Source organism: Enterococcus sp. 7F3_DIV0205 (assembly GCF_002141365.2).
Lineage (GTDB): Bacteria > Bacillota > Bacilli > Lactobacillales > Enterococcaceae > Enterococcus_L > Enterococcus_L palustris.
In genome coordinates this window covers 1,211,102-1,268,772 of sequence record NZ_CP147244.1, presented here as the reverse complement: position 1 = coordinate 1,268,772, position 57,671 = coordinate 1,211,102, and the positions used below count along the sequence as shown (strand labels likewise).

The 57,671-nt window shown below is 36.0% G+C and carries 55 protein-coding genes (2 of these 55 running past the window's edge); 41 read left to right on the top strand and 14 right to left on the bottom strand.

The features are described from left to right. On the top strand, positions 1–53 hold the end of the coding sequence (gene nhaC / locus A5821_RS05990) for a Na+/H+ antiporter NhaC (RefSeq protein WP_086313667.1). The gene continues 1,321 nt to the left of window position 1, outside the view; the window shows 53 of its 1,374 coding nt (coding positions 1,322–1,374); the start codon falls outside the window, past its left edge; the stop codon is at positions 51–53. 61 nt (positions 54–114) lie between these two features. Here nhaC and A5821_RS05985 read toward each other — a convergent pair whose 3' ends face one another. Further along, on the bottom strand, positions 115–543 hold the full coding sequence (locus A5821_RS05985; protein ID WP_086313666.1) for a helix-turn-helix domain-containing protein: 429 nt from the start codon (positions 541–543) through the stop codon (positions 115–117). 123 nt (positions 544–666) lie between these two features. Between A5821_RS05985 and A5821_RS05980 the strand changes: the two genes are divergently transcribed. Continuing rightward, a complete protein-coding gene (locus A5821_RS05980; protein WP_086313665.1) occupies positions 667–1,836 on the top strand; it encodes a serine/threonine-protein kinase in 1,170 nt (389 codons plus the stop codon). Positions 1,837–1,943: 107 nt separating this feature from the next. Then, positions 1,944–2,459, top strand: a complete 516-nt coding sequence (locus A5821_RS05975) for a DUF5067 domain-containing protein (protein ID WP_086313664.1) — start codon at positions 1,944–1,946, stop codon at positions 2,457–2,459. A 280-nt stretch (positions 2,460–2,739) separates the two neighbouring features. Here the strand turns inward: A5821_RS05975 and A5821_RS05970 are convergent, their stop codons facing one another. Next, positions 2,740–3,783, bottom strand: coding sequence for an AI-2E family transporter (locus A5821_RS05970; protein WP_086313663.1), 1,044 nt, complete (start codon positions 3,781–3,783; stop codon positions 2,740–2,742). 264 nt (positions 3,784–4,047) lie between these two features. On the opposite strand from A5821_RS05970, the gene A5821_RS05965 reads away from it, so the two are divergent. Continuing rightward, entirely contained in the window at positions 4,048–5,346 is a 1,299-nt protein-coding gene (locus tag A5821_RS05965; protein ID WP_086313662.1) for a Y-family DNA polymerase, read from the top strand. Next, entirely contained in the window at positions 5,343–5,684 is a 342-nt protein-coding gene (locus A5821_RS05960; protein ID WP_086313661.1) for a hypothetical protein, read from the top strand. The genes A5821_RS05965 and A5821_RS05960 overlap by 4 nt, the downstream gene beginning before the upstream one ends. A gap of 131 nt (positions 5,685–5,815) precedes the next feature. On the opposite strand, the gene A5821_RS05955 is transcribed toward A5821_RS05960, so the two are convergent. After that, positions 5,816–7,030: a YdcF family protein gene (locus tag A5821_RS05955; RefSeq protein ID WP_086313660.1), complete on the bottom strand. Its 1,215-nt coding sequence runs from the start codon at positions 7,028–7,030 to the stop codon at positions 5,816–5,818. A 275-nt stretch (positions 7,031–7,305) separates the two neighbouring features. Continuing rightward, complete coding sequence (locus A5821_RS05950; protein WP_086313659.1) at positions 7,306–9,156, bottom strand: sensor histidine kinase; 1,851 nt, start codon at positions 9,154–9,156, stop codon at positions 7,306–7,308. A gap of 111 nt (positions 9,157–9,267) precedes the next feature. Here A5821_RS05950 and A5821_RS05945 point away from each other — a divergent pair, with 111 nt between their 5' ends. Next, positions 9,268–9,996: a response regulator transcription factor gene (locus tag A5821_RS05945; protein ID WP_086314319.1), complete on the top strand. Its 729-nt coding sequence runs from the start codon at positions 9,268–9,270 to the stop codon at positions 9,994–9,996. 64 nt (positions 9,997–10,060) lie between these two features. On the opposite strand, the gene citG is transcribed toward A5821_RS05945, so the two are convergent. The 3 genes from citG to A5821_RS05930 form a co-directional block, all read right to left on the bottom strand. Beyond that, entirely contained in the window at positions 10,061–10,948 is an 888-nt protein-coding gene (gene citG, locus A5821_RS05940) for a triphosphoribosyl-dephospho-CoA synthase CitG (protein ID WP_086313658.1), read from the bottom strand. Next, on the bottom strand, positions 10,932–11,636 hold the full coding sequence (locus A5821_RS05935) for a GntR family transcriptional regulator (protein ID WP_086313657.1): 705 nt from the start codon (positions 11,634–11,636) through the stop codon (positions 10,932–10,934). Before A5821_RS05935 ends, citG begins: the two co-directional genes overlap by 17 nt. Positions 11,637–11,770: 134 nt before the next feature. After that, positions 11,771–13,114 (bottom strand): CitMHS family transporter, encoded by a 1,344-nt coding sequence (locus A5821_RS05930; protein WP_086313656.1) that lies wholly within the window; start codon positions 13,112–13,114, stop codon positions 11,771–11,773. 400 nt (positions 13,115–13,514) lie between these two features. Between A5821_RS05930 and A5821_RS05925 the strand changes: the two genes are divergently transcribed. The 13 genes from A5821_RS05925 to icd all read left to right on the top strand — a co-directional run bounded on the left by A5821_RS05925 (position 13,515) and on the right by icd (position 27,536). Next, complete coding sequence (locus A5821_RS05925) at positions 13,515–13,844, top strand: hypothetical protein (protein ID WP_086313655.1); 330 nt, start codon at positions 13,515–13,517, stop codon at positions 13,842–13,844. A gap of 222 nt (positions 13,845–14,066) precedes the next feature. Beyond that, entirely contained in the window at positions 14,067–14,462 is a 396-nt protein-coding gene (locus A5821_RS05920) for an acetyl-CoA carboxylase biotin carboxyl carrier protein subunit (RefSeq protein WP_086313654.1), read from the top strand. 43 nt (positions 14,463–14,505) lie between these two features. Then, positions 14,506–15,621, top strand: coding sequence for a sodium ion-translocating decarboxylase subunit beta (locus tag A5821_RS05915; RefSeq protein ID WP_086313653.1), 1,116 nt, complete (start codon positions 14,506–14,508; stop codon positions 15,619–15,621). 34 nt (positions 15,622–15,655) lie between these two features. After that, on the top strand, positions 15,656–15,781 hold the full coding sequence (locus A5821_RS05910) for an OadG-related small transporter subunit (protein ID WP_010760868.1): 126 nt from the start codon (positions 15,656–15,658) through the stop codon (positions 15,779–15,781). 13 nt (positions 15,782–15,794) lie between these two features. Then, positions 15,795–16,790 (top strand): [citrate (pro-3S)-lyase] ligase, encoded by a 996-nt coding sequence (gene citC, locus A5821_RS05905; protein WP_086313652.1) that lies wholly within the window; start codon positions 15,795–15,797, stop codon positions 16,788–16,790. A gap of 12 nt (positions 16,791–16,802) precedes the next feature. Beyond that, complete coding sequence (gene citD / locus A5821_RS05900) at positions 16,803–17,111, top strand: citrate lyase acyl carrier protein (protein WP_086313651.1); 309 nt, start codon at positions 16,803–16,805, stop codon at positions 17,109–17,111. Next, positions 17,099–17,986: a citrate (pro-3S)-lyase subunit beta gene (gene citE, locus A5821_RS05895; RefSeq protein ID WP_086313650.1), complete on the top strand. Its 888-nt coding sequence runs from the start codon at positions 17,099–17,101 to the stop codon at positions 17,984–17,986. The genes citD and citE overlap by 13 nt, the downstream gene beginning before the upstream one ends. A gap of 1 nt (position 17,987) precedes the next feature. After that, on the top strand, positions 17,988–19,517 hold the full coding sequence (gene citF / locus A5821_RS05890) for a citrate lyase subunit alpha (protein WP_086313649.1): 1,530 nt from the start codon (positions 17,988–17,990) through the stop codon (positions 19,515–19,517). Next, complete coding sequence (citX, locus tag A5821_RS05885) at positions 19,510–20,052, top strand: citrate lyase holo-[acyl-carrier protein] synthase (RefSeq protein WP_249921832.1); 543 nt, start codon at positions 19,510–19,512, stop codon at positions 20,050–20,052. Before citF ends, citX begins: the two co-directional genes overlap by 8 nt. Further along, positions 20,049–21,440 carry an oxaloacetate decarboxylase subunit alpha gene (locus A5821_RS05880; protein ID WP_086313647.1) on the top strand — a complete coding sequence of 464 codons (1,392 nt, stop codon included), beginning with the start codon at positions 20,049–20,051 and terminating at the stop codon, positions 21,438–21,440. The genes citX and A5821_RS05880 overlap by 4 nt, the downstream gene beginning before the upstream one ends. Positions 21,441–22,133: 693 nt before the next feature. Beyond that, positions 22,134–24,803, top strand: coding sequence for an aconitate hydratase AcnA (gene acnA / locus A5821_RS05875; protein WP_249921855.1), 2,670 nt, complete (start codon positions 22,134–22,136; stop codon positions 24,801–24,803). A gap of 313 nt (positions 24,804–25,116) precedes the next feature. Next, positions 25,117–26,262 (top strand): citrate synthase, encoded by a 1,146-nt coding sequence (locus A5821_RS05870; RefSeq protein WP_086313645.1) that lies wholly within the window; start codon positions 25,117–25,119, stop codon positions 26,260–26,262. After that, the gene (icd, locus tag A5821_RS05865; RefSeq protein ID WP_086313644.1) at positions 26,259–27,536 is read left to right on the top strand and encodes an NADP-dependent isocitrate dehydrogenase; all 1,278 of its coding nucleotides are present in this window, start codon (positions 26,259–26,261) and stop codon (positions 27,534–27,536) included. Before A5821_RS05870 ends, icd begins: the two co-directional genes overlap by 4 nt. A 194-nt stretch (positions 27,537–27,730) precedes the next feature. Here icd and A5821_RS05860 read toward each other — a convergent pair whose 3' ends face one another. Then, the gene (locus tag A5821_RS05860; RefSeq protein ID WP_010760878.1) at positions 27,731–27,931 is read right to left on the bottom strand and encodes a cold-shock protein; all 201 of its coding nucleotides are present in this window, start codon (positions 27,929–27,931) and stop codon (positions 27,731–27,733) included. Between the two features lie 468 nt (positions 27,932–28,399). Beyond that, positions 28,400–29,530, bottom strand: coding sequence for a hypothetical protein (locus tag A5821_RS05855; RefSeq protein ID WP_086313643.1), 1,131 nt, complete (start codon positions 29,528–29,530; stop codon positions 28,400–28,402). Between the two features lie 569 nt (positions 29,531–30,099). Here A5821_RS05855 and A5821_RS05850 point away from each other — a divergent pair. The 3 genes from A5821_RS05850 to A5821_RS05840 are packed head-to-tail and all read left to right on the top strand — an operon-like array spanning position 30,100 to position 31,509. Beyond that, complete coding sequence (locus A5821_RS05850) at positions 30,100–30,726, top strand: hypothetical protein (protein WP_086313642.1); 627 nt, start codon at positions 30,100–30,102, stop codon at positions 30,724–30,726. Between the two features lie 27 nt (positions 30,727–30,753). After that, the gene (locus A5821_RS05845) at positions 30,754–31,104 is read left to right on the top strand and encodes a hypothetical protein (protein ID WP_086313641.1); all 351 of its coding nucleotides are present in this window, start codon (positions 30,754–30,756) and stop codon (positions 31,102–31,104) included. Between the two features lie 9 nt (positions 31,105–31,113). After that, positions 31,114–31,509 carry a protein-export chaperone SecB gene (locus A5821_RS05840; RefSeq protein ID WP_249921831.1) on the top strand — a complete coding sequence of 132 codons (396 nt, stop codon included), beginning with the start codon at positions 31,114–31,116 and terminating at the stop codon, positions 31,507–31,509. A 108-nt stretch (positions 31,510–31,617) separates the two neighbouring features. On the opposite strand, the gene A5821_RS05835 is transcribed toward A5821_RS05840, so the two are convergent. Together A5821_RS05835 and A5821_RS05830 are read right to left on the bottom strand one after the other, a co-directional pair. Continuing rightward, positions 31,618–32,295, bottom strand: coding sequence for an ImmA/IrrE family metallo-endopeptidase (locus A5821_RS05835; RefSeq protein WP_086313640.1), 678 nt, complete (start codon positions 32,293–32,295; stop codon positions 31,618–31,620). A 4-nt stretch (positions 32,296–32,299) separates the two neighbouring features. Continuing rightward, entirely contained in the window at positions 32,300–32,677 is a 378-nt protein-coding gene (locus tag A5821_RS05830; protein WP_086313639.1) for a helix-turn-helix domain-containing protein, read from the bottom strand. Between the two features lie 359 nt (positions 32,678–33,036). Here A5821_RS05830 and A5821_RS05825 point away from each other — a divergent pair, with 359 nt between their 5' ends. Beyond that, positions 33,037–33,459, top strand: coding sequence for an ArpU family phage packaging/lysis transcriptional regulator (locus A5821_RS05825; protein ID WP_086313638.1), 423 nt, complete (start codon positions 33,037–33,039; stop codon positions 33,457–33,459). Positions 33,460–33,632: 173 nt separating this feature from the next. Next, positions 33,633–34,022 (top strand): phage holin family protein, encoded by a 390-nt coding sequence (locus A5821_RS05820; protein ID WP_170922960.1) that lies wholly within the window; start codon positions 33,633–33,635, stop codon positions 34,020–34,022. An 84-nt stretch (positions 34,023–34,106) separates the two neighbouring features. On the opposite strand, the gene A5821_RS05815 is transcribed toward A5821_RS05820, so the two are convergent. Further along, complete coding sequence (locus A5821_RS05815; protein WP_086313637.1) at positions 34,107–35,543, bottom strand: MFS transporter; 1,437 nt, start codon at positions 35,541–35,543, stop codon at positions 34,107–34,109. Between the two features lie 439 nt (positions 35,544–35,982). On the opposite strand from A5821_RS05815, the gene A5821_RS05810 reads away from it, so the two are divergent. The 8 genes from A5821_RS05810 to A5821_RS05775 all read left to right on the top strand — a co-directional run bounded on the left by A5821_RS05810 (position 35,983) and on the right by A5821_RS05775 (position 42,574). Beyond that, positions 35,983–37,305, top strand: coding sequence for a DRTGG domain-containing protein (locus A5821_RS05810; protein WP_086313636.1), 1,323 nt, complete (start codon positions 35,983–35,985; stop codon positions 37,303–37,305). Between the two features lie 13 nt (positions 37,306–37,318). Further along, on the top strand, positions 37,319–38,269 hold the full coding sequence (locus A5821_RS05805; RefSeq protein ID WP_086313635.1) for a DHH family phosphoesterase: 951 nt from the start codon (positions 37,319–37,321) through the stop codon (positions 38,267–38,269). Between the two features lie 203 nt (positions 38,270–38,472). Then, positions 38,473–39,315, top strand: a complete 843-nt coding sequence (locus A5821_RS05800; RefSeq protein WP_086313634.1) for a histidine phosphatase family protein — start codon at positions 38,473–38,475, stop codon at positions 39,313–39,315. 118 nt (positions 39,316–39,433) lie between these two features. Beyond that, positions 39,434–39,778 carry a zinc ribbon domain-containing protein YjdM gene (locus A5821_RS05795; RefSeq protein ID WP_086313633.1) on the top strand — a complete coding sequence of 115 codons (345 nt, stop codon included), beginning with the start codon at positions 39,434–39,436 and terminating at the stop codon, positions 39,776–39,778. 384 nt (positions 39,779–40,162) lie between these two features. Next, on the top strand, positions 40,163–40,462 hold the full coding sequence (locus A5821_RS05790) for a TIGR04197 family type VII secretion effector (protein WP_086313632.1): 300 nt from the start codon (positions 40,163–40,165) through the stop codon (positions 40,460–40,462). Further along, positions 40,459–40,830: a DUF3958 family protein gene (locus tag A5821_RS05785; protein ID WP_086313631.1), complete on the top strand. Its 372-nt coding sequence runs from the start codon at positions 40,459–40,461 to the stop codon at positions 40,828–40,830. The genes A5821_RS05790 and A5821_RS05785 overlap by 4 nt, the downstream gene beginning before the upstream one ends. Further along, positions 40,821–42,221 (top strand): T7SS effector LXG polymorphic toxin, encoded by a 1,401-nt coding sequence (locus A5821_RS05780; RefSeq protein ID WP_086313630.1) that lies wholly within the window; start codon positions 40,821–40,823, stop codon positions 42,219–42,221. Before A5821_RS05785 ends, A5821_RS05780 begins: the two co-directional genes overlap by 10 nt. A gap of 14 nt (positions 42,222–42,235) precedes the next feature. Next, positions 42,236–42,574, top strand: coding sequence for a hypothetical protein (locus tag A5821_RS05775; protein ID WP_086313629.1), 339 nt, complete (start codon positions 42,236–42,238; stop codon positions 42,572–42,574). 418 nt (positions 42,575–42,992) lie between these two features. Here A5821_RS05775 and A5821_RS05770 read toward each other — a convergent pair whose 3' ends face one another. Continuing rightward, complete coding sequence (locus A5821_RS05770; protein ID WP_086313628.1) at positions 42,993–43,316, bottom strand: hypothetical protein; 324 nt, start codon at positions 43,314–43,316, stop codon at positions 42,993–42,995. A gap of 186 nt (positions 43,317–43,502) precedes the next feature. Between A5821_RS05770 and A5821_RS05765 the strand changes: the two genes are divergently transcribed. The 3 genes from A5821_RS05765 (at position 43,503) to A5821_RS05755 (ending at position 47,703) form a co-directional block, all read left to right on the top strand. Next, the gene (locus A5821_RS05765; protein WP_086313627.1) at positions 43,503–44,678 is read left to right on the top strand and encodes a VanZ family protein; all 1,176 of its coding nucleotides are present in this window, start codon (positions 43,503–43,505) and stop codon (positions 44,676–44,678) included. 66 nt (positions 44,679–44,744) lie between these two features. Next, positions 44,745–46,097, top strand: coding sequence for a DEAD/DEAH box helicase (locus A5821_RS05760; protein WP_086313626.1), 1,353 nt, complete (start codon positions 44,745–44,747; stop codon positions 46,095–46,097). 292 nt (positions 46,098–46,389) lie between these two features. After that, complete coding sequence (locus A5821_RS05755) at positions 46,390–47,703, top strand: haloacid dehalogenase-like hydrolase (RefSeq protein ID WP_086313625.1); 1,314 nt, start codon at positions 46,390–46,392, stop codon at positions 47,701–47,703. A gap of 39 nt (positions 47,704–47,742) precedes the next feature. Here A5821_RS05755 and A5821_RS05750 read toward each other — a convergent pair whose 3' ends face one another. Beyond that, positions 47,743–48,186 carry a GNAT family N-acetyltransferase gene (locus A5821_RS05750; RefSeq protein ID WP_086313624.1) on the bottom strand — a complete coding sequence of 148 codons (444 nt, stop codon included), beginning with the start codon at positions 48,184–48,186 and terminating at the stop codon, positions 47,743–47,745. A gap of 93 nt (positions 48,187–48,279) precedes the next feature. Here A5821_RS05750 and A5821_RS05745 point away from each other — a divergent pair, with 93 nt between their 5' ends. The 6 genes from A5821_RS05745 to glgA form a co-directional block, all read left to right on the top strand. Continuing rightward, positions 48,280–49,386, top strand: a complete 1,107-nt coding sequence (locus A5821_RS05745) for a DUF7278 family profilin-like fold-containing protein (RefSeq protein WP_086313623.1) — start codon at positions 48,280–48,282, stop codon at positions 49,384–49,386. Positions 49,387–49,713: 327 nt separating this feature from the next. Beyond that, positions 49,714–52,353, top strand: coding sequence for an alanine--tRNA ligase (gene alaS / locus A5821_RS05740; RefSeq protein WP_086313622.1), 2,640 nt, complete (start codon positions 49,714–49,716; stop codon positions 52,351–52,353). Between the two features lie 395 nt (positions 52,354–52,748). Continuing rightward, a complete protein-coding gene (gene glgB / locus A5821_RS05735) occupies positions 52,749–54,665 on the top strand; it encodes a 1,4-alpha-glucan branching protein GlgB (RefSeq protein ID WP_086313621.1) in 1,917 nt (638 codons plus the stop codon). Positions 54,666–54,749: 84 nt separating this feature from the next. Next, positions 54,750–55,892, top strand: coding sequence for a glucose-1-phosphate adenylyltransferase (locus tag A5821_RS05730; RefSeq protein ID WP_086313620.1), 1,143 nt, complete (start codon positions 54,750–54,752; stop codon positions 55,890–55,892). After that, entirely contained in the window at positions 55,882–57,024 is a 1,143-nt protein-coding gene (gene glgD / locus A5821_RS05725; RefSeq protein WP_086313619.1) for a glucose-1-phosphate adenylyltransferase subunit GlgD, read from the top strand. The genes A5821_RS05730 and glgD overlap by 11 nt, the downstream gene beginning before the upstream one ends. A gap of 3 nt (positions 57,025–57,027) precedes the next feature. Further along, positions 57,028–57,671, top strand: the 5' portion of a protein-coding gene (gene glgA / locus A5821_RS05720) for a glycogen synthase GlgA (RefSeq protein ID WP_086314316.1). It continues 793 nt past the right edge of the window; the window shows 644 of its 1,437 coding nt (coding positions 1–644); it begins with the start codon at positions 57,028–57,030; the stop codon falls past the right edge of the window.

Sequence of the window (57,671 nt, the reverse complement as noted above, 5' to 3'; positions counted from 1 at the left end):
TCTTGTCATTTTTAGTTACGTTGAGTAGCAAAAAGAAATCAATAAAAGGCTAAATAAAAAATACAACATTATCCTTTTACGAGGATAGGTTGTATTTTTTTGTTTAATTGTTGGCTACTCACCAAAAGTTTTCAGTCCTTGATCATATAAGTAATCGTCGATCTCTGAAATCGTCAAGCCATGAGTGATACCATAAATCACTACAGCATCCCAAGGGTGTTTAGGGTAGAGTTGAGCATAGCTGGTTTTTTTCATCAAATCATTGGTTTCCTCTAAGTCCAAATTTAAGCCGATTGCTAAAGCAACCATTTTTTCTCTAGAAGGATTTCTTTTCCCGTCGAAATACTGATAGCCTGTCGCTTCAGTAATTCCAGCTTTTTTTAATACCGTACTTTTTGTCAACTGCTTATCGATCAGCCACCGATTTAAGTAATCTTTCAAGGTTTTGTCAATTGTATAATCCTGAGTTTCAGACAGAGCTGTTTGAAAATTTTCAGCTTTTTTTAATGAGTGAAGTAATGTATCTGTATCTTTTTCTTGCATGCCAAGATCTCCTATATTTAAAATATCCTATTGCTATTATACATGGTTTTTCATTAAGAGCGGACGTATTTTATTGATTTATTTGTTATAATTAAAAAAGTAAACAAAAATTGGAGTGTAAAAATGGGAAACATAAATAATTCAGGTCCATTTTCGTATAAAGAAATTGAACCGCTAACAGATAAAGCCAACGGACCGCTCCTTGTAAGGAAAAATGATACAAAGGAGTTTTTTGTAAAAAAATGCTATCCGCTTTATTTAGCGGATAACTTGACCACACTACAACAAATCAAGCAAACTAATTTACCTAAAGTTCAGGAAGTTCTGATTGAAGGGGATCAACTCTATCTATACGAAGAATTTATTCACGGTAAAACATTGACGGAAGTCATTAGCTCTTCAGAAGTGATAGAAACAGAAACAATTTTAAAGATGACACTTTCGTTATTAGATGCCTTAATAGCTCTTCATGATAAAGGATTAGTTCATCGTGATGTGAAACCTGGGAATATTATGTTGACCAATGACGGTATGCTAAAATTGATCGATTTTGATGCGGTGCGGGTATTTGATGGCGCGAAAGACACGGATACGATTCAGCTAGGAACAGTTGGATTTGCTTCACCTGAACAATTTGGTTTTGCTGAATCAGATGCAAGAAGTGATCTTTATTCGGTAGGGGTAGTAATCAATATTTGTTCGGTCAAAGAATATCCTAAAAATAAGCTAAGTTCGGATCCTTTTCTACGCGAAATTATTTTGAAGGCGACACGGTTTGATCCTAAAGATCGTTATCAGTCAGCAGTAGAAATGAAAACAGTGGTTAGAGAAAAATGGAAGCAATGGGTAAATGAAACGCATCATAATGAAGACAGGCTTGTTTTGGATAACCGAGAAAACAAGAATGAGAAGACTGATATGGACGAACCAAATAACGTCAAAACGCCTATTAGGTCATTCTTAAGAAAATATGTACCGGGATTTCGTACAGATCAGCCGTGGAAGATGACATTGGCGATTATTTATTATGTTCTTATGTTAATGGGACTACCAGGAATGGTCTATGAGGCAACTTCAATGACTGAAAAATTATTACGGACAATCGAAGGCTTTACTATATTTGTTTTGCCTGTGTTGTTACTTACTAACTTTATGAACTTTCATGAAAAAATACCTTTGCTTCATTCAAAAAAACTGATTTTGCGAGGACTTGGTTATGGTTTATTAGCTGTTGGCTGGCTGATTTTTTTTGTGTTATATCTTCTAGTGACAAATGGTGGAGCGAAAAGGTAGTTGACCGACTATCTACTTATCACTATGCAAAATGCATAAGATTCTTCTTTGATTATTCAGTAGTATAAATGTGTACTAACGGACTAAATAACAAAGGAGACAAAAAAATGAACGTGAAGAAAATTATTTTGATCGGTGTCGGTGTTTTAGTAGTAGGTGGTGTTCTAGCTAATATGGGTTCTGATTCTAAAGAAGACACAACGAAAAAAAAAGAGGCAACGACAAGTAAGGTTACTAAAAAACAAGAATCAGAAGTTCCTGCTGAAACAGATGCTGGTGATTTAGGTGATTATCACGTTGCTATCAAGGAACTATCGTTTGCAAAAGATTACAACGGAGAAGACGTAGGTGTGATCGATTATGAATTTACGAATAACAGCGATAAAAATGCAATGTTTTTAACGTCGATCACAACGAAGGCTTTTCAAAATGGTATTGCGTTGCAGTTAGCAATTATGTCAGAATCTGGGTATGTAGATTCAATGACTGAGATTCAACCAGGAGCAACACTGAATTTAAAAGTTCCTTATAAGTTAACGGACATGACAACACCAGTATCGGTTGAAGCAACGAAATTATTCAGTGATAAAGTGAAATTGACAAAAGAGTTTATCTTACAGTAATTTGAAATCTTCAAAAGGGTTGAACAAAGGTGGTTCAGCTAGCATTTTTTTCAGTAGAAAATGACTAGTTTTTAGCTTCAAAGGGAGCAAAGGAATTGGATAATATTCCTTATATATGGCCGTGTATTGGGTTTATTGGAACAGGTAGCTAGTTAAGATAGAGTTATTTGGTCCGAAATCAATTAGTCTTTGCTGCCTGACTGATTTTCCAAATACGAAAACAGCCAAAGCCACAAGAAAGTGAACGTCTGGATTATCTCCAGTCGTTCACTTTCTTTTTTTATTCATTTGACGAATTAGAGAGTTTATCGATGTCGGAATGGATTGGTTTAACTTTTAAGATATCTAAAAAGAAAGTAAAAATTGGAATACCGACAATCAATCCCCAAACACCGAATAGTCGCTCGCTGATCAATAAAATGACGAAGGTATAAAAAATCGGTAAATCCGTTTTACTGGACATAAATTTAGGATTCAATACATAAGACTCGAATAAATGGACAACAATAATGACGACTAAAATATAGATAACATCATTGATGCCGCCTTCAGAATAAGCAATAAAACTTAGTGGAATACAAGAAATGATCACACCTGCAACGGGAATCAAACTCAAAATAAAAATCATGATTGCTAAACTTGGTAATTGAGTAAAACCGATCAAAGCCAGACAAACCGTTGTAATACCAGTATTAACGACAGCAATAAAAAATTGAGCTTCCATCACGACGCCAAAGGTATTCACAAACTTATCTGCAAAAAAGTAAATATCTTGAAAGAACCAGTCAAAATCACTCTTTAAAAATAACTTAGAAAACTCTGCCATTTGTTTTTTCTCGATCATAAAAAAGAAACTTAAAATAAAAGAGAGGACAAAGGAAAGTCCAATAGAACCGATATCTTGAATATAACGTAAGAGCGTACTTGCACCATTTTGAATTTGGGTCATCAAGTTAGATTTTTCTATATATTCATTAATTATCATCAATAATTGATTGTGACTATCAGTTGGATTTTGATAAAAATGTACAACAGAATTATACATTTGGACTGTTTGATGAATCAGAACCGGCATATACTTTGTTATAGCCAGATAAACTAAAAAGACAATCAAAGAATAGGTTGCTAAAACAAGTATGAGCGACGGTATTTTTAAAAAACGCTGAACAAATTTTACGAAATGAAGTGCTAAAAACGTAAAAATAAAAGTTAATAAAATCATTGTGATCATGCTTCTAGCTAAAAATAAAATAAAGATAACAACAGCTAAAACGAAAAAACGTCTTAATCGTTCATTTTGAATAAACTTTTCATAAATCGACATGGCTTTCACTCCTTTTAATGAATGATTTGTACCCTTTACATATAAGGGAACAAATCAATAAGAGCAAAGACTCACCTTATACTCTTAATAATAGTACATATTAAGATAACTATAATGCTTTTTTGCATATTAAGATAGCAGTTTCCTTTATAATTCTAAAAAAATTATTTTTTATCAGTCAAAAATTTAAAAAGTTGTTCCCCTTTACAAAAGGAACGTATGTTCGTATAATTGGTTATGAAATAAACCAAGGAGAGGGTTACTATGTTTTTTGATTATGAAAAAGAACCTAGAAGAGTGATTTTTTGTATTGATGTAAAATCCTTCTATGCTTCAGTTGAGTGTGTCGCTAGAGAGTACGATCCGATGGAAAAAATGTTGGTCGTGATGAGTCATGCTGAAAATACTGGTGGTTTAGTTTTAGCTTCTTCTCCGAAAGCCAAAGAAGTCCTTGGCATCACGAATGTAACACGCAAATATGATGTACCAAATCACCCAGATCTAGTGATTGTCCCGCCACGAATGAATGAGTATATCAAGGAAAACATGAAAATCAATGCAATTTATAAGGAATATGTAGCAGAAGAAGACTTACATATTTATTCGATCGATGAATCGTTTTTAGATGTGACAGCTAGTTGGAGATTGTTTGGACAAACACCCATGGCACTAGCACAAATCATCCAGCAAAGAATCAAAAAAGAAACTGGCTTGTCGATTACGATCGGGATTGGTGATAATCCTTTGTTAGCCAAATTAGCTATGGATATTGAAGCTAAGCACAATGAGCAACGAGTAGCTGAATGGCATTATGAGAATGTTTCTGAAAAAGTTTGGACAATCGATCCCATGACTGAAATGTGGGGAATAGGTCAGCGACTGGCGAAACGCTTAAATAATCTGGGGATTCGTTCCATTTACGATTTGGCTCATGCTGATTTGAATAGTCTTAAAAGAAACCTAGGAATCATCGGAGAACAGTTGTATGCTCATGCGCACGGCATCGATCGAAGCCGCTTATCCGAAAAATATATCCCAGAAGAACGATCATACAATAATTCTCAGATTTTGATGCGAGATTACTTGAGACAAGATGAGATTGAAGTTGTGATCCGGGAAATGGCAGAGCAAGTGGCAGCTAGACTGAGGAAAGCGCATTGTCAGACTGAATGTGTTCATTTATCTATCGGATTTTCAAGAGCTAGTAAGGCAGGGGGCACAGGATTTTCAAGGCAAATGAAAGTCCCGCTGACGAATAGCAGTAAAGTATTGATTGAATACTGTCTAATGATATTTAGACAGCACTGGCACGGTGAGGAAGTACGACATATTGGGATTACTTATTCCAAACTGAATTATAATACTTATGTACAACTGGATTTATTTCATGAGCCGGATGAACAACTAAAAGAACTAAAGTTAGATCAGCTGATTGATGAGATTCGTCAACGTTTTGGCTATGTTTCGCTGGTTCATGCAAGTTCAGTTTCATCTGGTGGTACAGCAATTTCAAGAGCATCATTAGTTGGTGGACACGCTGGGGGAATGGAGGGCTTGCAATGAGCAAGGAACGGGATTACTATTTTGAACAGTACCAAGATCGAAAAATGAAGAAATGGGCAGGCTTTTATTTATCTGAACATACGGCAATCATTGAACAAGAGAAAAAAAGACAGCCAGCTGAAAAAAAGAGTCAAATGAGTTGGCTGGAGATTGATGAAGTATTAGCTCTAGCTTTTCAAAATCAAGTTGAAGTGAACATTCAAAAAGAAGAATTGGATAGCGAAGGGAATTACGGAGCGGATATTATTGGAAAGATTCAGGGACATGATGAATTAGGAATTTATGTAGATGGTCATAAGATTGGTTATGATGAGATTCGTCACGTACAGCTTCATTAAAGAAAAACGAGGTTGAGGCAAAAGCACCTAGCTCCCAGAAATAAGAAGGAATTCACGAAAATTATTCTTCAAATTTTGTGAATTTCGGCTTATTTCCGAAGGAGCTGCTTTTTTTCCACCGTTTTTTGATTTTAGGTAGTAGGAACTAGGAAAAACTCAGCTAATGCTAAGAGAATCATCATCAAAGCAATCAACCCACATATAATCATGTGACGTCGTTTGTGCATCATTACGATCGCGATAAACTCTCTTAAAAAAGCATTTGGCAAGAAATAAAGAGCAGTTTTGGCTCCAATACCATCTGCTTTCAGATTAGCCATTTTGGCAAAAAGACCCGCACGAAATAAGTGGAAATTATTAGTAGTAAAAATCGCATGAAAGTCTGTCCCGCCAAAAGTTGCTTCCATGATTTCTTTAGAGAATTTCATATTTTCTAAAGTATTTTTTGAATTTGTTTCAACTAAAATATCCTCTTCAGGAATACCTTTTTCAATGGCATAATGTTTCATGGCAAGACTTTCTGCAATATGTTCATCATCACCTTTTCCGCCGGACATAAGGATTTTAGGTGAATTCAAAGTAGCGCGGGTTTGGGCTTTATAAAATTGAACTGCCTTTTCGATCCGTTTTCCTAAAAGTGGGGGGACTGTTTTCCCATCAATTAAACCAGAGCCTAAAACAATAATAAAATCTTGCTCATATTTTGGCTGATTAAACTGATAAATCATCGAAATCGTTAAAAAATTGTAAAAAACAACGGAAAAATAGAACATAGATAAAGGTAAAATACCAAATAATAAAGATGCCCAAGATGGTAAAACTCGAGAGGAATAATAATTAACGATCAAAAAGACTGTCAAGCCAATCGCTAAAAGCAAAGTCAATAGGTTGGCTAAAGAATGACCTTCTTTACGCATCACAACGATAGCATTCCAATACAAGAAAACAACTAAGGCATAAAGTCCGATAAATAGAAGCAACAACAAGAAAATACCAGTGATCCCTGCTAAAATGAGCAATACTGGATCTGTTGTTCTAACCAGTAAAGAACCCAAATAGGTCATACCAATAACTAGAAATAAATTAAATACTAACCCATTTACCAGTCTGCGCTTTTCTTTAAAATAACAAAAAAGAAAAAGTAGTAAAAAAAATGACGGGATCAAAAAGTAGTACGTATGAAGTCGTACTTCTAAATGAATGACATAGACAATAAAACAAATTGAAAACCAAAGCAACTCATAAAATTTCCAATCTTGGTTTACCTTTTTTTGGCGCCATTTCGGGATCATGAATACGCCGATAAGATAAATAATACCAATAAAAATACTAAAATAATTCCCCATAATAGAACTCCTTCAATAAATGATTTCCATCTTAGTATAACGAAAAATGAGAGAAAAAAATACTATAAGGCCTAATTAGATATCTTGATTGTTGCCGTAAAAAATAGACGTGAGTGAGACAAAAACTAAAAATCGGTTTTGTTTCGGGCCTTAAATCCAAAGAAATGGCGAGAAAAAAGCAACTCCTTCGGCTTATTACTTGGAGTTGAACGCTTTTGTCTCGACCATGTGAAATTTGGATAAACACTTCTGTTTCAATCTTGTCCATTTTAATGTTATTTAGATGAATGGACCGGAAATGTTATTAAGAAGCTTGTGCCATGACCTTCTGTAGATTCTAGTGAAAGATGCCATTCATACTTTGCAACGATCGAGGTCACTGCGAATAAGCCCAGACCAGTCCCTTCATCGGCAGATTTCGTTGTAAAAAAAGGTTCAAATATTTTTTCTTTTAATGCAGGTGGAATTCCTGAACCATTATCAGAGATTTCCAATGTCACAAAACTGTCAATGTGACTCATTCGGTGACTGTCCGTTTTTAATAGATCTGTTAGTTCTTTTGTGGCAGGAGCAACAGTTACTTGAATCTTCTGAGGTTTATTTGTATTGTCTTTTGTTGCTTGATAAGCATTTGTAATCAAGTTATAGATTAAATTTTGTAAATCTGTTTCTTCTAATTTAGTTGTTCCTAGATTTTCTTGAATGGCTAGAGTAAGCTGCACTTTTTTAGGAATGATTTCTCCAATCAGGTGTGTGGCTACTCCGATAGCTGCAGAGATGTCCATCCATTCCTGAACGCTTTTTTGCGGCTTAGAAAAACGTAATACATTGGATGATAGTTGTTTTCCTTTTTGAGCAGAATGGAGAATTTCCTCTAAATCTGCTTTTAATACAGAATCATCCTGATGTTCTTCCAATAGCAATTGTGTATTGCCGATAATTGGTGTTAAAAAATTATTCATATCATGGACGATTGAGGTCGTTAATAGACCAACTGTTTCCATTTTATTTCGTTGATAAAGTTCTAGTTCAAGCTGATGTTGCATTTTTTGTCGTTTTTGTTTTTCGATCAACTGTCGATTTTCTGCTTCGATCGTTTCTTTTTTTCTAAAATTATGAATAAAGAGTGAGCAGATAATGATCAATAGCAATAATAAAACTAAAAGGAAAGATAAAACGATCACAAAATTAATGATATCATCGTTTCGTTCATTATAATCCGCATTAAGTGCAACGACCCAGTGAGCAAGACCTACATCGATCCATTCAAATGCACTTATTTTTAAGACTTCAGTCGGTGTATCTTCATCCCACCAGTAGGATTTATAAGTCAGCTTTCCAGAATCATGGTTTAGCTGATATTTTTCCAGTCTTTTTAAATCAGAATAGTCGAAGTCAGGATAAAGTTCTTCCCGCCCATTGATGATATCCAAACCCACTTGTTGTTTAACAGGGTGCATGACAACAGTCATCGAACGATCCTTGATCATTGGATAGCCTTTATAGTCTAATTCAAAATCCTGTAGAAAATTTTTATAAAAAGCTTCTAATTTTAATGGTAAAATCAAATAACCATCAAGCGTTCCAGAACTTGTTTTAATTTCTTGATAGAAATTAACATAGGCTTTTTTGTCGATAAAGTACGAATCACCGTTTTGAGCAGTTGGTTTATCTAGTAGCTGTTTAAGTGAGAGGTCATGACTGATAAAAGGACGAATCGTTTGGATATCGGCAATGGAGACCTGCTTTTTCTTAGCATCCCAATGAAAGGCATATAATGGTGTACCGTCAGGCTCTATATAAAAAAGTGCATCTGCTTCATTATTTAGAGAATCAAAAAATGTATTTAGAGAAGAAGCGCTGTTTTTTAAGTATGTTACTGGATCATCACTGTTTTTCAAATTACCATCAATCGCTAGATAATTAAGAGCTTGATGGCGGTTTTTCATAGAAAGTTGAATCACTTTGCCAACATATTCTGTTGACTGCAGCAAAAAATCTTGTCCGCTAGCAGTAGTTGTTTTGCGAATAACGGAGAACCCACGAATTGCAAAAAAAACAGATACAACAATAAAAGTAATCATTGCGGCAATCATGATGTTCACAATTCTATTTGTTCGTTTCATTGGTCTAGCTCCTTTTGAAAGTCTGTTGATATCATAACAAGTTCATGTTGAAATTTAAAGATAATTCCGCTATTGTATAGATAATGTAAAAAGAATAATGAGGTGTACATGTTGCGAAATGAAAAAATTTTAGTGGTAGATGACGATCCTGCAATTCGCCGATTGATTTGGAAGTCGCTTCAATCAACTGGGTTGTTGGTGTACCAAAGTGACACGATCGAAAAAACAGTAGATATCATGAATCGAGTCGAGTTTCAATTATTTCTTTTAGATGTAAGTTTAGAGCATGAAAATGATGGTTACCATTTGGCTCAATTGATTCGTGAACAGCAACCTTTGACGCCAATTATATTTGTCAGTGGGAAAAAAAGCGAGCAAGATATCGTCAGTGGTCTAGAATCAGGAGGCGATGTTTATCTTTCTAAACCCTTTGCGCCAAATGTTTTACGAGCACAAGTTCTCAGTACATTAAATCGAACTGAGCAATTACTAACACTAAATCAAAAACGTGAAGAAACTACACTAAAAGAGGGTATATTTTCGTTTGATAAAAATCAATATCAATTTAGTAAAAATGGCGAAATCGTAAATATGACATCTAAAGAAATCATGATGATTTTATTTTTTATGGAAAATCCGTATCAAGTATTTAGCAAAGAGCAGATCTATGCAAGTGTCTGGAGTGATGGAGATATGGACAAAAATCTGATCACAGTCTATATCAATTATTTAAGAAACAAAATCGAAGATGACCCCAAAAAGCCGAAATATTTACAAACAGTTTGGGGGATTGGCTATCTGTTTAATCCAGAAGGCAAAGAGGCAGGAGCTAGTGTTTAAATAAAAAACAGGTGGTGATCGATCATGGTCATCACCTGTTTTTATTCGATTGATTATGTAAAACTTAAAATAGACCTTCTAATCGACCAAAAAAGAAACTTAGGGCTAATAAATCAGCTGAACCGCCTGGACTAAGATTTTCTTGAATCAGTTGCTGATCAAAAAGAATCAACGCTTTTTCTAGTTCTGTTTCTGAAGAACTGAATGAAAAATAGTTTAAAAGGTCAGCCGATTGCTTTTGGACATTTTGCCAAGCCGAAATACCGCCGCGATTGATTAAATTAGAATCTTCGATCGTAGCCATTAACTGCAACAGCAATAGTAAAAATAGTGTTCGTTGCTCACTTGTCTGGTGTTGTCTTAAAAACGGCAACGCAATGTTGTGGAGTGCAGGATAACCTAATTCTGCTTCGCCTCGAATCCCAACGATACCATATCCTAAATAAAGTTTTTCTCCATGGCTCAATTGTTTCTTTTGAGCTAGACCAATAAAATCATTTTCAAGTAAGCCTTTTGTCATCTGCTTGACATAGTCAAAAACTGCAGATGTGTCTTGTTCAGAAAAGGGAATAGCAAGTTGTTGCTCACTTATTATTTTTCCTGTCGCACTTAAAAGTAATGCTAAAGAGAAATTTGCACCTTTATGAGTATTGATGCCATTTGTTTCACGTAACATTGCGTACTCTGCTTGGCGTCCGATTACCCGAACTTTTTTAAATAGATCAAACGGACTACCTTCATGAGAAAAACCTACATCAACGTATTTCGTAAGATATGGAGCAAGAGCTGCACTGCTATCAATAAAAGTAAAATAATTCATGTCTGAATGTGCGCCGTTGCTTTTCGGATCAACTAGACCGGGTTTAGGATAAAGACCTGCTTCGTATAGTAATGCTTCTAACGCAAATGCACTGATTTGTTTTTGGATCGCGTTGTTATTTATCTGTTTCATTTAAATGCTTTTCCATTTCTTTGAGAATAAAGGACTGAGAATAATCTAAATGTTCAGTAATCAACAATTCTAATTGCGTTTCTTCTTGATTAAGCATGCATTTATAAATCAACCAATGTTCATTCAACGCTTTGTCTCTTCGATCTTTAGAACGGATCGAAATGTCTCGAAAATAGACGAGGTACTCACGTAATTTCATGACAATCGATTTTAAGCGTAACATCTTACTTTTTTCATAAATCAGTTCATTAAAATCTGAAAAACGTTGTAAGACTTGATCGATTTCGTTCTCTTCATTTAACTGTTCAGTTTCTTCTAATAATGCTTTTAATTCATCAAAATCGTCAGAGGTCATTTCCTTCATTGCTGTGATCGTAGCTAAAACATCCAAAGATTTTCGAATCGCATAAATTTCATGCGCATCATTGAGTGAAATTCCTCGAACAATGATCCCAACTCCTTTAACGTGATCGACTAATCCTTCTTCAACTAATTTTTGTAAAGCATAGCGAATCGGTGTGCGGCTAATATTCATTACCTCAGAAAATTCTTTTTCATTGATCCGTTGTCCAGCAGGGATCTCACCAAGAATAATTGTTTTACGAAATGCTTTATAAACGAGTTCTTTCAATGGTTCATTAAGACTTAAATCTAAATTTTTTCCAACTGCTTCTGATATTTTACTCATCTGATTACTCCTCTTGTGATTAATTAATAGTAGGAAAAATAAATGAATATTTTAATTCTGTATTGCTAAGAAAAAGATAAGAAAATCACACAAATCTTTTTATGAATTGTGCGATTTTCAATGAACAAGACTAATTATTGTGGGATATAAAGCGGCATATGACCAGTCAAGATGATTGTTACAACAAAAATGATGAAGATGCCCAGTGCCCATTTAGCTGATTCTTTTTGCCATTGCCCCATATCTAAACCTGTTAATCGAAGTAATAGATAAATGAAGGCAACCAATGGACTTAACAAGTGGAATGCTTGTCCCATCAAGGAAGCTAAAGCCATTTGCATATCGGTAAAACCATAAGCGCGACCCGCTTCGGCTAAGACAGGTAAGACACCAAAGTAGAATCCATCATTTGAAATAAAGAAAGTACCAGGAGCTGAAATCAACGCAATGACTAAGCCCCAGAAACCAGCCAATTGATTTGGAATGATTTTTGTGAAACTTTGAGCTAATGCATCTGCCATACCAGTCCCTTGGAAAAGCCCCATGAAGACACCAGCAGCAAACACTAAGATAACAACTTGCACAGCATCGCCGCCATTTGCACCGATACGAGAAGATTGGTCTTTTAAGACAGGATAGTTGACCATCAAAGCAATCACTGTACCTGTTAAGAATAAGAACAACGGAGGTAATCCAAGACCTACAAATGAGTCTGTTACTAACAAGGCAATCAATGAAATCGTTAAGATCGCATTGAATAACCAAATTTTAGGTCGGCGGATCGCTAATGTTTCTTCATCTGTAACAGTTGTCATAGCATCGATTTCTTCGTCTGTCAGTTGTTTGATCCCAAGACGAGCACGCTCTTTTCTACCCATAGAAGGCGCTACGATGAAAATGACATAAAGCAAGGCAATGATCATTCCAGGGATCAAGTAAGCCAAAATTTCGGCCCCAACATTCAACACACTCATCGCGCGAGCTGTTGGTCCACCCCAAGGAAGTAAGTTCATGATCGTATTTTGCAAAATAACAATGACTGCTAAGTTCATTAATTTCATATCCAATTTTTTATAAATAGGAATAAAAGCAGAACAGCAAATCAAGGTTGTAGTCGTTCCATCTCCATTAAGAGAAACGGCTGCTGCAACAACAGCTGTAGCAATCAGTACTTTCATCGGATCGCCTTTAGCAATATGGATCATTTTTTTCGTGATTGGGTCAAATAACCCAGCATCCAACATGATTGAAAAATAAAGAATGGCAAACAATAACATGATACCAGTAGTGGATGTCGTTTTAATCCCTTCCATAACAAAGTCTCCAATAGAGCCTTTCTTAGAAACACCCGCAAACATTGCGATCAAAGCAAAAATAAGTGGAATCAAAACTAAAGCTGTAAACGGTGACATTTTCTTTTTCATGATGACAAACATAAAGACGATGATCATCACATAAGACAAAACAGTTAATAACATTTTTTTCTCTCCTTCAACACTAAATTCGTTTTCCGAAACAATCGGGCCTCTCTTTGTGGTGTTGGGTCTATAGAAAAATAACAGTCAGGTAAATTTAGAAAGCCCTTTCTTGTTTCGTTTAACAAGGCTAAGTTTAATCGAAGAAAGTTTAGATAAATAGACGAGAAGAGGAAAAAGAACACCAAAAAAACACAAATGGGAGCGGTTTCTTAAAGAGATGTTAATAAGATATTAATAAAACCTTAAATGCGTAGAAACGTTGATATATCAGCGTTTTTTTGTGTTTTAAAGGATTTTGCGTGAAGAGGAACAGCGAAAGAACAATTCAGGCTTGATGATTTCATTTTATTGTAATCGTTTTTACCTATAATGAATTCATAAACAGAAAGGATGTGAGTTCATGGGTCTATTTGAACGGCTGTTTAATAAAGAAAAAGTAGAAATGAAATCAGATAAACAACCACTTTCTCCTATAGTAAAAGAAGAAAATGAGTGGCAGGAAATTGCTGGATATATTCCAGTAGAGAATGAGGAATATCAATTTGTTTCATTGATTGCAACAGCAGTTGCGGCTGGCGATCGACCAGAAAGTGAGTTTACTATTAAACGCATTTCAAAAAGAAATCCAGAAGCACAACTGGTTTCTGCGATTGCTACCAGTATTGCATCGGCTGATGATACGCAGAGTCATTTTGTTATTCGATCAATCAAAGAAAAAAGAACGAATTAGTTTTTTGATTACTTGATGGTGTCGGTCAGATTTTCTGAGAAAAGACAAATTATGAAAGAGGCAAAAAGCGCCTCAGTCATGATTTCCTATTTTTCAGTCGAACCTGAACGAGCCCATTACACTTTGCTTTGAATCACAGTGAATGAAATGAACTGATGCTGAAAAGTACAATGTGAAGCGAAGTGGAACGTTGTTACAGATTAAATTTTAGGAGGAGAAAAAATGTTACGTAAGTTCAAAATCTCAATTGATGGAAAAGAGTATTTAGTAGAAATGGAAGAAATTGGTGGCGTGCCACAAGCACCAATCGCAGCACCAGTCGCACCAGTAGTTCCTGTGGCAGAAGCGGTACCAACGCCTACACAAGCGGATACAACAGCTCCTATAGCGAGCACGCCGGCTGGAAGTGATGCAATGCCATCACCTATGCCTGGAACAATCTTGAAGATTTTAGTAAATGTTGGAGACACGGTTCAGGAAAATCAACCATTAATGATTCTTGAAGCCATGAAAATGGAAAATGAAATTGTAGCTGGTAAAGCAGGTACGGTCACAGGGATTCATGTTCAACAAGGTGATATGGTCAATCCAGGAGAACCATTAGTTACAATCGGTTAAATAAGAAAAAAGTAGTTCAATTATAAAAGAGGAAGTGACGTTTGTGGAAACATTAATTGAAGGTGTAGTAGGAATGGGGCAGGAGCCGGGACGTATTGTAATGATGGTCATCGGAGGCATCCTGATGTACTTGGGAATCAAAAAAGAGTATGAACCTACCTTACTTGTACCAATGGGATTAGGGACGATTTTAGTCAATTTTCCTAATTCTGGTGTACTAAGTGCTGGCGGAGATGCTGGTCCGTTTCAAGTGTTGTTTGATATAGGAATTTCGACTGAGTTATTTCCGCTGTTACTATTTATCGGAATTGGCGCTATGATCGATTTTGGGCCATTATTACAAAATCCATTTTTATTGTTATTCGGTGCCGCTGCGCAATTTGGGATTTTCTTTACGATTATTGCGGCCGTTTTATTAGGTTTTGATTTAAATGATGCAGCTTCTATTGGCATTATCGGAGCAGCGGATGGTCCAACATCAATCTTTGTTGCCAACACGTTAAATTCGAAATATATGGGTGCGATTATGGTGGCAGCTTATTCTTATATGGCCTTGGTCCCGATTATTCAACCAGTGGCGATCAAAGCCGTTACAACGAAAAAAGAACGTAAAATCCGCATGACTTACCGTGCTGGTGAAGTATCACAAACAGCGAAAATTTTATTCCCAATCGTAATTACGGTTGTCGCAGGATTGGTAGCACCAGTTTCTCTTCCACTCGTTGGGTTTTTAATGTTTGGGAATTTACTGCGTGAGTGTGGTGTCTTAGATCGTTTATCTGTGACAGCGCAAAATGAGCTAGTAAACATCATCAGTATTGTACTAGGATTGGCAATTTCAGTAAAAATGCAATACGAAGAATTTCTACAAATTGATACGTTAATGGTTATTGGTTTGGGGTTAGTTGCCTTTGTAATGGATTCAGTTGGTGGTGTCTTGTTTGCCAAATTATTGAATCTATTTAGAAAAGAAAAAATCAATCCGATGATTGGTGCAGCAGGAATTTCAGCATTCCCAATGTCTAGTCGAGTGATTCAAAAAATGGCAACAGACGAAGATCCACAGAACTTTATTTTAATGCATGCAGCAGGTGCAAATGTATCTGGACAGATTGCTTCAGTTATTGCGGGCGGCTTATTATTAGCCTTGCTTGCGTAGCGTTTGACTAGAAGAAAAGGAAAGGAGCTTGTTTATGTCAGCTGATTTATTAAAATCATTAGAGCTATTGGTTTTTGGTTGGGGTGGCGTGTTTGTTGTCATTTTCGTGATTTACTTTGCGTCGTTTATGTTAAATAAATTATTCCCACCGAAAAGCTAGGAAGTGTTAAACAATGAACATCAGAAGAATTTGGCTTGATCGAGATTTGGCAGGAAAACAGCAGTGGTCAGATTTTTTGATTAACGCCGACCTTATACCAGATGACCAGTTAGACTATACGATTGGTATCTATGATCAGGAAAAACTGATTGGAACAGGATCGATTTTTAGGAACATTTTAAAATGTATTGCCATTGATTCTTCCTATCAAAATGAAAATCTGCTTTCTCAAATTGTTCAAGCTTTACGAGAAAGATTACAGGAAATAGGATATCAGCATTATTTCTTATATACAAAACCAAAAACTAGTAAGTTGTTTCGCTCTTTAGGTTTTACTGAAATTGCGGCAACAGCTGAACTGGTTTTTATGGAGCAGGGCTTTCCTGATTTTGAAGACTATTTAGCGGAACTTAAAAAGCATCAGCAAATGACAAAACAAAATGCAGCAATTGTAATGAATGCTAATCCATTTACAAATGGTCATTTATATTTAGTGACAGAAGCGGCAAAATGTGCGCAGACTGTTTATCTCTTTGTTTTGTCTGAGGAACGCTCCTTATTTGATGCAAAGACGCGTTTTAAACTGGTGAAAGAAGGCGTCAAGCACTTATCGAATGTTGTCGTTTTACCAACAAGAGAATATATGGTTTCAAGTGCAACATTTCCTTCCTATTTTCTAAAAAATCAAGCAAAGGAAAATATTGCGAAAGTCCAAGCAGAACTAGATGCAACTTTATTTAAAGAGAAAATTGCACCCGTTTTAAATATCACGAAAAGATTCGTCGGGGAAGAGCCGTTGTCACCTGTGACAAGCATCTATAATCAAGCAATGGAAAATGTGTTTTCTTCTGCATTGAACCTGATTATTTTACCTAGAAAAAAAGTGGATGATGAAGTAATTAGTGCTTCAAGAGTCCGAGCTTTAATGAAAGAACAAGCCTATGAAGAAATAAAATCGCTTGTTCCTAATAGTACATTCAAAGAAATCATGAACCAAAAAAAAGAATAAGAGGTGTCCATTTTGGAAATTAAGCAAAACGCATCCGCTGGTACAACGGAATCAAGCGATATTTTGATCACGCTCGCTCAAAATGACGCAAAGGGGATTCAAATCGATTTAGATAGTAGTGTTGAAAAACAATTTGGTCGTCAGATTCGAGCTAAAATACAAGAAACCTTAGAAAAGTTAGCGGTAACGAATGTGAAAGTCAGTGCAGTAGATAAAGGAGCATTAGATTGTACGATCGAAGCACGCACGATTGCAGCAGTTTATCGTGCGGCTGGTGAAGAAAACATTGATTGGCAGGTGATTCAGTCATGGAACGCTTAAGACGAACAATGATGTTTGTACCAGGAGCAAATGCTTCAATGCTAAGAGATGCAACCTTATACGGCGCTGACTCGCTGATGTTTGACTTAGAAGATGCTGTTTCTTTAAAAGAAAAAGATAGTGCTCGTTTACTCGTTTATCATGCCTTACGGACCTTTGATTACTCAATGGTTGAAACGGTGGTTCGGATCAATGGTTTGGATACAGTGGGACGTCAGGATGTTGAAGCGATGGTTTTAGCAGGTGTAGATGTGATTCGTCTACCGAAAACGGAAACAGCTCAAGATATTGTCGATGTAGCAGCCGTGATCACTGAAATGGAAACAAAATACGGCATCAGTGTTGGGACAACTAAAATGATGGCAGCAATCGAATCTGCCGAAGGTGTTTTGAATGCTCGAGAAATTGCTCAGGCAAGTGATCGGTTGATTGGAATCGCTCTTGGTGCAGAAGACTATGTAACAAATATGAAAACACATCGCTATCCAGATGGACAAGAATTGTTTTTTGCCCGCAGTTTTATCTTACATTCAGCTAGAGCGGCTGGAATTGCGGCCATTGATACGGTGTACTCAAATGTAGAGAATACAGAAGGTTTCTTAGCAGAAGTCGAGCTAATCAAACAACTAGGATTTGACGGTAAATCAGTGATCAATCCACGTCAAATTCCTTTAGTAAATAGTGTATATGAGCCGACTGAAAAAGAAATCCAAAATGCAAAAGAAGTGATCTGGGGTATTCGTGAAGCCGAAGCGAAAGGCTCAGGTGTGATTTCAGTCAATGGTAAAATGGTGGATAAACCGATCGTTGAACGAGCAGAACGAGTGATTGCTCTGGCGATTGCAGCAAAATTAATTTCTGAGGAGGAAGTCTAAAATGAAAAATAATGTAGGCAAAGAAATTCCAGATAATTATGCTGAACAATACGGTTTATTTAAAGGTGAGTTAGCGAATATTGATGAATATAAAGAAGCTAGCCGTACGATCAATCCTGTCAGACCAAGGGATACAAAATTATTAGGTAGTTTAAGAGAAGCTATCGAAAAAACAGGACTAAAAGACGGCATGACGATTTCTTTCCACCATCATTTTCGTGAAGGTGATTTTGTGATGAACATGGTGTTAGATGAGATTGCAGCATTAGGAATCAAAAATCTATCGATTGCCCCTAGCTCGATCGCAAATGTTCATGAACCGTTGATCGAACACATTAAAAATGGTGTGGTGACAAATATTACCTCTAGCGGATTACGTGATAAGGTCGGGGCAGCGATTTCTGAAGGAATCATGGAAAATCCAGTTGTGATCCGTTCTCATGGTGGACGTGCTAGAGCAATTGCTGCAGGAGATATCCATATTGATGTGGCTTTTCTTGGTGCGCCAAGTTCGGATGCTTATGGCAATGTGAACGGCACAAAAGGTAAAGCAACCTGCGGATCTTTAGGGTATGCGATGATCGATGCTAAGTATGCCGATCAAGTGGTGATCATTACAGACAGTTTGATGCCTTATCCAAACACCCCAATCAGTATTCCGCAAACAGATGTGGATTTTGTTGTAGAAGTTGATGCAATCGGTGACCCTAATGGCATTGCCAAGGGCGCAACCCGTTTTACTAAAAATCCGAAAGAACTATTGATTGCAGAATATGCAGCTAAGGTAATCACGCATTCGCCTTATTATAAAAATGGTTTTTCGTTCCAAACAGGAACTGGTGGTGCCGCTTTAGCCGTTTCAAGATTTTTAAAAGAAGCGATGGTCAAAGATGGTATTACAGCAAGTTTTGCCTTAGGTGGCATCACTAATGCCATGGTTGAACTATTAGAGGAAGGACTAGTTGAAAAAATTATTGATGTTCAAGATTTCGATCATCCATCCGCTGTTTCTTTAGGTAAACATGACAATCATTATGAAATCGATGCAAATATGTACGCATCTCCACTAAGCAAAGGTTCAGTGATCAATCAATTGGATACGGCGATTCTTTCTGCACTTGAAATTGATACGAATTTCAATGTGAATGTTATTACCGGTTCAGATGGCGTCATTCGTGGCGCATCCGGTGGACATTCTGATACCAGTGCGGCTTGTAAAATGAGCTTAGTGATTGCACCCTTGATCAGAGGGCGCATTCCGACAATTGTCGAAGAAGTTAATACAGTCGTAACACCTGGCAGCAGCATTGATGTCGTGGTGACAGAAGTTGGTATTGCAATCAATCCAGAACGTCAAGACTTAGTCGAACATTTTAAAGCACTGGATGTGCCGCAATTAACGATGAAAGAACTTCAAGAAAAAGCTTATAGTATCGTAGATAGACCAGATGCCATCGAATATGGCGATAAAATTGTTGCATTGATTGAATATCGCGATGGTTCAATTATCGATGTGGTCAGAAATGTCTAAGTTCCATTTAAAAGGAGAAACAATTACTTTAATAGAAATGCTGAATACCCGAGAAAAACGAGTAGAAATTCAGCAGGAACTTTTACAAAAACATCCGACATGTACCTTATTAAGCGCTACGATGAATATTCCAGGACCTGTAAAAACGAATGAGCAGCTACGAAATGCCTTTTTAACTGTCATTAAAAAGCTCAATACCCTATTTCCTCCTGAACAAATAGTTGCTCGTAAACACCGCGAGTTGAAAACAGGTTCTGAATATTATCTAGTCCTTGATGAAATACCAGAAGAACTAAAAAGAAAACTAATTGATGTTGAAGAAACCCATGATTATGGACGCTTAATGGACTTAGATGTGGTTTATTTAAAAGGACAGATATTGTATTCAGTCAGTCGCACTGAATTAAATCACCAGCCTAGACGTTGCTTTATTTGTGAAGAAGAAGCCAAAATCTGCGGCAGACAAAGACGCCATAGCGTAGCAGAAATGCAACAAACAATCAGTCAACTCATTGAGAAAGGAAAGATGAAATGACAAAGGAAATCCTTTTTACAGAAACGGTCTTACGAGACGGACAACAAAGCCAAATCGCTACACGAATGCCAACAAGTGATATGCTGCCAATCATTCAAACATTAGATGAAGCAGGCTATCACGCCTTAGAAATGTGGGGCGGAGCAACGTTTGATGCTTGTATTCGCTTCTTAAATGAAGACCCTTGGGAGCGTTTAAGAGCGATTCGAAAAGCAGTTAAACATACAAAATTGCAAATGCTTTTAAGAGGTCAAAATTTACTTGGTTATAAAAACTATGCCGATGATGTCGTAGAAGCTTTCGTGCAAAAATCAATTGAAAACGGAATCGATATTATCCGTGTTTTTGATGCGTTAAATGACACAAGAAATTTACAAACTTCAATTGAAGCAACAAAAAAATTTGGCGGACATTGTCAGCCGGCGATTTCTTACACGACTAGTGATTTCCATACGATTGATTACTTTGTCGGATTGACGGCAGAATTAGAAAAAATGGGTGCGGATTCTATCTGTATTAAAGATATGGCAGGAATTCTAACACCAGATGATGCGTACCGTTTAGTCACAGAAATCAAAAACAAAATTCAAGTACCGTTAGAAGTTCATACGCATGCCACAAGCGGTATTTCCGAGATGACTTATTTGAAAGCTATCGAAGCAGGCGCGGATATTATTGATACAGCGATTTCTTCATTTTCTGGTGGAACGAGTCAACCAGCCACAGAATCAATGGCGTTAGCATTAGAGAATTTAGGCTACAATACACATTTAGATATGAAGAAAGTAGCAGAAGCCGCCGACTATTTTAATCCGATCCGTGATAAATTTAGAGAAGAAGGCGTATTGAATCCTAAAGTAAAAGACACAGAACCGAAAACGTTGATTTATAAAGTTCCTGGCGGAATGTTGTCGAATTTGTTAAGCCAATTGACAGAGCAAGGTCTAGCAGATAAATACGAAGAAGTCCTAAGAGAAGTACCCAAAGTTCGTGCAGATCTAGGCTATCCGCCACTTGTAACACCACTATCTCAAATGGTAGGAACCCAAGCAGTAATGAATGTAATCAGCGGCGAACGCTATAAAATGATTCCAAAAGAAATCAAAGATTATGTTAAAGGACTGTACGGCAAACCACCCGTTGAAATTTCAAAAGAGATGACGAAATTGATCATCGGTGAAGAAGAAGTAATCACCGTTAGACCAGCGGATTTATTAAGTCCTGAACTTCAAGAATACAAAAAAGAAATTGAAGAATACGCAAAATCAACAGAAGATGTGTTGATGTATGCATTGTTCCCACAACAAGGAAAAGATTTTTTAGGAAGAAGAGAAGATCGGTTTTATGATGTTCCAGTCCAAGAAGTAAAGGTTATATTAGACATATAAAAGAAAGAGTTGCAAAGTCAGCAGATTTTGCAACTCTTTTACGTTGTTAAAAAAAAATTTTGTCTTACATGAAAGCGGTAAAAATCATGAGAAATAGGTGAAATATAGCTTAGCAAGTGTCAGTTGTTTTAAGGGGGATTTTAGTTTTTTTATTATGGAATTTAGATTAAAAAATAATGTGTAAAATATGTCAATTGGCTAATTTTAGCTAGGGGGAAGTTGTGTTTCATCTTATTATTTGTTTATATATAAAGGATTTAGAACCTGACATGAATGTTACGTTATGAAGTTACTTAATGTAACTTTTCTCATCGTTATAAAGGTTTACATTTATTTATAATGCCGTTATAATAGCTGAAATCAAGTCGTGTATAGAGAGGGCATATTTTGCACTATATAGAGATATGAATTGAATCATTTTTATACAAGCTAAATGATTAAAATGAATGAGGGAGAAAGAATTTAAGATATATTTTCCTATTTTTCATTCAAGCCGAGTGAACTCGCAACGCTTATATCTATCTAGCTTTGCGAGTTAGCTTCTTGGAAAAAAGAAAAAATATGATTGTGGTAAAAAGCACCACCCTCATATTTTCCTATTTTTCATTCGAAGCTGAATGAACTCGCAACGCTTTTAAATTAGGAGGGATGTTTTTGATTACCAACAAACAATCGTCAGAAACTTTTTTTGAAATGAAGAATCAGAAGTATCAGTACTATTCACTTGCTTCATTAGAGACTGAACAACATCAGTTTGTCTCAACATTGCCGTTTAGTATTCGAGTACTATTGGAATCTTTATTACGTCAGGAAAATGGTATTGGGATTACCCGAGAGCATATTGAAAATTTAGCTAATTGGTCATCGACACAGGCGAATAAAGGGGAAGTTCCTTTTAAACCAGCCCGAGTGATCTTACAAGATTTTACAGGTGTTCCAGCTGTGGTTGATCTAGCCTCTTTGCGAAAAACAATTGCTGATTTTGGTGGTGATCCGACTAAAATCAATCCAGAAGTTCCTGTTGATCTGGTGGTCGATCATTCTGTCCAAGTCGATGTTGCTGGAGTAAAACAAGCTCTTCAATTAAATATGAAAATGGAATTTCAACGAAATCAAGAGCGTTACCGTTTTTTAAGTTGGGCGCAAAAAGTCTTTGATAATTATCGTGTGGTTCCTCCTGCAACAGGAATCGTCCATCAAGTGAACATTGAATATTTAGCGACTGTCGTAACACAAAAACAACTAGAAGATGATACGATCCTTCTTTATCCAGATACCTTAGTTGGAACGGATTCACATACGACTATGGTCAATGCATTAGGCGTTTTAGGTTGGGGAGTTGGTGGAATCGAAGCAGAAGCAAGTATGCTTGGCGAGCCATCTTATTTTCCAATTCCAGAAGTCGTGGGTGTTCGTTTAGTCAATGAATTATCTCAAGGAGCCACAGCCACAGATTTAGCTTTAAAAGTTACGCAGGTATTGAGAGAACAAAAAGTTGTAGGAAAATTTGTTGAATTTTTTGGTTCTGGATTCATTAGTTTAAGTTTGGCTGATAGAGCAACGGTTGCCAATATGGCGCCTGAATATGGTGCTACATGCGGATTTTTCCCTGTCGATGATGAAACGATCCGTTACTTGAAATTAACAGGAAGAAAAGAGCAGACAGTAGCAGTTGCTGAGCGCTATTTAAAAGAAAACCAATTATTCTATGATCCAGTAAATGATCCAGAACCTCATTATACAAACGTGATCGAAATCGATTTAAGTAAAATCGAAGCGAACTTAGCAGGACCAAAACGACCACAAGATCTAGTTCCCTTATCAGAAATGAAAACAGTTTTTGAACAAGCGGTGAAAGCTCCAGCTGGTCTACAAGGTTTTGGACTTTCAGAGAAACAACAGACAGAAAGCGTTACATTAGATTTAGAAGGGGTGCAACATCAATTAAAACCAGGAGCAGTAGCCATTGCAGCAATCACTTCATGTACGAATACGTCGAATCCATTTGTGATGTTAAGTGCAGGATTGGTAGCTAAAAAAGCTGCACTACTTGGTTTAAATGTACCTAATTATGTAAAAACGTCGTTAGCGCCAGGGTCAAAAGTTGTTACAGCCTATTTAGAAAAAGCGGGGTTACTACCCTACTTAGAACAATTAGGCTTCCATCTTGTCGGTTATGGGTGTACAACGTGTATTGGTAATTCTGGAGCATTGAAACCAGAAGTAGAAGAAGTGATCAAAGAAAGTGATTTGCTAATGGCAGGTGTTCTTAGTGGAAATCGAAACTTTGAAGGGCGTATTCATCCTTTAGTCAAAGCGAATTATTTAGCTTCACCGCCATTAGTTGTTTTATATGCACTAGCTGGAACGGTCGATATTGATGTATTTAAAGAGCCGATTGGGATCGGAGAAAATGGTATTCCAATTTACTTTAATGATTTATGGCCTTCTAGAGATGAAATTCAAGCATTGATCGATGAATGTGTTACACCAGAACTTTACCAACAAGAATACGAGCGAGTATTTAGTGATAATGAAGAATGGAATCGCATTGAAACAAACGATGAAGCATTATACGGTTGGGAAGAAGAATCAACGTATATTGCTAATCCACCTTACTTTACAGGAATGAGCAAAGAAAGAACCGCAAGAAAACCATTAAGGCAATTAGCCGTATTGGCTAAATTCGGTGATTCAATTACAACGGATCATATTTCGCCAGCTGGAAGTATCCAAAAAAATAGTCCGGCAGGGCAGTATTTAGTTGATCGGGGAGTGCCAATTCGTGAATTCAACTCTTATGGGGCCAGACGTGGTCACCATGAAGTGATGATGAGAGGAACGTTGGCTAATATTCGGATTCGCAATCAACTTGTTCCAGACATTGAGGGTGGTTATACCATTTTTACACCAACACAAGAAAAAATGGCCATCTATGATGCTGCGATGAATTACCAGAAACAAGGAACGAAGCTAGTCATTTTAGCAGGGGATGATTATGGGATGGGTTCGTCAAGAGACTGGGCCGCTAAAGGAGTACAGTTACTTGGTGTAGAAGCCGTGATCGCCAAAAGTTATGAACGAATCCATCGCTCAAACTTAGTGATGATGGGTGTCTTACCTTTACAATTCAAACCAGGTGAAGATGCTGATAGCTTAGGTTTAACAGGAACTGAGTTATTGGATATTGATATCGATGAGACAAAAGGAATTTTAGATACTGTAACGGTCACTGCAAGTAAACCAAATGGAGAATCAATCAAATTCGACACGATTCTTCGTTTTGATTCAGCAGTTGATATCACCTATTACCAACATGGCGGGATTTTACCAATGGTGATTCGTAAAAAGCTTCAAAGTTAGTTTGAGATAAGTAAAAAACATGAGATAAAGTGACAGGAAGGTTGTTACTCTATGTTATCTAGCTGTATGGGCTAGCATCTTGAAAAAAGATAAAAATAAAGTGAGACAAAAAAACGTCTCAATCAATTTTTCCTATTTTTCATTCGATGCTTTACGAGCTCGTTCAGCTTTTAAATGGTCTAGCTTTACGAGCTAGCATCTCGGAAAAAAGATAAAAATGGAGTGAGACAAAAAATCGTCTCAATCAATTTTTCCTATTTTTCATTCGATGCTTTATGAGCTCGTTCAGCTTTTAAATTAAGGAGGGACTTGGATGGAGATTCATAAGGGCTTAGAGGGAGTCGTTGTTTCAGAAACAAAAATTAGTTCAATCGTAGAAAATCAGCTATTGTTTGCTGGATTTAATATAGATGATTTAGTCGCTGAAAATGTTCAATTTGAAGAAGTGATTTATCTACTTTGGTATTTAAAAATCCCGACAAATCAAGAATTGAAGCAATTTAAACAAGATCTATCTTTACAAATGCCAATATCTGATACGATTATTACGTGTTTAAAAATCCAAACGCGTCAGAACCTTCATCCAATGAGTGTTTTGCGTTCGGCGATTTCATTATTAGGCGTGTTTGATCCCAACGCAGAAGCAACAGATGATCAATCAGCTTATCAGCAAAGTATTGCTTTACAGGCAAAAATGCCAACAATCATTGCTGCTTATGCACGTCTAAGAAAAGGATTAGATCCAATACCTCCTAGAAGCGATTTATCATTTGCTGCTAATTTTCTTTATATGTTGACAGGTGTTGAAGCGACTCAAGTACAGGTCAATGCAATGAACCAAGCTTTGGTACTACATGCAGATCATGATTTAAATGCAAGTACATTTACAGCCAGAGTTTGTGCATCCACACTGTCAGATGTCTATTCTTGTATAACAGCTGCAATCGGTTCACTAAAAGGACCACTTCATGGTGGTGCGAATGAAAAAGTTTTTGATATGTTGAAAGAAATCGATTCAGATAATCTAAATGTAGAAGACTACTTAAATCAAAAACTGGATCGCAAAGAAAAAGTCATGGGCTTTGGTCATCGGGTATACAAAACCGAAGATCCAAGAAAAAAACATCTGAAAAAATTAGCAAAAGAGTTAACGACGATCACGCAGAAAGAGCAGTGGTATTTTTTATCTTGCCAAGTTGAGTATTATTTAAAAGAGACAAAGGGATTGATTCCAAATGTTGATTTCTATTCTGCTACAGTTTACCATTGTTTAGATATCGATAGTGATCTGTTTACCTTGATTTTTGCGATGAGCCGCGTTTCTGGTTGGTTAGGTCATATAGAGGAGCAGAAAAAAGAAGACTGTTTGATTCGACCGCGTTCTCATTATGTTGGTCCTAAGTTGTTAAAATATAGTGATGTGAGTACAACATTACACCCAGGAGGAATGGAAGCATGATAGATGGGAAGCCAGTTGTTTTTGAAGCGGGGAAACTAGTTGTCCCCGACGCTCCAATTATCCCTTTTATCGAAGGTGACGGAATTGGTCCAGAAATTTGGCAGGTAGCTAAGAAGGTGTTTGAGGCAGCTGTAGAGAAAGCCTATGCTGGTAAACGAAAAGTTGTTTGGCAAGAAGTTTTGGCTGGTGAAAAAGCCTTTAATAAAACAGGGAGTTGGCTGCCTGATGAAACATTAGAGATGATTAAAACTCATCTTGTAGCCATCAAAGGTCCGTTGACAACACCAATCGGTGGTGGTTTCCGATCATTAAATGTAGCCTTGAGGCAGGAACTAGATTTATACATTTGCTATCGACCAGTTCGTTATTTTGAAGGTGTGCCTTCACCACTAAAACATCCGGAAAAGACAGATATGATGATTTTTAGGGAGAATACAGAGGATATTTATGCAGGAATTGAATTTCCAGCTGAAAGTCCAGAAGCAGAAAAATTAATCATGTATTTAAAAACAGAATTTGGTGTTAATAAAATTCGTTTTCCAGAATCATCGGCAATCGGCATCAAACCAGTTTCTAAAGAAGGGACAGAACGATTGGTTCGGGGAGCCATTGAACATGCATTAAAAAATAATCGCAAATCAGTCACCTTAGTGCATAAAGGGAATATCATGAAATTTACAGAAGGCGGCTTTAAAAATTGGGGTTATGAATTAGCTACAAGAGAATTTGGAGATAAAGTTTTTACGTGGGAACAATACTTAGAAATAAAAAGTGATGCAGGAAAGACTGTAGCAGATCAACAGTTGGAAGAAGCAGAAAAAGCAGGAAAACTGATTGTAAAAGACCGGATTGCCGATATTTTCCTACAGGATATTTTACTGCACCCTGAAAATTTTGATGTGATTGCAACCTTAAATCTAAATGGGGATTACATTTCTGATGCCTTAGCAGCTCAAGTTGGCGGTATTGGAATTGCACCAGGAGCCAATTTAAACTTGGAAACAGGTCATGGTATTTTTGAAGCAACACATGGAACAGCACCGGAATTTGCTGGGTTAAATCAGTTGAATCCATCTTCTTTACTGCTATCAGGTGTATTGATGTTTGATTACTTAGGCTGGGATGAGGTAAGTTTCTTGATTACAAAAAGTATTGAAGAAGCTTTAGTGAATAAAACAGTAACAAAAGATTTTGCAGATCAGATGGAAGGTGCGACTTTAGTAAGTTGTTCTGATTTTGGAGAAGAGTTAGTCCGTCTGATTAAAGAGAATTAAAAATGGAGGGTGAGACAAAAGTCGCTTAGGTTCGAGCAATTGCTGAAGAACCTGACTTTTGGCCACCGTTTAGCAAGTTTTAAAGTGCGTAACAAAACTGAGTTTTAGTTTTGTTACGCACTTATTTTTTTATGGGGAACTAAAAAAACCTGACGACTAGTCGTCAGGTTTTGAATTTACTAATGTTAAGTTGATTATGCTTTGTTAACGTTAGTAGCTTGAGGACCACGTTGGCCTTCTTCAACGTCGAAAGTCACTGCTTGACCTTCTTCTAAAGTTTTGAATCCGTCGCCTTGGATAGCTGAGAAATGTACGAATACATCGTTACCGTTTTCTGCAGTGATAAATCCAAAACCTTTGTCTGAGTTAAACCATTTTACTGTACCTGTTTCCATAATAAAAATCCTCCTTGTGATAGACACATATTTTGCAATTACTTGAAAGGTGAAAATGTGGAAGATGTTTATTTGAAACAGCTACACATATATTACCGAACAAAAACTACACTCTTAATATAGCATATTTAGCACTCTTTGGCTAGTGATATCTCTTCTTAAAATAAAAATTTGTTAAGAAATAGAGATTAATTGTCAAAAAAAACTTATTTCTGTTATAGTATAGGAGTATTGAGCGTTAAATATGAAAGTAATGATAGATTTATGTCGTAGAAATCTATTCCGAAGGCGCAGCCTTGGAGCTGCATAGATTTGAAAGTAGGAAGGGTTCAGATTGTTTAGATGAGAATAAGGTTATCCTTACTAATAGATAGTTTTTACATGGTTTTATAGCTAACAAAATATTTAATCAACTTAATTAAAGAGCCACTCAACGTATCTGTTGAGTGGCTCTTGTCCATTAAATGATTAATAGCGCAAGATAGCAACTAGCGTCTTTTCATCTGGCGCAGCTTTTTGATCAAGGACAAAAACTTTTCCACCTGTTCTAAGAACATTATCTGTTACTTTATTCAAAACTTTTCGTCGATCGAATTCTTCCGTTGTCATCTCAGTTGTTTCATTGACAAAATTAGCAGTAGAGATGAAGAAATGTGACACTTTTCCTTCATCAGATGCAGGAACGATATCGACTAATTGATCGACAAATTTCTTGTCTAGCAACTGATTATACGAAGCTGTTTCGATAGACTCTAATTCTTGATTGATTTTATAGGCACCTTTTTCAATATCCTGAAAAGAAACTTGCGCAGGAGAAAGTGCGACAGAAGCATCTGTTACTAAATAAGGATTTTTCGCAATTTTTTTAAATAATGTTTGATTTTCTGGTAAAGCGTATAAACGAATGGGTAAGTTATCAGAGTTTACAAATGTATCCTTTAAGTAATTATCAATTGCTTGATAGTAATTAGTCCAATCGATTTTTACTTCTTCATCTTTGGTATTGACACCGTGATAAGCAACGCCTTCTTTAGAAGAGCCGTTATAGCCAGTGCCACCTTGAATGGAGTAGTTCATACTACCGCCAGTTAACTCATCACCTAAAGCGCCAACAAGATCAGTTGGTGCATCAGCAGGCAAATCAACGGTTTTAACTTGATTATTTTCAACTAAATAAAGCTGCATAGCATCTCGATTTAAAGCCATTAGATAATAACGATAGTTAAATTGATTATTTTTAATGATGCCTAGGAGATAAGGTCGGTCGTCAACGTAGTATTGATTGTCAACAGATACATTTAATCGGTGAATAAAAATGTCTTTCTCACTAATAATAATCGACACACTCTTAGTAGCATTACGCCAAAATGAAGCGTCAGCCAGCAAAGCGTCGATTTTGTCTTGGAATGGTAGCCAAGAAAGTTCAGTATATTTTTTCTCGAAGCGGACTTTTGCGGCTTTAGCGAAATTTTTAAGTGCTAACGAATCTTTTTCGACATCTTGATGAGCGACATGAGTATTTAGAATAAATGTTACAAAGGGACCTTGAACTTCGTCAGAGAATAGAACAGATAAATTGTCTTTTTCTTGATCTAACATAATACATTCCTCCTATAATGAAACATTTCATTGCTACTAATAAAAGTGTAGCACAGGCATAAAAATGTTGGAACTAATAAGGTTTGGAAAATACTATCTAAAGGGAAATGTAAAAAGTTGTTCTATGAGTAATTCCTCATGATTTTTTTATGGAATACAAAATAGCTGTTCATCTCTATTTTAAATAGAGATGCTAATATGTCTTCATGCCAATTATCCCGAATTGGTTTTTCATACTTACTCCTACCAAGAGTAAATAACAACCTTCATTTCCACCACAGACGACGGTCGTGGTGGTTTTTTGTTTTTACTCCAATATTAGTAAGGTAGTCTAATCATTTTTCTACTAATATTTAGAGAAGTTCCTGGGAGAATCTTGAGGGAAAATAGATAGTACAAAGGTTTAAACATAGTTAATAATAGAATAAATAGACTAGAGAATAAAAATGATGACATTGTGAGCATTATACTATATAATCATATTATAATAAGATTGAAATAAATGACAAAACGATTTGTTTGGGAATGTTTTTGAAATTTAGAATTGTTTACTTTGTGGGGAGTCTAAAATGAATTTTATTCATGCTACTAATGAATTTTGTTGTAATAGAATAGTAAAGTCTCAGTGTATCAATCCTAGTGAAACGGATATTTATTCTTTTTTAAATGTTTTTTTTGATAGGCTTCAAAATGTCATTTTAATGGACGCTTGGGATAGTTTTTTAGAGAAACAAGATTTTAATTTTTTTCCTGGATGTTCTTATAAGTATTTAGGCAGCGGAGTTTATTGCTTTGAAGAAATTGATAAATGCGTTGCAAAAAGGTATGATGAGGAAAAACCAGTACTTTTAAAAATAGAAGTGAAGAATACTATTTCGAAATTGGATTTGAATAAGACTGAAGAAATGGAAACACTCAAAAAAAAATTTGAAATCCATATGGTCAACTATATCTCTAATTTAGAAGAGGAAAGTGAGCAACTTATATATGGTTATTTTGCAGAAATAATATCATACAATATTACTAAATTGTTAAAAGGAGATAAAGATGGTGTTCCTTTTTCTTTAGGTTTATCATTAGATCTACTTAATTATGAGAAAATATATGATATTATTTTTTTTAAATTTCCTAAAAGAGAAGCTAATTATGTTACAATAAAAGAAATAAGTGTTATAACTAACCTAAGTAAGTGTTAATTGAGTTTTTTAAGGAGGCTATTATTCATGACTAAAGAAAATATGGCTCAAACTTTTTTTGAAAATAGAGTTAAAAAAAATAAGCTTTCGAATGATCAACTAAAGAAAGCAATCTCTTTGATGAAACAAAAACGTGAAATGCTAGAATTGTCTATTTATATTGAAGAATTTGAAAAAGAAATTCAACAACAAGGTGCTCGTGAAATCAATAATGACGAAATTTGCGCGTCTATTGATGGTAAACAGATATCCAATGGAAAGCTGAATAATTCAAAATTTAACAAAAAATATCTTATTGATTTTGAAGTGGATTTTTTAAGTGAAGAAATTTATATTGATTATGATTTTGAAAAGTTATTACAACCAAAAGCAGCATAGGAGAGAAAAATGAAACCAGTTATTACGTTGCAGGGGTATAAAATAATAAAACTATTAAGGGAACGAATCGAAAAAACGGACAAATTAGATAAAGAAGAGAAACCTTTTAATATGAAAGTAGCTTATAAATTAGTTGAGAATAATCAATTAGCATTTTTAAAGTTGGAGACTAAATTATATATAAACGAAGCGAAGTATGAAGTGATTTTAGAAGGTGCATTTAACGTTGAAGATAGTAGCTTAACAGAAGAACAAATTAAACAATTTGTGAAGGTTAATGGTACAGCAATTCTTTATCCTTATATCAGAAGTAATATATCAGTGATTTCTGCTTTAGATTCACAAGATTCTGTGCTAATGCCCACTCTTAATACCAATATTTTTAGAGAAAATGACACTATTTAAATAAATAGTGTCATTTTTTTATAATAATGTAACTAAAATAGAATTTCACGAAGAAAATCTCAGCTATAGGAAACTTAAACACTTATTCTCATACTATTTTTTTTGAGTTCACAACGCTTCAATAAACCGATTGGTTCGAAACAAACGCGTTTCCAAATTAGTCCCTAATTCAACCGCCGCATGTTGGCCTTTTCCACTAAATTTATACCGAATAGCATCCGCATTTGTTTTAGCAGCAATATAAGAAACACCAAAATTTGCCTGCATTGTATGAATCAATCGAACATAAAGAGCACTTTCTGATATGCCAAAATGATTCGATAGCTGAGACAAATTCCAGCCTTCTTTTAAAAAGCGGAAGAATACAACATCGGGCACTAGAATTGCAGAAGCACCAATGTTTGCTTGAAATTCATGAAGCACTTCGTTATAAGAATAGTGCAAACTCCGTTCTGTATCAGTAAAAATTGTATCGTTTTCAGTCATATGAAATAAATAATGCGTAATCTCATGACTGATTGTAAAATTCTTTCTTTTTTCACTCATGTTTTGATTATAGCCAATCGTTGTCTCTAAAGAGTCTTTAACGATCATACCCGAAATACGATCTCTTGCGACGCCGTCGAATGGAAAACTGCGCATTGAAACTCCCTTAGACTTTACGAAATCCCAAAGATAGGAACAATCGTAATTTTCATAACCGATATTATTTGCGACCATCAAAGCCGAGATATAATCGTTTATTTTATCCGAAAAACTAAGATATTCATCAATTTGCTCTGTCATCCAATCACGCCTTGTCGTCTTGTTTTAGTTCTCGTTCTCGCTCGATTTCTGATCGTCTAAATCGCAGAAACCGATTCACTTCATCCTTTAATTCATCTACTTCATTTTCAGATAAGCCTTCAGTATTCATCCGAAACATGATTTGAGAAGAAAGATGTTCTTCTTGATCTGCTGCTTTAATAGAAGGTATTTCTGATCTTCCTAATAGATAGTCTGTAGATACATCAAAATAATCCGCAACTTTTTGGATATTCTCTATCTTAGGCGAAGAGGTATCCCAGCGACGAATTTGTCCGTTAGAGATGCCTGTATTACGTTCAATTTCGGCAAAGGTAACTTTTTTCTTATCTGCGAGTTCTTTGATTCTGTAAGTTAAACTCATGTTTTTCAACCTTTCATAAGCTTAAATGAAAAAAATATTAGCTTTTAAGCTATTTTTAATTGACAATTAGCATTTAAGCTATTATAATGTTCTTATAAGCTAATTTATCAGTAAATAGTTAGGCAAGCCATTCTAAGAGTTGATTTCTAAAAAAGAAAGCGAAGAAATTAGAATAGAGCTTATTTAACTGTACTTATATAATAGCGCAAATGCTAATTTAAGTCAATTGTTTTATCCTATATTAGCTAATTAACTAAAATGAAAAGGGAGTTGAAATTAAAACCAGTTTAGAAAGAATAACAATGCGACATGAGGATAAAACGTATCAAACATAACTACTAAAGAAAAGGAGAGGATAAATGATGCTGCTATTTCCCGAAATCGATCGAAAAAAAACGAAGAAAAGGGTTCATGGTTTGTTAAATAAATATCGAACGTTAGTGCGAATCGCTGGAGAGAAACATTCGCCCAAAGTAACGACTACCTACACATTTGAAATGAGAAAAATGGATGGAGAATTCTCGCAAAAAAGTGAGCAGCCAGTCGATCGAAAATATTTAGCTGAAGTTGAACTAGTAAAAATCACAGAAGCGATGAATCAGTTAGACGAGTATGACAGACAGCTATTATATGATAAATATATGGATCGTAATTTTACTACAAATATCGCAATTTATATGAAGCACCACATGAGTGAAAGTAAATTTTATCGTGAACTGGATAAAGCAATGATTCGGTTTGCCGAGGCTTATGAGAGTGGGAAACTATTGATGGAAAAATGACATTATAGTGGGAGGAAAACGCCAGTTTTATTATTAAGAAATCGAGTAAACTATTCTTATACCGCTAGTTAAAAAGTGTTCACCATGATGAGATAAGACATTTAGTTTTAACTAGTCGGATAAATTTATTAAGCAATAATCAGTTGACGTAAATAATGAAAAAGGTGGTAATTATGAAGATGTTCGAGTTTTTAGATCGTTTCTTAGTGGATGCTGATCACAAAGCAATTTATGTTTTAACCTTGATTTGTGTAGCGATGATCATCGATTTTTTAAGCGGCAGTCTGGCTGCAAAAATCAATCCAACAATTAACTTTTTAAGTAAAGTAGGAATCAATGGAATTTTACGAAAAGTAGCAAGTATGGTGCTGTTAATGTTTTTTATTCCTTTGGCTCCTTTGATTCCAGGAGGCGCTGGTGTAGGGCTGATTTATGTCTTATATGTCGGTTATTTATTAATGGAATTAAAATCGATTCTTGAAAATTATAAAAAAATGGGGATTGGAACTGAGCTGTTTGAAAATTTTATCAAGAATATCAAAAATGGCAAAGAAGATGAGTAGCAACAAGAATTTCTGCTGCCTAGCAAAATAAAAAAATGAAACTGAAGGCAGATGTGACTGCTACAGTTTCATTTTTTTGTTTGCTTATTGTTTTTTAGCTTTTAATGAACGAAACATGGTTAGACCTAAAGCTGTTAAGCATAAAATAAACGAGCCTAAAAAAGTAATTCTCATTCCTATAATAAAAATATCAGGTCGCTCACTGATATAAGTCGTTACACGTTGACCATACACAGCGCTCATGGCATTGTATAAAATCGTTGTGGCTAAAGCAATTCCTAAAACCATTCCTAAATTCCGTGCAAAAGAGTTCATACTTCCAGCCACGCCTAAATCTTCTTTAGAAACACTACTCATAACGGTTGTATTATTGGGCGATTGGAAAAGCGCATTGCCTAATCCCATGATACCAGTCGCCAAAATATAATACCAAAGTGGAGTTCCTTGATTTAAAAACATATACATCAAAGAAGTGATCGAAAGCAGAATTAATCCAGAAAACGTTAAAAATTTCGTACCGATTTTATCTGTCAAAAATCCACTAATAGGAGAGCCGACTACCATCAGTAGTGGAAAGACCATCATCAACAATCCCGCTTTGCTGGCAGGTAACCCGCGTGAATTTTGTAAATAAAATGGGATCACAACATTAACAAAGAAATTAGAAGAGAAGATTAAAACCGCTGTGATCAAGCTCATTGTAAAGATTTTATTTTTGAAAATAGAAAAAGTAATCAGTGGTTGGCTAACACGTTTTTCTACTCGAATGAAAATAATGAATGAAAGAAATGCGAGAGCGAATAATACGACAGATAAAGCAGCGTTAAAGCCAATCTCTTGCCCAATAAAAATACCGCCAAAAAAGGTCATAATAAATACTGCAAATAAACTAAAGCCAAGCATATCGACTTTTTTTCCACTTTTGATAATATCTTTCGGTAAAAATTTCTCTCCGATCAAAATCGTGATGATGCCAACAGGGACATTGATCCAAAAAATGTAAGGCCATGAAAATTGTGAAAGAATCAATCCGCCAATTCCAGGTCCTGCAATTGAACCTAGAGAAACGAAAGCACCGATCGAGCCTAATGCGCGCCCCCGCTCTTTAAAAGGAAATACTTCAGTGATGATCCCAGAGTTTGTTGCCATCGTCATACTAGAACCAATCCCTTGAACGATTCGTGCAAATAAAAGAAATGTCAACGACTGATTGAATCCACATAATAGTGAACCAATTGTAAAAATGACCGTTCCAATCCGATAAACTTTGATTTTGCCAAAGCTATCGCCGATTTTGCCAAAAAGTAACAAGCAGGCGCAGACAATCATCAAGTAAATCGAAACGATCCATTCTGACTGATTCATCGGTACATTCATATCTTTAGAAATTGTCGGGAGTGCTATATTGACGATGCTGGCATCTAACGTAGACATAAATGTAAACATTGCTACTGAAACCAAAATCCACCAGCGATTTTTTTGTACTTCTGTATTTTCTTGAAAACTATTTACTGATTCCATTTATCCATCTCCTAAAAAATCTAAGTAATCCGTTCTTATCATACTCCTTTTTTGGGAAAAATGTCAGTGAAAAAATAATGAAAATAATTGGAAAGAACTTATTTTTTACTTCAAACAGTATTAGCCGAATCTGTTTACAGACATTTTTTAGCGTATTCCTAAAAAGAAGTAGAATTACGTTTGTTTATTTTTCACTTCTGTTACAATAAAAAGAGAATAACTGTACTAAAATGTAGTTTTTTTTGTTATACTTTTTAAGTGAAGTCAATTACTATGGAAGTTATAGCTGTTTCAATATGGATGAAGAAAGAATTAAAACAGATTCCTTTTATAAAAAGAAAGATTCTGATTTATAAGGAGTGTAGTAGAACAATCGAGGGAAGTTTTAGATCATAAAGTTCTAAACTTGTTCACTCAACTTTAAAACGAGGAGGATATTATGGCTACGAAACATGATCAAATATTGAAGTACATTGAAGGATTGCCGATCGGTGATCGTATTTCTGTTAGAAGTATTGCAAAAAATCTTGGTGTTAGTGAAGGAACTGCTTATCGAGCAATCAAAGATGCTGAAAATATCGGATTAGTTTCAACGATTCAGCGTGTGGGAACAATTCGAATCGAGCGTAAATTAAAAAAACATATTGAAAAATTGACTTTTGGTGAAGTGGTTCGAATCATTGAAGGGGATGTTTTGGGCGGATCTTCTGGTCTGGATAAAGTGTTGAATAAGTTTGTGATTGGTGCGATGACTGAAAAAGCCATGACAAGATATATTACGCCAGGCTCGCTGATGATCGTGGGGAATCGCCAAGGAGTTCAAAAATTAGCTTTAGAAAATGGGGCAGCTGTTTTGATTACTGGTGGTTTTGATACAGAAAATGAAATTGCTGAGTTAGCGGATGAATTAGAAATGCCTGTACTGAGAACGACCTATGATACCTTTACTGTGGCAACAATGATCAACCGGGCATTGAGCGACCAATTGATTAAAAAGGATATCATGTTAGTCAGCGATATTTATACGACGTTAGAAAAAACAAATTACTTATTTTCAACGAATACGATCGCTGATTATCAAAAACTTTCAGAGAAAACCCATCATTCACGTTTTCCTGTAGTCAATAAAAGCTTGCGTTTAGTCGGGATCGTGACAGCAAAAGATGTTCTAGGCAAGGCAGAAACGCTATCCATGGATAAAGTCATGACCAAAGATCCGATCGTTGTGAAAAAAATGATGAGTGTAGCGAGTGTTAGTCATCAGATGATTTGGGATGGGTTGGAAGTAATGCCCGTTGTTGAAGATGATTTGTCATTAGTCGGTTTTGTTTCGAGACAAGATGTGATGAAAGCAATGCAGTTGGTACAGCGACAACCACAGATTGCAGATACGATTTCTGATCAAATTTCTGGTGAAGTGATGCCTGTGGAAGAAGGCAATAAAGCGGGTGAGCCGCAGTTTAAATTTTCAGTTGCCCCTCAAATGGTCAATAGTGTAGGGACGATTTCTTTTGGTGTGCTAAGTGAAATCATTGCAAACGTGACCCAACGGACGATGATCACCAATCAAAGAAGAAATGTCTTAATCGAGCAAATGAGTTTACATTATTTACGTTTGATACAATTAGAAAGTGAGCTGGATATCCGTCCGAGAGTCTTAGAAATTGGACGCCGTTCAGCAAAATTAGATATCGAAGTGTATTTGGAAAATGCGCTTGTGGCAAAAGCAATTGTTGTTTGCCAAGTAATGGAGCGTACTTAGGAGGAAATAGAACATGGATGTTGTAAATGAAATTTTAGCGAAAATCAAAGCCTATCAAACAATTATTATTCATCGCCACCAACGACCTGATCCAGATGCAATCGGGTCACAAGTTGGGTTAGCGGAAATATTGAGAGCGAGTTTTCCAGATAAAAAAATCTATCAGGCAGGTGGTCCTGTCGAAGGTTTAGAATTTTTAGCGGAAATGGATGAAGTGTCTGATGAGACGTACCAAAATGCTTTAGTGATTGTTACTGACACAGCGAATTCACCTAGAATCAGTGACGATCGCTATCAACTAGGTGCTGAGCTGATTAAAATCGATCATCATCCCAATGATGATCCTTATGGAGATTTAGTCTGGGTCAATCCAAAAGCGAGCAGTTGTAGTGAAATCATCGCTGATTTTTATCATCTTCATCAAGATGAACTAATCATGAATAATAATGCTGCCCGATTGCTCTATGCTGGGATCATTGGCGATACTGGCAGGTTCTTATACCCATCAACTACACCGCATACTTTAGAGGTAGCGGCTGAACTGATGACGTATGAATTCAATGCTGCTGAACTCAATCGTGAACTAGAACAAATACCGATGAGTGTCGCAAAATTAGCTGGTTATGTGTATCAAAATATTAAAGTAGACGAGTATGGTGCAGCTATGGTGATGTTGCCTCAATCTTTACTTGATGAGTATGGCATTGTTGATTCAGAAACAGCTGCGATCGTATCGTTACCTGGTGTGATCGATGAGGTTCTAGCATGGGGTATTTTTGTAGAGCAACCAGAAGGCTATTACCGCGTTCGTTTACGCTCAAAAGGACCTGTAATCAATGAGTTGGCAAAAAAACATCATGGTGGAGGACATCCTTTAGCTAGCGGTGCTAACGCTAAAGATCAACTAGAAATTGATGAAATCTACAGTGAGATTCAGCAATTATGTAATGAATATAAAAAATAACAACTGAAAGCATTTACATTTAGAAAGACATCCGTTATACTAAAGCTAGTTAAATAGCGGATAGTGATTGTCTTAGACAAGCTAAACCTGATTGTGCCAAATAACTTTATTTGGTATAGTTGGGTTTTTTCTTTTTCTGTTAGACAAAGATATCCTAGAATGTTTAACAAAAAAATAAGGAATTGTATGGAGGAAAAAGTGTTATGAAATTTAAAAAGATGGTTGTTGGTATCGCGTTATTGTCAATGGTTTTAGTTGGCTGCAGTAATGGTACTGCAAAAGAAGAAAAAAAAGCAGACACAAAGGAAAAAGAAAATTCAGAAGTAGTGATCTACCTTGCTCGCCATGGTAAAACGATGTTGAATACAGTCGATCGTTCTCAAGGATGGATCGATGCACCGCTGACACCAGCTGGCGTTGAAGTAGCAGAACAACTAGGTAAAGGGCTGTCAGATGTCAAATTTGATAAGGTAGTAACGAGTGACAGTGGACGTGCAATTGAAACAGCTGAATTAGTTTTGAAAAATAATGGACAAGAAACGTTAACAAAGGAAATGACGAAAGACAAACGCCTAAGAGAATATAATTTTGGTACGTATGAAGGCTTGATGAATGAAGAAATGCTGACAGCAGTGGCAAAAGAACAAGGGAAAACATATGAAGAGTACAATGAGTGGATGAAAGAAGTTGGTTTCTATAAAGGAATCATCGAATTTGCTGATGTATTATCTGATTTAGATAAGAAAAATGTTGAAGAAGGTGTGAACTGGCCGGCAGAAGATAGTAAAACAATCGTTGCTCGCTTAACAGCAGGTCTGGATGATATTGTGAAGGATGCTGAAAAAGAAGGCGCAAATAATGTCTTAGTCGTGTCACATGGAATGAGTATTATTACATTATTAGGTGAATTAGATGCAAATGCAGATTTACCAGATGGCGGATTAAAAAATGCGAGTGTGTCAAAAGTAACGTATAAAGATGGTAAATATACGATCGATAGCGTAAACGATCTTTCTTATGTAGAGAAAGGGAAAGAAAGTAAATAGATTTTAAATTAATTTACTATTTGTAAAGAGAATGATTCTTTTCTTTCGTTTAGAAGTGCGATAGAATGAAGTGATAACACTTTAAAAGAGAACGATAATGAAGGAGAGTTTAAGCTAAATGGAAAATTTACCAAGTTGCCCTGAATGTGGCTCAACATACACTTACGAGGATCGTGGCATGATGATTTGTCCTGAGTGCGCACACGAATGGTCACCAGCGGATGCAGCTGAAGATACAGCAACTGTCATCAAAGATTCAAATGGAAATGTCTTAGCTGACGGTGATAATGTAACAGTTATCAAAGATTTAAAAGTCAAAGGGGCAAGTGGTGCGATCAAACAGGGAACGAAGGTTAAAGGTATTCGTTTAGTGGTTGATGCGGCAGATGGCCATAATATTGATTGTAAAGTTGAAGGATTTGGTCCGATGAAACTTAAATCTGAGTTTGTGAAGAAGAATTAAAGGATCAATAATCAAGCGGTTTATGATTGTCGAGTGTTAGGAGTTTATCTCTGACACTCGTTTTTTGTTTGAACCAATCAAGAAGATTCACCTATAAACTTACTTTGTTTTTTGTTCCAATGAATTCGTAAAGAGGCTATGTGCTAACATAACCTCTTCGACAGAGCCGTTTAAGACGGTAACTAGATTATTTTTTGTCTTTAAAGAAAAGGTGTTAAAAACTAAAATATTCTTTAAGAAAAATAATACTCTTAATCAAAGTTGTGTAAAAGCGATATGAAGATTATTAAAAGGATTTTAATAACTATTTTTATCGACAATAAGATTAAAATATATTTATGTTTGTGTTAAACTATATTGTAAGTCTATTTAAAGGAGTTTATTATGGGAGTTAATAGTAGTTTAACTGTAGCAGGTGGTGTTTCTTCTCAACTAAGTAAAGCAGCTAGTAGTTTTACTTCAGTAAATCAACCTACAGCTACGGCAAACAGAACAAAGGTAAGTGGTAATGAGAACGCTAAGAACAGTCTTACTAGCGTACATAGTAGAGGTCAACGGCTATCAAATGCAATAGCAAGAGATGGCAATAACATTCACTCGGTTGCAAAAGAGTTTGCAGCCATTGATCAGAAAGTTAAAAGTGGCTTTGATGGATTGACCCTAAATGGGGTATTAAAGTTATGAAAAATGAGGTTGGTAGGGAATCAATCATACAGATGGAGTTACAACAGCTATCGCTAGAGCAAGAGAGTAATCAGCGGGAGATACGTCAATTAGAAGAAGCAGAGCAAGAATATTTTTATATTTCAAATTTAGAACAACGCTTTTATCAAGAATTAATAGAAGCAAGTCAAGGATCAACCCTGATAAATCACTTTTCAGAGTTAGAACTTGAATCTAGAGAGTTACAACAAAAACAGATTCGGGAACTGCAGGAGCAATCAGATTTTCTCTCGGAACAAAAAAGATTTTTTACTGACAAAGAAGAACAATTATACGTTGAGCGCAAGCAACTGTTTAGCCGAGAAGGTGGTGACAGTGCATGGGATTAGATTTTTTTGTAGGAGAAGTGAACGCCCAAAGTGCAGTAGCCAAACAAATGGCAAACGAGTATATTCAATTTAGTGGTGTACTAAAAGATAGTGTGAATCACTTTATGAATGCACCTTTGTCTGGCAAGACTTATGATTCTGCAAAACAATATTTTTCTGCAGTGTACCCTACGTTGGCAAGTGGTTTTATCTTGGTATGTGAATCGTTAATTGAAGCGCATAGCAAGTTTCCAGAAGAGTTTCAATCACAAGTGGATACTCGTGATGTCATAGAAGACCAACTGAAAGCTGTTATTTCTCAAGGGCAAACAACACTTCAAAGTATGGCACAATGGCTAGATAAAGAAAAAGAACCCAATCAAGGTCTGGAACAGCGCTATATGCACGTTCAAGCAGCAATCCAAAAAAACGAAGAAAAGCTGCAGAAACTGTACGATTTTAATGCCAGTTCTCCTGATCTATTTGCGGATTTTGAAACACAACTGGCCAACTTTGATGCTGGACTAGCAGAAGTTGAAAAAGGTGCAGCGTGGAATGCTTCTTCAGGAACGTTTGATATAAGTCGGGTAAATCTAGCGTGGACAAAACCAATTGGACGTGAGTGGGACAAGAGACAGAAAAAGATCGATGCAAAGGTTGAAGCACATCGCTTAGAAAATCAAGAAATTACTTATACGTTCGACGAATTTGGTAATGTGACAGGTGTCTATGTAGATGGTGCGTTTAATCCTAAGATGACTTTAGCGGTTCAAGAAGCAATCGCTACAAATAACTGGAATGCACTGAAGGCTTTTGGTGTAGGAATTGCAGATAAAATTTATGAAAACTTTGGATTGAGTGCTTTAATGGGCGAACGTACTTTAGATGCTGACTCTGTTGGAACGAAACCATATGCAGTTGCCCAATTTGCTGGAGATCTTCTATCAGTTGCAGGTGGAGCAGCAGAATTTCTTGGTGGTTTTTCCTGGTTGATTGGTGGGAATGCTCTATCATTTGTAGGAACACCATTTACTGGTGGAGCTAGTGCAACTTTAAGCCCAGCAGTGACTGCTAGTGGAACAGCTGCAATGGTACATGGGACTGGTACAATCTGGAATGCCTTTAACAGTTTTGGAAATGGATATGACTTAGATACCGGTGATGTAACTCCGGGTGGGCGATCAATGTCAAAACATGGCGCAGAAAGAGCAAATGAGAGAGGGTTTACTCCGGAAAGAATTGATGCCATTATTGATAACAATATGAAAACAAGAAAGTCAAAAATTGATGAACTGGGAAGAAAAACATGGGAATATATTGACTTGAGAGGAAATAAGGTAGTAACAAATGATCGAGGAGGAATTGTCTCGGTACATTCTTCTGCCCCAAAAGGGAAGTATATACCAAAATAGAAAGTGGGAGAAATATGGAAGACTTTTTTGAGAAGGTAGCAGATGAAATAAATCATGAATATGAACCAGGAATAGGAGCAGAAATCAGATCTTTTGTGGAATATCAGGGAGAAGATATAAAAGAATCAAACCTGTCTTTTGATAGAGAGAATGAAATCTTTATTCTAAAGGTTTCCACAAATGAACTTGAAAAAGAGGCTATACAACAACTGTTTATGAAGCTTGTCTTTTTTTTAGAGTATCCTAACGCAACATTTTACACAACAAATCAAACTGATAAATCATTGCATTATCGACTCATTTCGTATACCAAAAAAAATATAGGATTTGTCCTTGATGTAGAGTTCTTTTAGTAAATCAATATTTTAGCCTATTTCCCCTTTTGCTTGAAGAATGATGATAAGTTATTCTACAGACAGGAGGGGTTTCGTATGTGCGGCAGGTTCTTATTAGATCTCCAACTGACTCTAAAGAAATTAAGGAGAAGAACCAGAAGATTAAGACCAGAGAGAGAATTTCGACCAATAAAGTGTCATATCTGATCACGATATTGATATTGTAGTCATGGCTTTTGGGGGCATAGTATCAAAAAGTCACAATCAATTATAAATGCTCGACCAGAAACGGCAACTGAAAAGAAAACGTTCGCTATAGTATTAGCAGGATTCGAAGTGCCTTCCCCACTTCTGGATTTTATGAAAAAGAATAGCTATCCCATATAACTAAAAACGATGAAAAGAAGACTTGCCTTCTTTTCATCATTTTGTGTCTCTAATTGGAGTCTTCCCGAAAAGACTGCACTCTTTTCACCCCGCGCCAAAGATTGAGAACCGCTAACACGCCACCTAAAATCAGTGGAATCCACAATAATTCTGGTGAGTAACGCAACGCATTTAGTTGCTCTGTAGAATTATTATCCTCTAAAGTCCACAATCCTTGCAAAACCTGAAAACTAAATGCCATCGTAAAGGTTGCAATCAGTAAAAGAACGAATCCGATATAGTGCAGTTTGCTTTTTTTTCTAATAATAGCAAATACAATGTATAAAAAAAGTAAAAAGATAGGAACGCCAAATGCAAAGTATGGATTTAACATAAAAAAGCCTCCGTATATAAAAATTGAATCATTTAATGAGTTAGTGTAGGAATGTCTCTTACGCTATAAATCAATCATACTGCAATTTTTCCAATTTGCAAAATATATTTTTTGTTAAAGCTCTAGTTATTAGAAATGACAAACGTTTTATTTTCTACTACACTAAAGAGGAAGGAGTGTGGTTAGATGTCAGCATATGCTGCACCAATCAAAACAGCAATGATCGTTTTTCCTTTTTTGGCATTTGCGATTTCATTTGTGCTTATTATTCGTGAATACCGGAAATATGGCACTTTTTTATTTAGAAGAGCGCTGATACTGTATTCATTTGTTTTCTATTTACTCTGTGCGTATTTTTTGGTTATTTTACCATTACCGCCAAAAGCGGAGGTCGCGCAATACACCAGTCAATATTTGGAATTACGACCCTTTTATTTTGTCAGTCGTTTTTTACAAGATACCGTACTGAATATTCATGATCCAAGCACATTTGTCCCTGCGTTAAGACAAGGCGTCGTGTTGGAACCTGTCTTCAATATCTTGTTATTAGTTCCTTTTGGGGTGTATTTACGTTATTATTACAAATTTTCATTTAGAAAAGTGGTTTTAGCTAGTTTTCTTTTGTCGCTATTTTTTGAATTAACACAGTTGAGCGGTTTGTATTTTATTTATCCTAGGCCATACCGATTAGCTGATGTGAATGATTTGATCAATAATACGTTTGGCGGGATGGTTGGTTATGCGATTACACCGATGTTGACCTTTTTATTTCCAACAAGAGACGAGCTGGATGAAGCCGCCTATGAAAAAGGGCAATCCGTTAGTTTATTTCGACGTTTTGTGGCTTTTTTGATCGATTGGTTTGTGATTTCGATCGTGCAAGCGCTTGGGATGTTTATGCTTAATTTAATCCCAGAATACAAACAATGGTTTGTTGGGTATCCTGCATTAGAAGGACGAGTCTGGTTTTTCGCTATGGTATTTATAGTGTTTATGTTGCTGCCTAAACTTACGAATGGGAAAACAATCGGTAAGAAAGTCGTGCGTATTCAAGTTGTAGAAGAAGGGCATGAAAAAATTCGTTTTAGCGCTTTATTTATCCGTTATGGTTATTTGTATTTTGTTTATGGTTTGATCAGTTCTTATATGACTAGTTCAGCTGATTTGCTCAATTCTAGTAATCGAATGTTGCAGTTAGTAAGTTTCATATTGTTTCTGTTTTGTTCGTTTCTATTATTACTATTTTTCATTAATGTTCTGTATGTATTGGTTAGAAAGAATCGTCGTTTGTTTTATGAAAAAGCAAGTCATACCTATACGATCAGCACAATAAAAGATCAGAAAAATAGAGAAAATGAATAAGAATTTGTGGTTTTTGTGGTATAATGCATGAGGACTTACACAACAAGTTTGAAAGAGGTGAGGTAAATGAGTTCATTTAAACAATTTCAATTCAACGATTTTATCATGGAAGCATTAGCGGATAAAGGATTTGAACAACCAACAGAAGTACAAGAAAAATTGATCCCTGTGATTAAAAAAGGCAAAAGTGTAATCGGGCAATCTCAAACCGGAAGCGGCAAGACGCATACATTTTTATTACCATTGATGAATAAAGTAAATCCTCAATTGGATGAAGTACAGATTCTGATCACGGCACCTAGTCGAGAATTAGCGAATCAAATTTATCAAGAAGCGGCTCAGATCGCAAAATTCAGTCAGCCGGAAATGCGTGTGACGAACTTTGTCGGTGGTACTGATAAACAGCGGCAAATCGCTAAACTAAAACACCAACAACCTCATGTGGTTATTGGGACACCCGGTCGTATTTTAGACTTGATGAATGAGCAAGCACTAAAAGCACATACTGCTTTTGCCTTTGTCGTTGATGAAGCAGATATGACATTAGACATGGGCTTTTTAGAAGAAGTTGACCAAATCGCTGGACGTTTGCCAGATAAGCTGCAAATGCTCGTTTTCTCAGCGACAATCCCAGAAAAATTAAAACCATTCTTGAAAAAGTATATGGAAAATCCGATCATTGAACATATCAAACCTAAAAATATTATCTCAGAAACAATTGATAATTGGTTGATTTCAACAAAAGGAAAAGACAAAAACCGTCTGATTTACCAATTATTGACGATCGGTCATCCTTATCTAGTGATTGTCTTTGCCAATACGAAACAACGAGTAGACGAAATTACGGACTATTTGAAAGATCAAGGTTTAAAAGTGGCAAAAATTCATGGCGATATTTCTCCACGAGAACGTAAACGTGTGATGAGACAAGTCCAAGATCTTGAATTTCAATATGTAGTGGCAACTGACTTAGCAGCCCGAGGCATCGATATTGAAGGTGTTTCTCATGTAATCAATGCAGAGGTGCCAAGTGATTTAGATTTCTTTATTCATCGTGTCGGTAGAACAGGACGAAATGGCTTAGATGGAACAGCGATTACGCTTTATTCACCTGCAGACGAAGAAGCAATATCTGAAGTGGAGCAATTAGGCATCGAGTTTCATCCAAAAGAAATCAAAAATGGTGAATTGATCGATACGTATGATCGGAATCGCCGAACAAAACGTGAGAAATCAAAAGATGCTTTAGAAGATCCAACTTTAATTGGTTTGGTGAAAAAGAAAAAGAAAAAAATCAAACCTGGCTACAAAAAGAAAATCGAATGGGCAATTTCAGCTAGCAATAAACAAAAACGTAAAGTTGAACGCCGTCAGCAAACACGAACAGCCAAAAAAGCTAAAAAGAACAGCTATAAATAATCGTAAAGCTGATAGATTAGTTTGGATAATAGGTTACTTTTAAACGATAGTTTTAGACCAATCACTGATTGGTTTAAAACTATCGTATTTTTGTGCCATATAAACAACTAAAATGGGTTCATTTAGATTGTTAAATAAACAAGTCTTACCGTATTGTTATTTTTAGCTATTGAAAAAATAAAGCGGATACATTATACTGTTTTAATAGATATCTATTAAACTGATCAATGGAGCTCAGTAGTATTCAACGGTGAATTTTTGAACATTAATTATAAATGGGAGGAAATTTATTTTGAAAAAAACAATTTTTTTTATCGTTACAACAACTTTACTAGGCTCATTATCAGCATGTAGCACAAATTCTAAGGAAACAACAAAGGAATCAACTAGCAACTCTGTCACTAAAGTCTCTTCAAACAAAGAAGCAGAGCATTCTGTTTTAAAAGCAAATAGTTGGTTTGACGAAAATTATCAAACGTTGAATAACTTAATCAAAGAAAATGGAGTCGATAGTAAGGAGTATGATGCAAAGAACAAGCCTTATGCTGTTTTTGATTGGGATAATACCACGATTTTTAACGACATCGGTGAAGCAACTTTTATGTTTCAAATCGAGAATTTAAGATTTAAAATGACGCCAGAAGAATTAGAGAATGCGTTAAAAATGAACATTCCAAAAGACAATTTCAAAGATGAATGGAACAATTCTGATGGTAATGCTGTTAATATTGACAAAGCTACAAGTGATATTGTCAATGACTACAAAATAATAGAACAATCATATGAAGGAATGAATGGGCAGAAAAAGCTTACGGAAATAAAAGAAACAGATGAATACAAAGATTTTTCAACGAAAATCCGTTATCTGTATGACGCAATAGGGGATACGTTTAGCTCAGATATTAGTTATCCGTGGGTGACGTATCTATTTACTGGTATGACGACAGATGAAGTACAAGAGTTGACTCGTGAAGCAATCGATCATTCACTTGAACTCCCTATAGAAATGGTGACACTAAAAAGTCCTGAATCATTAAAAAATGAAGCTGGTCAAGTTGAAGTGAATGTGCAAAAAGGCATTAGAACAATTCCTGAAATGCAAAATTTATACAAGACGTTGATGGAAAATGGGATAGATGTATATGTTTGTTCTGCATCATACATTGATGTTATCATTCCTTTTGCTACCGAAGAAAAGTATGGTTATCAAGTACCAGCCGATCATATCTATGCGATGAGACTTGTAAAAGAGAATGACATGATCCAAACTAAATTTGATACGGCTTACGATCAAACGCAAGGCGACGGCAAAACAAAAACAATCAAAAAATATATTGCTGAAAAGCACAACAATAATGGTCCAATCTTAGTTGCAGGGGATAGTGCCGGAGACGTAGCGATGCTGACAGACTTTGGCGATATGAAGGTAGGTCTGATCTTTAATCGAAATAAATCAGGTGATATAGGGGAACTCTACAAAAAAACTACAGAGAAACAAAGTACGAATCAAAACTATTTGCTTCAAGGACGTGATGAGAATAGTGGGAAGCTGATTCCTGAACAAGCGAGTATTCTTTTTGGTAAGGATAAAGCCACGTTATATTAAGACTATTACGACAATTTTTATGCTAAAGGAGTCTAAGAGCTATCTCAAGGACTCCTTTAAATTTTTTATCATTTCCACACAAAGAATGCCATCTTCAAAATATTCTTGTGAATGGATGGTATAGTTTAGTGAGGTATAAAAGTCTACAGCGGTTTTTTCTGCTGAAAGAACACTAAAGGAATAACCTGCATCTAGTGCTTTTTGTTCTACTAATGAAAGTAGATTCTTCCCGATCCCTTTGCCTCGAAAGTCTTTACGGACACAGAAGCGATCAGGCTGAATCGTGTGATCGTCTTTATTTTGGTAACGAATCGTTGCGATGGGAAGTGCTCCTTCATAAACAACAAAATAAGACCGATCTATGGTGTCCAGGTCATCAAACTCGTCTTGCACTGAAATACCTTGTTCAATGACGAAAACCTCATAACGCAAAGCAAAAGCCGCGGCTTGATTCCACCGCTCATTTCCAAAATGTATATGCATACGAACCTCCAGCTAATTTTCTTAATGAAAGAATCATTCAGTGGTATACTTAATCATAACAGATATTTTTGAAACCTACGAGGAGGGAATAGTGTGGATCTATTTGAACAAGTTGAATGGGCAAATTGGAAAAATTTGAAAGATCCTGAAAAAGAATCGCTGTTACATCAATTGTTAATGTATTTTGTTCCACCAACTGTGGAAGTCAATACGATCCAATTAGTAAATTTTGAACTTTATGGAATTAAATGTCGAACGTTTGAATTGGAGTTTGATGGTGAATTATTTGTGTTTATCCCAGGCAATAGTGAAGCGATCCTTGGTTGGGATTTGGGTGCAGAAGGATTACGCTCACATGAATTATTAGGATTTGACGTGGAGAGTTTAGAAAAAAATACATTCAAAACATCATTGACGAACGATGCAATTTTACCAGCCTCTGAATGGGTAGAAGAAGAAACAAATTATGATTTACATTCGTTAGAAGGGATCGCTGATTACATAAATGATCATACGACGGATTTAAGAAAAGTAGCGATTCCAGCTATGTTTGTTCAAAAATATGCATTGCCTGCTGGTACTGAATTTTTAGGAATATTTGACACGATCACTGGGACGTTTGAAGGAGAAGTAGAAAGATTTTTCCCGTATGAAAAGAGTATTTGTCAAAAGCTTTTTCCTAAATTAACAGCGCAAGAAAGCCTCACTTGGTCATTTCCGCAATCGTTGTTGGTCAAAAATGAGTTTTATTTAGAGTTTTTACCTGAATCGGATTATTATTTTGTCTATAGCCATAGTGATTTTACACATGAAGAATTAAAACTCGCTACAAAAAGGCAGGGATTTGACTTATTGTCTGAAGATCAATGGGAATATGCGGTAGGTGGTGGAACTCGTCGGCTATTTCGTTGGGGCAATGAATTATTGATTCAAAATAATGAGTCTGGACGCCAAATCAAAAGTAAGATGGATGGCGCGAATATGTTTGGCTTAGTGATCGATACACAGCAAAATCATTTTGAATTGACAGATGATTTGGCTAAAAGTAAATTGATTAAGCAACTCGTAGCAAAAGATACTTTGATTGAAAAGATGTTACCATTGTCCTCCTATTTTTATTCTTCTCACAAGATTTCAATGGAAGAAAAATTAAATCCGCAAGACTATCTCTATCGAAAGGTAATTAAAATTGAAAGTTAATAGAAAACATTGACTTTTTTTCAATCTTTCCTTATAATTTGTGGAGAAACTAAAGGATATGATTCGTTTTTTTAGTGTTTACAGAAAGTTCTTCGTTGCTGAAAGAAGAATAGCGCAAAAACGTAATTGCTCCCTTTTAATCACTTTGATAGAAATATCAACGCGACTCTGCGTTATAGAGTTTAAGAGGTAATGTATGTCAAAGCGACTTCATTGCAAACAAGGTGGTACCGCGATTTTTCGTCCTTGTGTTGCAGTGGAGACCGCTTTTTTTGTTGCACAAAATGGGTACGTCAATTAATTATTGTAGAAAGTAGGAATCGATCAATGAAACAATTAACAAGCAGTCAAGTTCGTCAAATGTATTTAGACTTTTTCAAATCTAAAGGACACTCTGTGGAGCCAAGCGCTTCATTAGTCCCAGTCAATGATCCAACCTTATTATGGATTAACTCAGGTGTTGCTACATTAAAAAAATATTTCGACGGTTCAGTAGTGCCGGAAAACCCAAGAATCACCAACGCTCAAAAATCAATCCGTACCAATGATATTGAAAATGTTGGGAAAACAGCACGTCACCATACTATGTTTGAAATGTTAGGAAATTTTTCAATCGGTGATTATTTCAAAAAAGAAGCGATCCACTGGGCGTGGGAATTTTTAACATCTCCAGATTGGATGGCGTTTGATCCAGAGAAGTTATATGTCACTGTTTATCCAAAAGATACAGAAGCTAAACGCATTTGGCATGAAGAAGTTGGATTGACGATGGATCACATCATTGATATCGAAGATAATTTTTGGGATATTGGTGCGGGACCATGTGGACCGGATTCTGAAATTTTCTATGATCGCGGTGAATCATTTAATGATGTAGCAGAAGATGATCCAGAAAACTATCCTGGCGGCGAAAATGAACGTTATTTAGAAATCTGGAACTTAGTATTTTCTGAGTTTAATCATCAAGCGGATGACTCCTATGAGCCATTACCACATAAGAACATTGATACGGGCATGGGCTTAGAGCGCATGGTTTCTATCGTTCAAAATGCACCGACCAACTTTGAGACAGATTTATTTATGCCGATCATTCATGCTGTGGAAAAATTGAGCGGACAAGTAACATATGGTCAATCACCGCAAACAGATATTTCATTTAAAGTGATCGCAGATCATATTCGTGCATTATCTTTTGCAATCGGTGATGGTGCGCTACCTTCAAATGAAGGTCGCGGCTACGTGTTGCGTCGTTTATTACGTCGTGCGGTCATGCATGGGAAAAAGCTTGGAATAAACGAAGCTTTCTTATACAAACTAGTTCCTGTTGTTGGTGAAGTGATGGTAAGTTATTATCCAGAAGTACTACAACAAAAAGAATTTATCGAAAAAGTTGTGCGTACTGAAGAAGAACGTTTCCATGAAACGATCAATGAAGGATTAGATATTCTAAATGAATTAATTACGAAAGTAAAAGCCGCTAAAGAAGATACGCTGAATGGTAAAGATATTTTCAAATTATATGATACGTATGGTTTCCCTGTTGAATTAACAGAAGAAGTTGCAGAAGATGCGGATTTAAAAGTCGATCATGCAGGCTTTGAAAAAGAAATGGAAGCGCAAAGAGAACGTGCTCGTTCTGCCCGTAGTAAAGAAACGTCAATGGGTGTTCAATCGGCCGTATTGACTGATATCAAAGTTGAAAGTAAATTTGTCGGCTATAGTAATCTAGAAACAACAAGCAAACTGTTAATCATTTTAAAAGATGAAGAAATCCTTAGCGAACTTTCTGATGGAACAGCGCAATTGATCTTTGCTGAAACACCATTCTATGCTGAAATGGGTGGACAAGTAGCGGATCACGGAACGATCAAAGATCAAAATGGTACGATCGTAGCTCACGTAGAAAATGTTTTAAAAGCGCCAAATGGTCAATTTTTACACACCGTTCAAGTGACTGGTAAATTAGTTGAAGGCGCAACATACGAACTGCATGTAGATGAAAAAATGCGCAATCGTATCTTAAAAAATCATACTGCAACGCATTTACTACACCGTGCGTTGAAAGATATTTTAGGCGACCACGCGAATCAAGCTGGTTCATTAGTTGCTCCAGGACACTTACGTTTTGACTTTACTCATTTTGGTCAAGTCACTCCAGAAGAGTTAGTTCAAATGGAAGCAATCGTCAATGAAAAAATATGGGAAGCTATCCCAGTTGAAACAGTCGAAACGGATATCGATACAGCTAAAAATATGGGCGCTATGGCTTTATTCGGTGAAAAATACGGGAAAGAAGTCCGTGTTGTAAATATCGGCGGCTATTCAATCGAGCTTTGTGGTGGAACGCATGTGACGAATACAGAAGATATCGGTATTTTCAAAATCGTATCAGAGTCAGGCATCGGAGCAGGCGTGCGAAGAATCGAAGCTGTGACAAGTAAAGAAGCATATGAGCTAATGAATGAAGAAGAAAAACAATTAAAAGCCATTGCCGGCATTGTTAAATCACCTCAATTGAAAGAAGTTGTCTCAAAAACAGAACAATTACAACAACAACTACGTGATTTACAAAAAGAGAATGAACAACTTGCTGGAAAATTAGCAAATCAACAAGCAGGAGACATTTTCAAAGACATTAAAGAAGTCAATGGCACAACATACATTGCGGCACAAGTAAACGTAAAAGATATGAATCAATTACGTCAATTAGCAGATCAATGGAAACAAAAAGAATTATCAGATGTTCTAGTTTTAGCTACAGCACAAGATGAAAAAGTTAGCTTATTAGCAGCTATGACAAAACAAGCAAATGAAAAAGGCTTAAAAGCGGGTGACTTGATCAAAACAATCGCACCAAAGGTTGGTGGCGGTGGCGGCGGTCGTCCAGATATGGCTCAAGCTGGCGGTAAAAATCCAGCTGGAATCAACGATGCGCTAAATGAAGTAGCAAGCTGGCTAGAAAAATAAGACGAAAAGCAGACAAAACCACTAAGTTCTTGGTTTTGTCTGCTTATTTTTTTGACATTTTAGAGGGATATTTCTTTCTTTTTTTTCATTTTGTTGTTAGATTTAAGATAACATTACTTAAAGAACTCTAATAAAAGGACGCTTACTAAATTAAATTATTCTAAAGCGAGAATATCAGAGGATCAATTTATTTTCATTTGTTTCATCGTTTTTATGAAACAACAGTTTAACATCAATGATAGTTTCAGAAATTGTATTGTGTTTTCTTTTGAAAAATTCAGAAAGAAAAGAATAATTTCTGAAACTTTTTATCTATTCTAAAAAAGCTCACAATTGTCAGTCGTTTAACTAGCAAAAGAATCTAGAGTTGATTTAAGAGAGTGAGGGGAAAACAGATGCCTAACGAGAAAAGTCCAATAGCACGTTTTGAATCAGGTGAGAATTTCTATAGCCACCATTATTTTGGATTTCATCAAGCTGACTATAAGGGGCAAGAAGGCTTTGTTTTTAGAGTGTGGGCGCCAAATGCCCAACAAATTTGGTTAGTTGGTGATTTCAATGATTGGGACTATTCTTTGCCGATGAAAAAAGAAGCGCAATCTGACGTATGGGAAATTTTTACAACGAAGCCAAAAAGAGGCGAATTTTATAAATATTTAGTCAAACAAGAGAACGGAAGAATTGTTTATAAAATTGATCCCTTTGCAACATATTTTGAAAAACGCCCCCATGACGCAGCTGTCATCCATACTATACCAGAAAAAAAATGGCGAGATGGACTTTGGCGTGGGCGGACAAAGCATTCTAATTATTTTAAGCGTCCTATGAATATTTACGAAGTCCATGCAGGTTCATGGAAATCCAATGAAGATGGCACGCCTTATAGTTTTGAAAAATTAAAAGAGACACTCATTCCCTATGTCAAAGAAATGGGTTTTTCTCATATCGAGTTCATGCCATTGATGGAGCATCCTTTAGGCGAGTCGTGGGGGTATCAATTAATTGGCTATTTCGCACTAAGTTCTTATTATGGAACTCCGGAAGAGTTTCAAGATTTTGTGGAAGAATGTCATCTGAATAATATTGGTGTGTTGATTGATTGGGTGCCAGGTCATTTTTGTATTAATGATGATGCATTAGCTTATTATGATGGAACCCCTCAATTTGAATATAATGATCCGATTCGAGCAAAAAATGTGCGTTGGGGTTCGCTAAATTTTGATTTAAGCAAGCCTCAGATTCAAAGTTTTTTGATTTCTAGCGCCTTGTATTGGATCGAAATGTTTCATATCGACGGCATCCGTGTAGATGCTGTTTCTAATATGCTCTATCTTGATTATGATGATGGACCTACAGTAATCAAGCAAGCGAGTGACAATCGAAATTGGGATGGGTTTTACTTTTTACAAAAGCTAAATGCAGTGATTAAACTGGCTCATCCTAATGTGATCATGATTGCTGAGGAGAGTTCTTCGGAAACTAAGATTACTGGTACGATCGAAAATGGAGCTTTGGGGTTTGATTATAAATGGAATTTAGGCTGGATGAATGACACGTTATGTTTTTATGAAATGGACGCTGCATTTCGGAAATATCATTTTCATTTACTTACATTTTCTTTCATGTATATGATGAATGAAAATTATATTTTACCACTATCACACGATGAAGTTGTGCATGGAAAAAGAAGTTTGATGCATAAAATGTGGGGAGATCGGTATAAACAATTTGCTCAACTTCGTAATTTGTATGTGTATTTAATCACTCACCCTGGCAAAAAATTATTATTTATGGGAAGTGAGTGGGGACAATTTCTAGAATGGAAATCTGATCAGGCGTTGGAGTGGGTCGATCTTGAAGATGAAATGAATGGCAGTATGCAACATTTTACAAAGAGACTTAATGCGTTTTATCAAAATGAAAAATCCTTGTGGGAATTGGATCATACGGCTGAAACAATTGAAATTATTGACGCAGATAATAGTGAGCAGACCGTACTGAGCTTTATTCGCAAAGGAAAAGCCAAAAAAGATTTCTTGATTGTTATCTTGAATTTTTCGCCGATTGAAAGACAAAATTTTAAAGTAGGAGTGCCTTTTCCAGGTAGTTATGAAGAAGTGCTGAATACTGAAATGAAAGAATTTGGCGGTACATGGATCGAACCGAATCAAATCAGTAAAACAAGTCAAGAGCCTTACAAACATTTTGATTATCAAATCCAAACCATTGTACCTTCACTAGGCGCAATTATTTTAAAACCTAAAGAAATCAATATTCGAATCAAAAAAATGAATGAACACAGTGCAAAGTGAAATAGAAAAAATAACAATCTTAGTTTTAATCGAAAAAATGCGATTTTTTGAAAGGGGGTAGGGTGAACTGTTCACCCAAAGTGTATGAAAACAGAAATGCTTGCAATGATTTTAGCTGGAGGACAAGGAACTCGTCTAGGAAAGCTAACAAAAAATATCGCCAAACCCGCTGTCCCTTTTGGCGGCAGATACCGAATTATTGATTTTACGCTAAGTAATTGTATCAACTCAGGAATAAAAAATGTTGGAGTCGTAACACAATATCAACCACTAGCATTAAACAATCACATTGGAAATGGCGCAAGTTGGGGATTGGACGGTATCAATTCTGGTGTAACGATTTTACAACCTTATTCGAGTTCTGATGGTGAAAAGTGGTTTGAAGGAACAGCTCATGCGATTTATCAAAATATTTCTTATATTGATCAGATGGATCCCCAATATGTCTTGATATTATCAGGTGATCATATTTATAAAATGAATTATGAAACGATGTTGGAAGAGCATATTGCGAATAATGCTTCGTTGACTGTGGCAGTGATTGAAGTACCTATAGAAGAAGCATCGCGCTTTGGTATTATGAATACGGATGAAAATGACCGTATCATTGAGTTTGATGAAAAACCAGCGGAACCTAAGAGTAATTTAGCTTCGATGGGTATCTATATTTTTAACTGGGGACGATTACGCAATGTTTTGTTAAATAGTTATTCAAAGGATGGCCAGATGCTCGATTTTGGAAAACATGTGATTCCTTCTTATTTAGAAGCAGGTGAAAATGTCTATTCTTATCACTTTGACGGTTATTGGAAAGATGTTGGTACAATTGACTCTTTGTGGGAAGCGAACATGGAATTTATCCGTTTAGAAAACGAGTTGGACATGCGTAATAAGAGCTGGCGCATGTTTTCAAAAAATACTATTTCACCACCACATTTTATTACAGAAACAGCCTCTGTTAAAAATTCACTGGTCGTTGATGGTTGTTATGTGGCTGGAAGCGTCAAGAATAGTATTTTATCAACTGACGTTCAAATAAAAATAGGTTCAACGATTGAAAACAGTGTCATCATGCCAGGCGCTACGATTGGTAAAAATGCTAAAATCAAAAATGCGATTATTGGAGAAAATGCGATCATTGGTGATAATGCAGTCGTTTATAAAGAAAACGATATCGAAGTAGTTGGTTATTCAGAAGTGATTGGGGTGCAAAGCGATGAAGACTAAAAAAATGTGTGCTATTTTAGGTAATGTATCAAAATTCCATGAGTTATTACCATTGACTGAAAATCGTCCTTTAGACACTTTGCCGTTTGATTGTAAGTATCGTCTGATTGACTTTCCTCTTTCAAGTATTGCAAATGCAAATATCAATTCAATTTTTATGGTCTTTAACGATGGGGAAACACGTTCAGTCTTCGATCATATCGGTGGGGGGAAAGAGTGGAATCTAGACTCGTTACAAAATCGTTATTTTGTTTATTTTTACCAAGATTTTCTCAAACAAAAAGAGCAAGGGCTTCCGTATTTTGATTCTGTGATCGACTATCTTGAAAAATCAGAATCAGAATATACTGTGCTTACTGGAAGCAATATGTTATGTAACATTGATTTACGAGCAGTGCTGAAGAGTCATCGAAATCAAAAAAAACAGATGACAGTCGTTTATAAACGAATGAAACGTGAAGAAATTTCTTTAAATGATAGTATCATTGACGTGAATTCGGAAGGAAATGCCGCGAGTATTCAAAAGTTCAAGGAAAGTGAAAAAGGAGAACAGTTCAATCTTTGCATGGGGATCTACATTGTTCAAACGAAATGGTTGATCGAACAATTGAACATCGGCCAAAAGAATGACCATTCACCAAGTATTCACATTTTTCTAGAAAATAAAATAGCAGAAGAATCCACTGCTGCCTATGAATACACTGGCTATTTAAGTAATATTCACGATGTTACTTCTTACTATAAAGCCAATATGGATATGTTGGATTCAAACAAATTCAACTCATTGATGTATTCTAAACAAAAAATCTACACCAAATTAAAAAATGAAGTACCGACTTATTACTCAGAAAATTCGTTAGTGAAAAATAGTCAATGTGCTACAGGTTGTATCATTGAGGGGAGCCTTGAGAACAGTTTGATTTCAAGACGATCAATTGTTAAGAATGGAGCGATAATCAAACATTCAATCGTGATGTCAAATGCAAAAATTGCTGAAAACGTAGTGATCGAATATGCGATATTAGATAAAAATGTAACAGTTGAAGCAGGAGTCAAAATCATTGGGACTCCTGAGCATCCAATTGTAATTGAAAAAAATCAAGTAGTTTCAACTGATAAATGGAGGAAATGAGTGATGAAAGTATTATTTGCATCTGCAGAGTGTGCCCCATTTTTTAAAACAGGTGGTTTAGGAGACGTGGCAGGCGCATTACCCAAGGAGCTGGCTAAAAAAGGAATCGAGATTTCTGTCGTATTGCCTTATTTTACAAAGATGCCGGATACTTACAAGGAACAATGTGAGGATGTCGTCGATTTCTATGTCGATGTTGGTTGGCGTCACCAATACTGTGGCATCAAACGGTTGATCAGACAGGGAGTTACGTATTACTTTATCGATAACTTGTATTATTTTGACCGAGATAAACTGTATGGCTATTACGATGACGGCGAACGTTTTGCCTTCTTTTCTTTGGCTATAATAGAGATGTTGGAAAAAATTGATTTTATACCTGATGTGATGCACGTCAACGATTTTCATACGGCGATGATTCCCTTTTTATTAAAAGAAAAATATCAATGGATCAAAATGTATCGTTCGATCAAAACAGTATTGACCATCCATAATATTGAGTTTCAAGGAGCGTATAGTGAGGATCTATTACCAGATTTATTCGGTATGGGATTTGAGCGCTTTAACGATGGCGCTGCTCGGTTCCGTGATGGCATCAACTATTTAAAAGCAGGAATCATGTATGCCGACCAAGTGAATACTGTAAG

What these genes read in the sequence shown, in the direction of transcription:
- alaS (WP_086313622.1), top strand. Translation starts at nt 49,714, where the DNA reads ATGAAACAATTAACAAGCAGTCAAGTTCGTCAAATGTATTTAGACTTT.
- A5821_RS05965 (WP_086313662.1), top strand. Translation starts at nt 4,048, where the DNA reads ATGTTTTTTGATTATGAAAAAGAACCTAGAAGAGTGATTTTTTGTATT.
- A5821_RS05850 (WP_086313642.1), top strand. Translation starts at nt 30,100, where the DNA reads ATGAATTTTATTCATGCTACTAATGAATTTTGTTGTAATAGAATAGTA.
- A5821_RS05800 (WP_086313634.1), top strand. Translation starts at nt 38,473, where the DNA reads ATGAAATTTAAAAAGATGGTTGTTGGTATCGCGTTATTGTCAATGGTT.
- citC (WP_086313652.1), top strand. Translation starts at nt 15,795, where the DNA reads ATGAACATCAGAAGAATTTGGCTTGATCGAGATTTGGCAGGAAAACAG.
- A5821_RS05970 (WP_086313663.1), bottom strand. Translation starts at nt 3,783, where the DNA reads ATGTCGATTTATGAAAAGTTTATTCAAAATGAACGATTAAGACGTTTT.
- A5821_RS05960 (WP_086313661.1), top strand. Translation starts at nt 5,343, where the DNA reads ATGAGCAAGGAACGGGATTACTATTTTGAACAGTACCAAGATCGAAAA.
- A5821_RS05845 (WP_086313641.1), top strand. Translation starts at nt 30,754, where the DNA reads ATGACTAAAGAAAATATGGCTCAAACTTTTTTTGAAAATAGAGTTAAA.
- A5821_RS05795 (WP_086313633.1), top strand. Translation starts at nt 39,434, where the DNA reads ATGGAAAATTTACCAAGTTGCCCTGAATGTGGCTCAACATACACTTAC.
- citG (WP_086313658.1), bottom strand. Translation starts at nt 10,948, where the DNA reads ATGAAACAGATAAATAACAACGCGATCCAAAAACAAATCAGTGCATTT.
- A5821_RS05765 (WP_086313627.1), top strand. Translation starts at nt 43,503, where the DNA reads ATGTCAGCATATGCTGCACCAATCAAAACAGCAATGATCGTTTTTCCT.
- A5821_RS05910 (WP_010760868.1), top strand. Translation starts at nt 15,656, where the DNA reads ATGTCAGCTGATTTATTAAAATCATTAGAGCTATTGGTTTTTGGTTGG.
- A5821_RS05750 (WP_086313624.1), bottom strand. Translation starts at nt 48,186, where the DNA reads ATGCATATACATTTTGGAAATGAGCGGTGGAATCAAGCCGCGGCTTTT.
- A5821_RS05950 (WP_086313659.1), bottom strand. Translation starts at nt 9,156, where the DNA reads ATGAAACGAACAAATAGAATTGTGAACATCATGATTGCCGCAATGATT.
- icd (WP_086313644.1), top strand. Translation starts at nt 26,259, where the DNA reads ATGATAGATGGGAAGCCAGTTGTTTTTGAAGCGGGGAAACTAGTTGTC.
- A5821_RS05925 (WP_086313655.1), top strand. Translation starts at nt 13,515, where the DNA reads ATGGGTCTATTTGAACGGCTGTTTAATAAAGAAAAAGTAGAAATGAAA.
- glgD (WP_086313619.1), top strand. Translation starts at nt 55,882, where the DNA reads ATGAAGACTAAAAAAATGTGTGCTATTTTAGGTAATGTATCAAAATTC.
- A5821_RS05825 (WP_086313638.1), top strand. Translation starts at nt 33,037, where the DNA reads ATGATGCTGCTATTTCCCGAAATCGATCGAAAAAAAACGAAGAAAAGG.
- A5821_RS05830 (WP_086313639.1), bottom strand. Translation starts at nt 32,677, where the DNA reads ATGAGTTTAACTTACAGAATCAAAGAACTCGCAGATAAGAAAAAAGTT.
- A5821_RS05780 (WP_086313630.1), top strand. Translation starts at nt 40,821, where the DNA reads ATGGGATTAGATTTTTTTGTAGGAGAAGTGAACGCCCAAAGTGCAGTA.
- A5821_RS05775 (WP_086313629.1), top strand. Translation starts at nt 42,236, where the DNA reads ATGGAAGACTTTTTTGAGAAGGTAGCAGATGAAATAAATCATGAATAT.
- A5821_RS05980 (WP_086313665.1), top strand. Translation starts at nt 667, where the DNA reads ATGGGAAACATAAATAATTCAGGTCCATTTTCGTATAAAGAAATTGAA.
- A5821_RS05815 (WP_086313637.1), bottom strand. Translation starts at nt 35,543, where the DNA reads ATGGAATCAGTAAATAGTTTTCAAGAAAATACAGAAGTACAAAAAAAT.
- A5821_RS05785 (WP_086313631.1), top strand. Translation starts at nt 40,459, where the DNA reads ATGAAAAATGAGGTTGGTAGGGAATCAATCATACAGATGGAGTTACAA.
- A5821_RS05920 (WP_086313654.1), top strand. Translation starts at nt 14,067, where the DNA reads ATGTTACGTAAGTTCAAAATCTCAATTGATGGAAAAGAGTATTTAGTA.
- A5821_RS05835 (WP_086313640.1), bottom strand. Translation starts at nt 32,295, where the DNA reads ATGACAGAGCAAATTGATGAATATCTTAGTTTTTCGGATAAAATAAAC.
- A5821_RS05820 (WP_170922960.1), top strand. Translation starts at nt 33,633, where the DNA reads ATGAAGATGTTCGAGTTTTTAGATCGTTTCTTAGTGGATGCTGATCAC.
- A5821_RS05770 (WP_086313628.1), bottom strand. Translation starts at nt 43,316, where the DNA reads ATGTTAAATCCATACTTTGCATTTGGCGTTCCTATCTTTTTACTTTTT.
- A5821_RS05810 (WP_086313636.1), top strand. Translation starts at nt 35,983, where the DNA reads ATGGCTACGAAACATGATCAAATATTGAAGTACATTGAAGGATTGCCG.
- A5821_RS05935 (WP_086313657.1), bottom strand. Translation starts at nt 11,636, where the DNA reads ATGAGTAAAATATCAGAAGCAGTTGGAAAAAATTTAGATTTAAGTCTT.
- A5821_RS05805 (WP_086313635.1), top strand. Translation starts at nt 37,319, where the DNA reads ATGGATGTTGTAAATGAAATTTTAGCGAAAATCAAAGCCTATCAAACA.
- citX (WP_249921832.1), top strand. Translation starts at nt 19,510, where the DNA reads ATGTCTAAGTTCCATTTAAAAGGAGAAACAATTACTTTAATAGAAATG.
- A5821_RS05790 (WP_086313632.1), top strand. Translation starts at nt 40,163, where the DNA reads ATGGGAGTTAATAGTAGTTTAACTGTAGCAGGTGGTGTTTCTTCTCAA.
- A5821_RS05975 (WP_086313664.1), top strand. Translation starts at nt 1,944, where the DNA reads ATGAACGTGAAGAAAATTATTTTGATCGGTGTCGGTGTTTTAGTAGTA.
- A5821_RS05840 (WP_249921831.1), top strand. Translation starts at nt 31,114, where the DNA reads ATGAAACCAGTTATTACGTTGCAGGGGTATAAAATAATAAAACTATTA.
- glgB (WP_086313621.1), top strand. Translation starts at nt 52,749, where the DNA reads ATGCCTAACGAGAAAAGTCCAATAGCACGTTTTGAATCAGGTGAGAAT.
- A5821_RS05930 (WP_086313656.1), bottom strand. Translation starts at nt 13,114, where the DNA reads ATGTTATTAACTGTTTTGTCTTATGTGATGATCATCGTCTTTATGTTT.
- A5821_RS05860 (WP_010760878.1), bottom strand. Translation starts at nt 27,931, where the DNA reads ATGGAAACAGGTACAGTAAAATGGTTTAACTCAGACAAAGGTTTTGGA.
- citF (WP_086313649.1), top strand. Translation starts at nt 17,988, where the DNA reads ATGAAAAATAATGTAGGCAAAGAAATTCCAGATAATTATGCTGAACAA.
- A5821_RS05855 (WP_086313643.1), bottom strand. Translation starts at nt 29,530, where the DNA reads ATGTTAGATCAAGAAAAAGACAATTTATCTGTTCTATTCTCTGACGAA.
- A5821_RS05870 (WP_086313645.1), top strand. Translation starts at nt 25,117, where the DNA reads ATGGAGATTCATAAGGGCTTAGAGGGAGTCGTTGTTTCAGAAACAAAA.
- A5821_RS05985 (WP_086313666.1), bottom strand. Translation starts at nt 543, where the DNA reads ATGCAAGAAAAAGATACAGATACATTACTTCACTCATTAAAAAAAGCT.
- A5821_RS05880 (WP_086313647.1), top strand. Translation starts at nt 20,049, where the DNA reads ATGACAAAGGAAATCCTTTTTACAGAAACGGTCTTACGAGACGGACAA.
- A5821_RS05955 (WP_086313660.1), bottom strand. Translation starts at nt 7,030, where the DNA reads ATGGGGAATTATTTTAGTATTTTTATTGGTATTATTTATCTTATCGGC.
- A5821_RS05730 (WP_086313620.1), top strand. Translation starts at nt 54,750, where the DNA reads ATGAAAACAGAAATGCTTGCAATGATTTTAGCTGGAGGACAAGGAACT.
- A5821_RS05760 (WP_086313626.1), top strand. Translation starts at nt 44,745, where the DNA reads ATGAGTTCATTTAAACAATTTCAATTCAACGATTTTATCATGGAAGCA.
- citE (WP_086313650.1), top strand. Translation starts at nt 17,099, where the DNA reads ATGGAACGCTTAAGACGAACAATGATGTTTGTACCAGGAGCAAATGCT.
- acnA (WP_249921855.1), top strand. Translation starts at nt 22,134, where the DNA reads ATGAAGAATCAGAAGTATCAGTACTATTCACTTGCTTCATTAGAGACT.